51 protein-coding genes and 1 pseudogene (1 of these 52 only partly in view) are annotated in these 57671 nt (G+C 53.4%); 36 read left to right on the top strand and 16 right to left on the bottom strand.

The genetic code is table 11. The annotated features are described in order from the left end of the window. Nucleotides 1-330 precede the first annotated feature (330 nt). Nucleotides 331-1107 carry a BPL-N domain-containing protein gene (locus ACS0RQ_RS15070; RefSeq protein ID WP_271849535.1) on the top strand — a complete coding sequence of 259 codons (777 nt, stop codon included), beginning with the start codon at nt 331-333 and terminating at the stop codon, nt 1105-1107. Nucleotides 1108-1133: 26 nt separating this feature from the next. Here ACS0RQ_RS15070 and ACS0RQ_RS15065 read toward each other — a convergent pair whose 3' ends face one another. Beyond that, the gene (locus tag ACS0RQ_RS15065; RefSeq protein ID WP_271849536.1) at nt 1134-1721 is read right to left on the bottom strand and encodes a TetR/AcrR family transcriptional regulator; all 588 of its coding nucleotides are present in this window, start codon (nt 1719-1721) and stop codon (nt 1134-1136) included. A 160-nt stretch (nt 1722-1881) separates the two neighbouring features. Next, nucleotides 1882-2574, bottom strand: coding sequence for a helix-turn-helix transcriptional regulator (locus ACS0RQ_RS15060; protein ID WP_271849537.1), 693 nt, complete (start codon nt 2572-2574; stop codon nt 1882-1884). Nucleotides 2575-2664: 90 nt separating this feature from the next. Here ACS0RQ_RS15060 and ACS0RQ_RS15055 point away from each other — a divergent pair, with 90 nt between their 5' ends. The 11 genes from ACS0RQ_RS15055 (at nt 2665) to ACS0RQ_RS15005 (ending at nt 10522) form a co-directional block, all read left to right on the top strand. After that, on the top strand, nt 2665-3063 hold the full coding sequence (locus tag ACS0RQ_RS15055) for a VOC family protein (protein WP_271849538.1): 399 nt from the start codon (nt 2665-2667) through the stop codon (nt 3061-3063). A gap of 308 nt (nt 3064-3371) precedes the next feature. Next, the gene (locus tag ACS0RQ_RS15050) at nt 3372-4640 is read left to right on the top strand and encodes a tyrosine-type recombinase/integrase (protein WP_334632827.1); all 1269 of its coding nucleotides are present in this window, start codon (nt 3372-3374) and stop codon (nt 4638-4640) included. Next, nucleotides 4641-5318: a hypothetical protein gene (locus tag ACS0RQ_RS15045; RefSeq protein WP_334632825.1), complete on the top strand. Its 678-nt coding sequence runs from the start codon at nt 4641-4643 to the stop codon at nt 5316-5318. Nucleotides 5319-5411: 93 nt separating this feature from the next. Continuing rightward, nucleotides 5412-5597 carry a helix-turn-helix transcriptional regulator gene (locus ACS0RQ_RS15040; protein ID WP_105529655.1) on the top strand — a complete coding sequence of 62 codons (186 nt, stop codon included), beginning with the start codon at nt 5412-5414 and terminating at the stop codon, nt 5595-5597. Nucleotides 5598-5657: 60 nt separating this feature from the next. After that, nucleotides 5658-8036 carry a phage NrS-1 polymerase family protein gene (locus tag ACS0RQ_RS15035; protein WP_334632820.1) on the top strand — a complete coding sequence of 793 codons (2379 nt, stop codon included), beginning with the start codon at nt 5658-5660 and terminating at the stop codon, nt 8034-8036. Between the two features lie 884 nt (nt 8037-8920). After that, nucleotides 8921-9100 carry a hypothetical protein gene (locus ACS0RQ_RS15030; RefSeq protein ID WP_334632818.1) on the top strand — a complete coding sequence of 60 codons (180 nt, stop codon included), beginning with the start codon at nt 8921-8923 and terminating at the stop codon, nt 9098-9100. A 1-nt stretch (nt 9101) separates the two neighbouring features. Further along, entirely contained in the window at nt 9102-9251 is a 150-nt protein-coding gene (locus ACS0RQ_RS15025; RefSeq protein ID WP_181663515.1) for a hypothetical protein, read from the top strand. After that, a complete protein-coding gene (locus tag ACS0RQ_RS15020) occupies nt 9248-9430 on the top strand; it encodes a hypothetical protein (protein ID WP_105529659.1) in 183 nt (60 codons plus the stop codon). The genes ACS0RQ_RS15025 and ACS0RQ_RS15020 overlap by 4 nt, the downstream gene beginning before the upstream one ends. A 63-nt stretch (nt 9431-9493) precedes the next feature. Beyond that, nucleotides 9494-10009, top strand: a complete 516-nt coding sequence (locus tag ACS0RQ_RS15015; protein ID WP_105529660.1) for a hypothetical protein — start codon at nt 9494-9496, stop codon at nt 10007-10009. Next, nucleotides 10009-10131 carry a hypothetical protein gene (locus tag ACS0RQ_RS15010; RefSeq protein WP_258457535.1) on the top strand — a complete coding sequence of 41 codons (123 nt, stop codon included), beginning with the start codon at nt 10009-10011 and terminating at the stop codon, nt 10129-10131. The genes ACS0RQ_RS15015 and ACS0RQ_RS15010 overlap by 1 nt, the downstream gene beginning before the upstream one ends. A gap of 199 nt (nt 10132-10330) precedes the next feature. Continuing rightward, the gene (locus ACS0RQ_RS15005; RefSeq protein ID WP_105529662.1) at nt 10331-10522 is read left to right on the top strand and encodes a hypothetical protein; all 192 of its coding nucleotides are present in this window, start codon (nt 10331-10333) and stop codon (nt 10520-10522) included. 85 nt (nt 10523-10607) lie between these two features. Here the strand turns inward: ACS0RQ_RS15005 and ACS0RQ_RS15000 are convergent, their stop codons facing one another. The 3 genes from ACS0RQ_RS15000 to pth form a co-directional block, all read right to left on the bottom strand. Continuing rightward, nucleotides 10608-11294: a hypothetical protein gene (locus ACS0RQ_RS15000; protein WP_105529663.1), complete on the bottom strand. Its 687-nt coding sequence runs from the start codon at nt 11292-11294 to the stop codon at nt 10608-10610. A gap of 175 nt (nt 11295-11469) precedes the next feature. Next, the gene (gene ychF / locus ACS0RQ_RS14995; protein ID WP_039079207.1) at nt 11470-12564 is read right to left on the bottom strand and encodes a redox-regulated ATPase YchF; all 1095 of its coding nucleotides are present in this window, start codon (nt 12562-12564) and stop codon (nt 11470-11472) included. A 126-nt stretch (nt 12565-12690) separates the two neighbouring features. Then, entirely contained in the window at nt 12691-13275 is a 585-nt protein-coding gene (gene pth, locus ACS0RQ_RS14990) for an aminoacyl-tRNA hydrolase (protein WP_039079206.1), read from the bottom strand. Nucleotides 13276-13548: 273 nt separating this feature from the next. Here pth and ychH point away from each other — a divergent pair, with 273 nt between their 5' ends. Then, nucleotides 13549-13824 (top strand): stress-induced protein YchH, encoded by a 276-nt coding sequence (ychH, locus tag ACS0RQ_RS14985; RefSeq protein ID WP_271849539.1) that lies wholly within the window; start codon nt 13549-13551, stop codon nt 13822-13824. A 118-nt stretch (nt 13825-13942) separates the two neighbouring features. Continuing rightward, the gene (locus tag ACS0RQ_RS14980; protein ID WP_271849540.1) at nt 13943-14992 is read left to right on the top strand and encodes a MerR family transcriptional regulator; all 1050 of its coding nucleotides are present in this window, start codon (nt 13943-13945) and stop codon (nt 14990-14992) included. Here the strand turns inward: ACS0RQ_RS14980 and dauA are convergent. The 4 genes from dauA to lolB all read right to left on the bottom strand — a co-directional run bounded on the left by dauA (nt 14987) and on the right by lolB (nt 19350). Then, the gene (gene dauA / locus ACS0RQ_RS14975; RefSeq protein ID WP_499079329.1) at nt 14987-16639 is read right to left on the bottom strand and encodes a C4-dicarboxylic acid transporter DauA; all 1653 of its coding nucleotides are present in this window, start codon (nt 16637-16639) and stop codon (nt 14987-14989) included. The two genes, ACS0RQ_RS14980 and dauA, sit on opposite strands and share 6 nt — an antisense overlap. Nucleotides 16640-16788: 149 nt before the next feature. After that, nucleotides 16789-17736, bottom strand: a complete 948-nt coding sequence (prs, locus tag ACS0RQ_RS14970; RefSeq protein WP_090085106.1) for a ribose-phosphate diphosphokinase — start codon at nt 17734-17736, stop codon at nt 16789-16791. 124 nt (nt 17737-17860) lie between these two features. After that, a complete protein-coding gene (ispE, locus tag ACS0RQ_RS14965; RefSeq protein ID WP_271849554.1) occupies nt 17861-18727 on the bottom strand; it encodes a 4-(cytidine 5'-diphospho)-2-C-methyl-D-erythritol kinase in 867 nt (288 codons plus the stop codon). Further along, on the bottom strand, nt 18727-19350 hold the full coding sequence (gene lolB / locus ACS0RQ_RS14960; protein ID WP_271849542.1) for a lipoprotein insertase outer membrane protein LolB: 624 nt from the start codon (nt 19348-19350) through the stop codon (nt 18727-18729). Before lolB ends, ispE begins: the two co-directional genes overlap by 1 nt. A 201-nt stretch (nt 19351-19551) precedes the next feature. On the opposite strand from lolB, the gene hemA reads away from it, so the two are divergent. The 10 genes and pseudogenes from hemA (at nt 19552) to ACS0RQ_RS14910 (ending at nt 29495) form a co-directional block, all read left to right on the top strand. Beyond that, complete coding sequence (gene hemA, locus ACS0RQ_RS14955; protein ID WP_039079200.1) at nt 19552-20808, top strand: glutamyl-tRNA reductase; 1257 nt, start codon at nt 19552-19554, stop codon at nt 20806-20808. A gap of 36 nt (nt 20809-20844) precedes the next feature. Further along, a complete protein-coding gene (gene prfA / locus ACS0RQ_RS14950; protein WP_039079199.1) occupies nt 20845-21927 on the top strand; it encodes a peptide chain release factor 1 in 1083 nt (360 codons plus the stop codon). Then, nucleotides 21927-22766 carry a peptide chain release factor N(5)-glutamine methyltransferase gene (gene prmC, locus ACS0RQ_RS14945; RefSeq protein WP_271849543.1) on the top strand — a complete coding sequence of 280 codons (840 nt, stop codon included), beginning with the start codon at nt 21927-21929 and terminating at the stop codon, nt 22764-22766. The genes prfA and prmC overlap by 1 nt, the downstream gene beginning before the upstream one ends. A gap of 6 nt (nt 22767-22772) precedes the next feature. Then, nucleotides 22773-23165, top strand: a complete 393-nt coding sequence (gene sirB2, locus ACS0RQ_RS14940) for an invasion regulator SirB2 (RefSeq protein ID WP_271849544.1) — start codon at nt 22773-22775, stop codon at nt 23163-23165. A 3-nt stretch (nt 23166-23168) separates the two neighbouring features. Then, nucleotides 23169-23978 (top strand): invasion regulator SirB1, encoded by an 810-nt coding sequence (gene sirB1, locus ACS0RQ_RS14935; RefSeq protein WP_039079196.1) that lies wholly within the window; start codon nt 23169-23171, stop codon nt 23976-23978. A gap of 37 nt (nt 23979-24015) precedes the next feature. Beyond that, nucleotides 24016-24870, top strand: a complete 855-nt coding sequence (gene kdsA, locus ACS0RQ_RS14930; RefSeq protein ID WP_271849545.1) for a 3-deoxy-8-phosphooctulonate synthase — start codon at nt 24016-24018, stop codon at nt 24868-24870. Between the two features lie 470 nt (nt 24871-25340). After that, nucleotides 25341-27629, top strand: a pseudogene (locus ACS0RQ_RS14925) (type VI secretion system Vgr family protein); the annotation flags it as partial. Between the two features lie 116 nt (nt 27630-27745). Then, nucleotides 27746-28443 (top strand): IS1-like element IS1A family transposase gene (locus tag ACS0RQ_RS14920; protein WP_334634863.1). Its coding sequence is split into 2 segments (ribosomal slippage): nt 27746-27995 and nt 27995-28443, totalling 699 coding nucleotides; the frame shifts between segments, so codons are not numbered across the junction. 106 nt (nt 28444-28549) lie between these two features. After that, the gene (locus ACS0RQ_RS14915) at nt 28550-28804 is read left to right on the top strand and encodes a hypothetical protein (RefSeq protein ID WP_271851226.1); all 255 of its coding nucleotides are present in this window, start codon (nt 28550-28552) and stop codon (nt 28802-28804) included. Between the two features lie 76 nt (nt 28805-28880). After that, nucleotides 28881-29495, top strand: a complete 615-nt coding sequence (locus ACS0RQ_RS14910; RefSeq protein ID WP_334312450.1) for a hypothetical protein — start codon at nt 28881-28883, stop codon at nt 29493-29495. A gap of 100 nt (nt 29496-29595) precedes the next feature. Here the strand turns inward: ACS0RQ_RS14910 and chaA are convergent, their stop codons facing one another. Then, nucleotides 29596-30696, bottom strand: a complete 1101-nt coding sequence (gene chaA, locus ACS0RQ_RS14905; RefSeq protein ID WP_039079191.1) for a sodium-potassium/proton antiporter ChaA — start codon at nt 30694-30696, stop codon at nt 29596-29598. A gap of 269 nt (nt 30697-30965) precedes the next feature. On the opposite strand from chaA, the gene chaB reads away from it, so the two are divergent. Together chaB and ACS0RQ_RS14895 are read left to right on the top strand one after the other, a co-directional pair. After that, entirely contained in the window at nt 30966-31196 is a 231-nt protein-coding gene (gene chaB, locus ACS0RQ_RS14900; RefSeq protein ID WP_271851225.1) for a putative cation transport regulator ChaB, read from the top strand. A gap of 178 nt (nt 31197-31374) precedes the next feature. Next, entirely contained in the window at nt 31375-32070 is a 696-nt protein-coding gene (locus ACS0RQ_RS14895) for a gamma-glutamylcyclotransferase (RefSeq protein WP_039079189.1), read from the top strand. Between the two features lie 13 nt (nt 32071-32083). Here the strand turns inward: ACS0RQ_RS14895 and ACS0RQ_RS14890 are convergent, their stop codons facing one another. From ACS0RQ_RS14890 to ACS0RQ_RS14880, 3 genes are all read right to left on the bottom strand, one after another. Further along, nucleotides 32084-32326, bottom strand: a complete 243-nt coding sequence (locus ACS0RQ_RS14890; RefSeq protein WP_039079188.1) for a DUF1883 domain-containing protein — start codon at nt 32324-32326, stop codon at nt 32084-32086. A 215-nt stretch (nt 32327-32541) separates the two neighbouring features. Next, nucleotides 32542-34326 carry a methyl-accepting chemotaxis protein gene (locus tag ACS0RQ_RS14885; RefSeq protein ID WP_271851224.1) on the bottom strand — a complete coding sequence of 595 codons (1785 nt, stop codon included), beginning with the start codon at nt 34324-34326 and terminating at the stop codon, nt 32542-32544. 108 nt (nt 34327-34434) lie between these two features. Continuing rightward, nucleotides 34435-34788, bottom strand: a complete 354-nt coding sequence (locus tag ACS0RQ_RS14880) for a DsrE/DsrF/TusD sulfur relay family protein (protein WP_039079186.1) — start codon at nt 34786-34788, stop codon at nt 34435-34437. Nucleotides 34789-34855: 67 nt separating this feature from the next. Here ACS0RQ_RS14880 and nasR point away from each other — a divergent pair, with 67 nt between their 5' ends. The 6 genes from nasR to ACS0RQ_RS14850 all read left to right on the top strand — a co-directional run bounded on the left by nasR (nt 34856) and on the right by ACS0RQ_RS14850 (nt 45872). Beyond that, nucleotides 34856-36049 (top strand): nitrate regulatory protein NasR, encoded by a 1194-nt coding sequence (nasR, locus tag ACS0RQ_RS14875; RefSeq protein WP_271851223.1) that lies wholly within the window; start codon nt 34856-34858, stop codon nt 36047-36049. Nucleotides 36050-36282: 233 nt separating this feature from the next. After that, a complete protein-coding gene (locus tag ACS0RQ_RS14870; protein WP_271851222.1) occupies nt 36283-37542 on the top strand; it encodes a CmpA/NrtA family ABC transporter substrate-binding protein in 1260 nt (419 codons plus the stop codon). 1 nt (nt 37543) lies between these two features. After that, nucleotides 37544-38425, top strand: a complete 882-nt coding sequence (gene ntrB, locus ACS0RQ_RS14865; RefSeq protein WP_107224666.1) for a nitrate ABC transporter permease — start codon at nt 37544-37546, stop codon at nt 38423-38425. A 1-nt stretch (nt 38426) separates the two neighbouring features. Continuing rightward, on the top strand, nt 38427-39221 hold the full coding sequence (locus ACS0RQ_RS14860; RefSeq protein ID WP_039079182.1) for an ABC transporter ATP-binding protein: 795 nt from the start codon (nt 38427-38429) through the stop codon (nt 39219-39221). A gap of 10 nt (nt 39222-39231) precedes the next feature. After that, entirely contained in the window at nt 39232-43299 is a 4068-nt protein-coding gene (gene nirB / locus ACS0RQ_RS14855) for a nitrite reductase large subunit NirB (protein WP_334634316.1), read from the top strand. Continuing rightward, nucleotides 43296-45872, top strand: coding sequence for a nitrate reductase (locus ACS0RQ_RS14850; RefSeq protein WP_420372493.1), 2577 nt, complete (start codon nt 43296-43298; stop codon nt 45870-45872). The genes nirB and ACS0RQ_RS14850 overlap by 4 nt, the downstream gene beginning before the upstream one ends. Here ACS0RQ_RS14850 and ACS0RQ_RS14845 read toward each other — a convergent pair. After that, the gene (locus ACS0RQ_RS14845; protein ID WP_039079180.1) at nt 45849-46400 is read right to left on the bottom strand and encodes a YbhB/YbcL family Raf kinase inhibitor-like protein; all 552 of its coding nucleotides are present in this window, start codon (nt 46398-46400) and stop codon (nt 45849-45851) included. The genes ACS0RQ_RS14850 and ACS0RQ_RS14845 overlap by 24 nt on opposite strands. Nucleotides 46401-46564: 164 nt before the next feature. Here ACS0RQ_RS14845 and ACS0RQ_RS14840 point away from each other — a divergent pair, with 164 nt between their 5' ends. Continuing rightward, nucleotides 46565-47986 carry a YchO/YchP family invasin gene (locus ACS0RQ_RS14840; protein ID WP_271851220.1) on the top strand — a complete coding sequence of 474 codons (1422 nt, stop codon included), beginning with the start codon at nt 46565-46567 and terminating at the stop codon, nt 47984-47986. Here the strand turns inward: ACS0RQ_RS14840 and narL are convergent. Continuing rightward, nucleotides 47983-48633 carry a two-component system response regulator NarL gene (gene narL, locus ACS0RQ_RS14835; RefSeq protein WP_039079179.1) on the bottom strand — a complete coding sequence of 217 codons (651 nt, stop codon included), beginning with the start codon at nt 48631-48633 and terminating at the stop codon, nt 47983-47985. The genes ACS0RQ_RS14840 and narL overlap by 4 nt on opposite strands. After that, nucleotides 48626-50425, bottom strand: coding sequence for a nitrate/nitrite two-component system sensor histidine kinase NarX (narX, locus tag ACS0RQ_RS14830; protein WP_271851219.1), 1800 nt, complete (start codon nt 50423-50425; stop codon nt 48626-48628). Before narX ends, narL begins: the two co-directional genes overlap by 8 nt. A gap of 306 nt (nt 50426-50731) precedes the next feature. Here narX and ACS0RQ_RS14825 point away from each other — a divergent pair, with 306 nt between their 5' ends. The 3 genes from ACS0RQ_RS14825 to narH form a co-directional block, all read left to right on the top strand. After that, nucleotides 50732-52126, top strand: a complete 1395-nt coding sequence (locus ACS0RQ_RS14825) for a NarK family nitrate/nitrite MFS transporter (protein WP_271851218.1) — start codon at nt 50732-50734, stop codon at nt 52124-52126. A 396-nt stretch (nt 52127-52522) separates the two neighbouring features. After that, nucleotides 52523-56266, top strand: a complete 3744-nt coding sequence (locus ACS0RQ_RS14820; protein ID WP_271851217.1) for a nitrate reductase subunit alpha — start codon at nt 52523-52525, stop codon at nt 56264-56266. Next, nucleotides 56263-57671, top strand: partial view of a nitrate reductase subunit beta gene (gene narH, locus ACS0RQ_RS14815; protein ID WP_039079176.1) — the 5' portion only. Its footprint extends 130 nt past the window's final position; the window shows 1409 of its 1539 coding nt (coding positions 1-1409); its start codon is at nt 56263-56265; its stop codon lies off the right edge, out of view. The genes ACS0RQ_RS14820 and narH overlap by 4 nt, the downstream gene beginning before the upstream one ends.

The raw sequence follows: 57671 nt of genomic DNA, 5'->3' as shown, positions 1-57671 counted from the left end.
ATTGGTGGGGCATAGCAGATGCGACTGTGACCAATAGCCTCTGCTTTTTTGGGGACATCTTGCGCGGGTGACCCGGTGAGGATCAGATCGACCAATCGCCATCTCTTTTCGCTGCGGCATGTATATCACTTTAAAAAATATAAATAAAATAGCCTGGGTTACATTTTTATGACAAAAGACTTTTCCTGGTGATCTCGAAAACTGTTGACAAACTCAACGGTAAAGATAAATTTGAGCAACTGCTCTAATTTGCCATAATCCTTTGAGGTAGCGTAAAAGTCATTCTCAGGGATTAATAAAAAACACGCCATGACCAGGGGAGATACCGCTATGTCACATTTTTTCCAGACAACGAAGTTAAAGAAAACAAATAGGTTAACCGTGGCGTTTGCTTTTGCTATTTTCACCGCGCCGACCTTAGCAAATGCTGCTATGTCAAAGAGTTATAATGTCGCCGTTTATCGGGGCCAGGCTGGATGTCCGGGGTGTTCCGAAATGGTTGTTAAATCTCTTATCGGCACTGGTTTGCCACTGCATATTTCTTATGTGGGTGAAAAAGAAAAGCTAAAACTCAATGAACAAACGCTAAAGAAATTTGATATCTATATTCAGCCTGGCGGCGGTCAGGATATACCTGGTTCTTATGAGGTTATTGGCGATGAAGGTGCTGAGGCTATTCGTCAATTCGTGAAAAATGGCAAAAATTTTATTGGTATTTGCATGGGAGCCTATCTTGCCGATAAAGACTGGATAGGGCTGATTGACGCTCCCCTTGAGTCAGAAGTGGGAAGGCCTGATTCACGCGCCAGGGATGAGGGAGATTACACCTTGCAAATCAAATGGAATAATAAGCAAGAAGCTTTTTACTTCCAGGATGGCCCCTATCTCAACAACACCACCTCAGGCAATGGGTTCCAGGCGATCGCGTATTACGAGAATGGAGATATAGCCATCGCCAGTTATAAATATGGCAAAGGAAACGTCATATTATCAGGGCCGCATCCCGAAGCCGATGAGACCTGGATAGACACTACCGCTGTAGGTAATACCACAGCGGGAAGTAAGATGCAGAGAATTCTTGGCTATTTTGGTATAAAAAAGAACTAATTTCTACAGCACGTTTTCATACGTGCTCAGGAGAATTTTCCAAGGATTTTAAAAGAAAGTTCAGAAATTTCATCAAGAAAATTACTTCTCTTTTTCTCTGAATAGTCGAGGATCAGCATACTGGAATATCCATCTATTAATGCATTTATTTGTCTGGCTGAAACAGAGGCGTTTACCGAAAGAAATTCGCCTTCATCAAGGCCATAGCCGATGATTTCCTCAAGGATATTGATCCATTGAAGAGACTGATTATGCACCAGGTTAGCATAATCAGTATCACGCGCAGCCATCGGCCAGAGCTCAAGGTAGAGCAGCCAGTGTGCTGAGGGGGCATCAGGTAATAGCGTTCTGATATAGAGCTTAACTCTGTCGGTAGCGCTCATACCTGGCGAGGCTTTCAGGGTTTCCCTGCACTCTTGTATATCACTGTCAAACATATATTCAACAGCCGCTTTTTTTAACGTTTCCCAGTCGCGGTAATAATGATAAATGTGGCTTCTGGAAATATTAAGTTTTTGTGTTAAATCACGCGTGGAAACATTGCTGAATCCTTTTTCTCTAAAAAGTTGCAGAGCGGCTATCTTTATCAGTTCGGAAAAATTTGCCGTTTTCAAGATTTAACCTTTTTCAACGCATAAAACGGAATTATAACATAAGTGCTCTTAATCTGCACGCTTTCAAGCGCTTAACTGCTATATGCCAGAGCGTAAAACGAGCGATATATATTTTTTGATTACCGCAGAGTTGATTGCAAACAAAAAACATACCCTGTTTTTAAATATCGTAGCCCAGGGTGTTACGCCATTTTTCCCATTTCATCCTGAGGCTTTTTTTATCGATGCCAATTTTTTCGTTGAGCACAACAATATTCAACATGCGGTCAGCACGGAAATGGCGGAAGTTCAGTTTTTCCTCACACCATGCGATGAGCAAGCAATGCGTCAGGTCATATCCTAATACGATCGGCCAAATAATCCTTTTCGATATCGTTCCATCTGCGGCACGGTACTCCAGAAACATTTTCCGGCTATCGCGTATCGCCGCCCGGATCAGGCGAGTGTCTACTTTCTCTATGCCAGAGTTTTCGGGTTTAACGGCAACGGCTGCGTCATTTAAAAAACACATCAACTTGTCAGGAATCACCGAAGCTATTTTAGACAGGACATCATTTGCATTGTTAGCAAGGGTGGCATCCGGCAGGTGTTTCACTAATTCAACCCCTAAAAAGATCGCCTCTAGTTCTTCTGCGGTAAACATTAAAGGGGGCATATCGTAATCTGAGCGCAGTATGTATCCTGTTCCCGCTTCTCCCTCTATAGGAACCCGTTGCCCGGCCAGGTCGGCAATATCCCGATAAATCGTGCGCTTAGACACCTCAAGTTCTTCTGCCAGCCTTGCTGCAGTAACCGGAAGCTTTTTCCTGCGAAGTATTTGGATTATCTGGAAAAGCCTGTCTGCACGTCTCATTTATTTTTTTCCTGTTGCCACCACGGTGTCAGTAGATTTGAAGGATGATACCTCCTGATGCTGTTCCTGCCGCAACCTGGAGAATATTCGATGAAATTAGTTTCTACCCGACTCATTGTGCAAGACATCAATAAAGTTGTTGAGTTTTATGAATTCATTACAGGTTTTAGCGCTGACTGGCTTGCACCTGTCTTTGCCGAAATTGTAACGCCAGGGGCCGTGATAGCCATTGGAAGCGGAGAAACGGTGGCATTGTTTAAGGAAGGGTGCGCAAAACCAGCCGCGAACCAATCCGCAATCCTTGAGTTTCTGGTAGAAGATGTAGACCATCAATTTAACAGATTAAAAGAATACGGTGTGGTGTTTGTCCATGAACCAAAGGATATGCCCTGGGGGAACAGGACACTACAGCTCCGCGACCCGGAGGGCACCCTCGTGTCATTATTCACACCTGTAACGGATAGCGCCAGACAGCGATTTAATCGGTAATTGTGCTCATAATCCCCTTAAGGCGCGACAAAAAGAAAATCCACGCGATGGCGTGGATTTTTTTTGGGGCCAGTATGAGGTTTGATGCAACCTCATGAGACAACAAAACTTATTTAGACGTTGAACAGGAAGTTCTAGATTATCAGTTTTCAGTGCGTACCGATTTGTACCATATTTCATTGGTATTACATATTTATATCATGCACTTAGTTTATCTTGCGTTGTCATGCTGTTTCACCGATAATCACCTGTAGTCACGTTTATTCTGTACGCGTATTCGTACGCGGGATTCATCGGGTGGGATAGCTATGGCATTGAGAACAGACCGAGAGATAGCCAACCTCAAAACTGAGGAAGGAAAGCGAAAAGTTTTAGCTGTATCCAGTGGGGCAGGCGCGGGCTTATGTATAGAGGTCCGCCCGGACGCTGTTGCTAAATCGTGGCTATACCGATACCAGTTTGCTGGCAAGGCTAAGAAGATGACTCTGGGAAGTTACCCATCAATGTCATTGACTGAGGCCCGCAAAGCGCATATGCAAGCAATGGCAGTGCTAAAGTCAGGACAGGACCCGATAGCTGTTGTACGAGCAAATAAACAAAAATCCAGTTCCGTCCCTACCTTTGCCGAGTTGTTCAATGAGTGGATGGAGTGGAAATCTGTAGCTAAGCCACTGAAACCTCGGAGCCTGAAAGCGTACAACTACACCTTCGACAATTACATGGCTGAACTTCACAAGCTATTGGTTACAGATTTGAGCAGAAGCATTCTGTTTAATCATTTAGCAAAGCTACGAAAACAAACCGTTTCCGGCACTAAGAAAGCATTAACCATTTTTCAGCAGAGTCTCGATTACGGCGTGAATATTGGCGCTATTACTATTAACCCATCAAGAACCATTCGCCCCTCGGATATTGGGGCAACGGCTGCTGCACCTCGCCAAAGATGGCTTGAACGCGAGGAAGTTGCCGCATTCTGGAAAGGGCTTGAGGAAACCGGTGCTCACCCAGCACAGGTGAACTGTTTAAAGCTGATTTTGTTAACTGGAGCAAGAAGGACGGAAGCAAGCGAGATGAGGTGGGAAGAAATTATTAGCAGTAAATGGATTATCCCCGCCGAACGTAGCAAAAACAGTAAGAGCCACACTATCACGTTGCATCAAATGGCTCAGGATATTATCGCACACCAACGGGGAATTAGTGGTGGCAGTGAGTTTGTATTTGAAGCTATACGCACTCACGACGTTGGGAAAGCACATATAGATGGGAATGCGCTCCGCTGGTTGCTTGAACGTGTAAGGAGCCTGCATATGCCCCAGAGTGAACCATTCACATGTCATGACTTGCGTCGCAGCTTTGCTAGCGGCTGTGCTGAGTATCTGGATGCCAATGAGTCAATTATCGAACTGGCGTTGAATCATGCTAAGAGTGACCGTCTGGTAGCAACTTATCAGGCTGGGAAAAGGGCGGCAAAGGTGGAACAGCTTTTCCTGGAATGGGGCGAGTTTATTCAAACGCTGACGCAACCAGAACCAGTTGAGACTGATAACGTTGTACAAGTGACATTCGGGAGGCGTTAAGTGATGGAGGAAATTGGAAAACTCAAAGCAGTAGACCAAGTGGCGATATTAACAAGGACTTACAAATCATTGCTCGAACACTCGGATTTTGTATATGGTAAATATGATGATATGCAATCGAAAGCAACCAAAGAATTTCATCTGCGAAAAAAGCGGCTAGATAATTTTATTGGTGGCTTTAAAGATACCCCTTGGAAGATTGAATGGTTGTCAACACAGGATTTTATATCGCCACGTGACTCAATACCTCATGAAATCGTCAGAATTATTGGGAATAGGCAGCAACTAACGCCTTTTGTCACCAATGTTTGGCTAAATGAATATCCGTTTATAGCAGCTTTATTACAGGCTGATCTGTTGAGGAAGGTCGAATGGCCTAGAGGGAAGTCGTCCGCCATTTCTTTTTCGCACAATAACAGTGAAATTGACCTGGTAGGAGTCGTGTTGTTTTTAACCAAGATTATAGGGTTTAAGCAGAAAGCTGTATTTCAGTTTATTGCTATACATGGAAACCACGGTGGCGTGGATAGTGGGTTTGTTGATTCGGGTCAATTAAGCAAAGCGGCAGAGGCGATAAAGAAAACGTTTGAGTTACTCATGCCTGAATGGGATAAGCTGAATTTTGCTGTGGGGTCATTACAGGCTGAGGTGCGGGAGGTATTAAAAAAGGAAAAATAACAAGCTTTTCTATTCCTTTGAATGGGTTGTTTCAAATCATTATTGTGGTCACTGTGATACAGCATAACGCTGCTTGAAACTAGGAGATCACAAATGCTATTAACAATCAAACAATTATCCAGTCGTCTCGGTGTTAGCCGCGCAACCGTTGAGCGCCTGCGCCGTTCTCCCGAAGCATCTTTCCCTAAAGCCATTCCTATTGGTCCTAATTCAATCCGATTTTCTGAAACAGAAATCGACGCGTGGGTACAGGCTCGCCGTCAGTCAGTGGCAGCATGAATACCAAAAAAAAGCTCTAACAGTAATGTTAGAGCTATATTTTCAACCGCTGGCGAATGTTTGGCGACAGATCCAGCGTTTTACGGATATATAAAAAACATGACTAATTTAGCATCGGATGACGCGCTCGTCAATGACTATCCGGGCCTGTCAAAATTTGACCAGTTCATTGTATGCAAATTCAGCGATAAAGGAAATGGTAAGACCAATAAGGAACCCTGCGATAAATTCGGTCGCACGTCCAGCATACACACAGTTGAAAACTGGATGTCATATGAAGATGCTCGCAGGATTGCAGCAGGACTGAACAAAGCCACGCGGTCCAGATACGGCGTTGCCTTCGTGCTCACAGAAAAAGACCCGTTCTTTTGCATTGATGTTGATGGCGCTTATGATGGTAAGCAATGGTCAGCGCTGGCAAATGAGCTGTGTACTGAATTCAACGGCGCACTGGTTGAAGTGTCTCAGAGTGGCAAGGGCTTACACATCTTCGGCACATACACGTCAATCCCTGAGCATGGCAAGAAAGACAAAAAATCCCTCAACATCGAGTGCTACCACAAAGACCGCATGATTGCTTTGGGCGCTAACGCCAGAGGTGATGCATCGACCGACTGTACAGCACCGCTCAACCGCATCATTGCCCGATATTTTCCCGCTGATGAGCAGGCTGATGTAGCTGAATGGACAACCACCCATTGTGAAGGCTCTAACCCCATTCAGGACGATGATAAGCTGATTGCAAAGGCTCTGATGAGTAAATCAAGTGCCGGCAGCGTGTTTGGTACAAAGGTTTCTTTTCGTGACCTGTGGGAAAGGAATGTTGAAAAACTGGCTGATGAGTATCCTGATGAGCAGCGTGAATTTGACCCATCCAAAGCGGATTTTGCACTCGCAGGTAGCCTCTTGTGGTGGACCTGTGGTAACTGCGAGCGCACGAAGCGCCTGATGGAGCGTAGCGGCCTTGTCAGGGATAAATGGACGCAGCATCGTACTTACCTCAACCTCACCATTACTCGCGCAGAGAGTTACCGCAAAGACTTTTATACGGGAAAGCCAGAATCAGACGCTACATTACCAGCTGCATCATCTGGTGAAACTCGCACCGGCTTCCAGCTTGTTGCAGGCAGTAATCTGGTCGATTTCTTCAAAGGCTGCGTGTACATCATCCAGCAGCACCGCATGATGACACCAAACGGCGCAATGTATCGCCCTGAGCAGTTTAACGCTGCATACGGCGGTTATGTGTTCGCACTTGATGCGGACAACGACAAGACAACCCGGAAGGCTTTTGAGGCATTTACAGAATCACAATTTGCCAATCTGCCAAAGGTTGATTCGCTGGCGTTTCGCCCTGAATTACCGCCGGGAGAGGTGTTCACAGAGGCGGGTGTTAGTTATGTGAACTGTTATGTGCCTACTCACGGTGAACGCGCAGAAGGCAATGTAACGCCGTTCCTGAAACATATGCAAAAGCTGATTCCCGATGAAGGGGACCGCAAAATTCTCCTGACGTGGATTGCATCGTGCATTCAGAACCCCGGCAAAAAGCACCAGTGGTCACCTGTGCTGGTTGGTGCTGAGGGTAACGGCAAATCACTGGTTGCTCAGATTGTTAAGCACGCAATCGGTAAGCGATGGGTCGCTGAACCGCGCTCTAACCAGATTGGCGGACGTTTCAACAGTTGGATTGAGAATAAACTCTTTGCTGTTGTCGAAGAAATTCACATGAACAGCCGCCGTGAAACACTCGATGCCATGAAACCCCTGATTACCAACACAACCGTTGAGGTTGAGGGAAAGGGACGTGACAGCTACGACGCAGAGAATCGGTGCAACATTCTGATGTGTACCAACTATAAAGACGCGGTAATCAAAACGCGTGACGATCGCCGCTATGCGATTATTTACACAGGGCAACATAGTGAGGAAGAAATAAAGCGTGATGGTATTGACGGAAATTACTTTGATGATCTTTACGGGTGGTTGGAGAACGGCGGTTATGCGGCTGTTGCTAACTGGTTCGATAAGTACACGGATGTGTCATGCAACGTGATGGGGCGTGCGCCGAAAACCAGTTCGACCGATGCGGCAATCATGGAGAGTCTGGGCGGTGTTGAGCAAGACATTATTGAAGCTGTGGACCTTGAACGTGTAGGATTCCGTTCGGGATTAATCTCCTCACTGGCACTGGACCAACTGCTGAACGAAAAGGGACACAGGTTGCAGACGAAACGCAAAGCTAAAGTGCTCGGCGACATGGGTTATATCAGGCATCCAAACTTACCAGAAGGCAAGATGAGGACAAATGGCATTTGTGTACGTGTGTACGTTAAGAAAGGACACCCAATGGAAAGCGCCGGAGCAGACGTTATTAGAGAGAGGTTAACGAGCGTGGTCGATATTGACCCTGCAGATGTGTTAGGCGCTGCCAAATAATCACGCTGACGACCCAGCCGCCTACGGGTGGCTTTTTTCATGGTTCCGAATAATAGAAAGGGTCCGAATGCTTTTATTTGGAATTTCAATTCGGAACCGCCTCAAGCACCTGGTATTACTGACTCCTCTTATTAATAGTTCCAAAGTTCCAAATAAATCTATAACAGAGGAAATGAAATATATACGCATGTATGTTGTAGGTATAGGGGTATATATTTAAGTAGCTTTGGTATGAAATGATTTGGAACTTTGGAAATCTGGAATTGCAAGAGTAAAATGATAATAAATTCAAATGGTTAAGGCGTTCCGTGTAAATGCGCATTAGGAACTCCACCCACGTGATTACCATTCGACGCCCCTATAATTCCGGCAAAAAATAGTGCCGGACTGACACTTGGGATTTTACCCTGGCTTTTGAAATTTCTATGAATGCGCAGCGAACCGCTAATTTTCAGCGGATTAAATTGCTGCTGGTGGGCGTAAACGTCATTAGCCATATTAATAGTTGCATATCATAAATTGACGAGGGCGTCAACAATTAATTGTTTACAATCTGTAATTATTCAGGTTTAATGGTCTTAACCGTATTGGTAATGGCATTAAATTATTGATTAATAGGAGGGTGGAAATGGCTGGTCGCCCTGTCGGCAGCAAAAACACAACGCGGCGCATACTCCCGAAATCTCTCTCGGACTCGGCTATGGTTCAGCTAACGCGACTGGTTGATAACGGAGATTGGGACGCCGTCCGCTTCACACTGGAGCGCATTTATCCAAGTCTTAAGGCCATCACACCTGCTAATAGTATCGATGCACGCGTACTCGAAGCGCGTATAAATGACCTTGTGGAGTTCGACCGCCGATTGGCGGCGCTGGAGAAACAGAATGACAAGTAAAGACAAAATGGCCCGAATAGAAGCGCTGGAAAGCGCTAGCGTGAGCACACAGGACGCATGGTGGCGTGAAATGTGCTCACGCTATGGCTTCCCCGTTACACCTATCGATGACGTTACTGATGAGTTACGTCGCGCCGTATTTGAAAAATATTTTGAGGAATTCTATTGAGATGGCCGATTACAATTTGTTGATGAAACAACGCATTGCAAACGCATGGCGCGACAGTAAACCCGTCCATGTGGTTAACGATGCTCAACCAGTTCAAGACCCTATGGCAGTCGCTAAGAAAAAAATCAGTGAAGCGTGGAGACGAAAATGAGTAAGTCTATTTATACCAGAGATGTTATCACGCGAAACGGCGTGGACTTATCGAAGCATGGCAAGCGTGACGCACTACTAAAGCAATTTAATGCTGGAGAACTTCGACACCCTTACACCGGTGCGCCAGTTAACGACCGCCGACTATTGCAGGAAGTAATGAAAATTAAAGGCCTCTAAGTAAAGAGGCCTTTTTATTTCACTATTGACGATCCCGTCAGCCTATTTGAGGACAAGATTAATATGAATTATGTAGACGCAGCTATTGAAGATATGGACGCATATCGTACCAAACGCGTGAAAGTAGCCACACAAGTGACTGCGCTTGAAAAACAAATTGAGCAGCTCAAAGCCACTGTGGTGAAGCCGGATATGTCTAAGCACATCGAAGCGTGCGCCGCTGAATTAAAGTCAAAGAAAGAAGCATTTTTACCGGCACTCAAAAAAGCCGTAATGACTGATGAATTTACGAGCCAGTGGCAGTTATTGGCACTCTCGGCATTCAGTCAAACCAAATTTGTGCAAACGCCTGCCGACCTATTCCGCATCGTTGGTGGCGCGGCTACGATGGCATATATGCTGACCGGTCAGCTTGATAATGCGACCCTACGCGTAGTGATGCCTCACCCTGATGTATTCAAGTATGTACCAGTGCTCCAAAGCTTGTGTCAGCAACTGGGAATCCTTGAGGCCGAAATTGAAGATATCCAATGCGATATCGAATTCCTTGACCAAATCAAATACTTTGCGGAGGTGTGATGATGAAAGGTAACGACAAGCGAGTGATGAACGACTTTAAAAAAGGCTATCAGCGTGGTGACAAGCACCCCGGCATCCCTGCACACATCCTCGATAAACAACAACGTAAGGCGACCGAATGAAAATGCTTACCGCGCCTGAATGGGCTTACCGCGCTATGACCAGCTTAGTACCCGATGATTCAGGCGCGGGCATTCCATTCGAAGACTTGCGAAACATGTTGCAAATTGCCCCTACCTTTTGCCGTGAACACTTGAAGGCTCTGGGAATCCCTGTTATAGACGGGATGGTCAAGGCTCGCTGGGTGTGGGAGGAGCCATCATGAGTGACTGCGCAATGGCTATCGAAGCCGCGAAACAGTGGGGCATAAGAATGCCCCGCCGCTGGACGTCATTTTTCGGCGGTTGCGCACAGCACAACGCGGCATCTGCTGTCGAGTATGCCGACTATCGCCATCAACGTTCTATGATAACCAGCCTTTTGAAGCCGTTGAGATATTCGAATGATAACTGATTTTTATTTCTGGTTTGTTTTCACGGGCATGTCTGCAATGCTGATTCATAGCGTTGCGCTGCTAATCCGGCAGATATAAAAGGTATTATGACCGGGTAACAAAATTGACGCAGTCATTGGGAGAATTTGCCAGCAGCTTTCCATAGTCGAACGCCCTGCCAATCCGTGAAATCGCCCCAGAGTTACCCTTAAACTGGCTCGTAATGGTTGCATATTTAACCATTTGAGTAGACCAGTCTCCAGTCAGTGTGCCGTTCATACCTGCGTAACAGGCGTTGATTTGAGCCATGACTATTTTTTGAAAGTCAGATACGACAGGCGTTGCATTTCTCAATGCTCTATCCATTGAACTGTCCTTTCTACATTCATTCGCTTCTGCTTCGCTGACATCACCATTGCCAAACAGCAATTGAACGAGGCCGATGGTTTTGTCCACGCGGTAGTAGCATTTATTTTTGTCGCCATACTCGTGATCGAAACGAGGCGGGTTATGCCAGACAAGTTTATTTTCTTTATCCAGTTTGTTGACCTGGTCGTCTGCCTTTGCGTCGTAGCACATACCTGAACCATCTGGACCCATTGCTTCACTGTGCAAACGCCCCGCATCGTCCCTTGTCCACAGGCAATCCATCTGTAAGTCGTCCAGATGCGTGATCGTCCATGGTTTATCGACATACATTAACTCATTCTTAATGGTATCGCTCAGTGATAAAGCCGGTGCGCTCACCAGTAGGGTGAGTATTGACAAAGAGTACGCATATCCTTTCATCATCAAATTCCTCGATTTTCATGAATGGATAATACGATAACAGCCGACAACTTTGTGTGACCGGCTGTTAAATTTAGGAGGGTAGCGCCGCGCAATTTATACGCGGGCCTGTACGCGAAAACAAAATCCCTTAGCGCGACTCAGTATAACTTACTGTTTTACATACCTTTAATTTTATTTAGACGTTAAACAGGAAGTTCATGACATCGCCATCTTTCACGATGTAATCTTTACCTTCTGCGCGCATTTTGCCCGCTTCCTTCGCGCCTTGCTCACCTTTGTAGGTGATAAAGTCTTCATACGCGATGGTCTGCGCACGGATAAAGCCTTTTTCGAAGTCTGTATGAATTTTACCTGCCGCCTGTGGGGCAGTTGCGCCAACCGGGATCGTCCATGCGCGCACTTCTTTCACGCCCGCAGTGAAGTAGGTTTGCAGGTTCAGCAACTGATAACCGGCGCGAATAACGCGGTTCAGACCCGGCTCTTCAATGCCCAGTTCGGCCATAAATTCTTCGCGGTCTGCATCGTCGAGTTCAGCGATATCGGACTCAACCGCCGCACATACGGCAACGACAACAGAACCTTCGGCATCGGCGATTTCGCGCACTTTATCGAGATAGGGGTTATTTTCAAAACCGTCTTCGTTAACGTTCGCGATATACATAGTCGGCTTGAGCGTCAGGAAGCTCAGGTATTTGATCGCGGCTTTGTCTTCTTCGGTCAGGTTTTTCAGGGCACGCAGCATGCCCGCGTTTTCCAGTTGAGGCAGACATTTTTCCAGCGCCGCCAGCTCTGCTTTCGCGTCTTTATCGCCGCCTTTGGCCTTTTTCTGTACGCGATGAATAGCGCGCTCACAGGTGTCCAGATCAGACAGCGCCAGCTCGGTATTAATAACTTCGATATCATCCGCTGGATCCACTTTATTATTCACGTGAATGATATTGTCGTTCTCAAAGCAGCGTACCACATGGCCAATGGCTTCGGTTTCGCGAATATTGGTCAGGAACTGGTTACCCAGGCCTTCACCTTTGGATGCGCCTTTAACCAGACCGGCGATATCCACAAACTCCATCGTGGTTGGCAGAATACGCTGTGGCTTGACGATCTCCGCCAGCTTGTCCAGACGCGGATCGGGCATCGGTACGACACCGGTGTTCGGCTCAATAGTACAGAAGGGGAAGTTTGCCGCTTCAATACCTGCTTTGGTGAGCGCGTTGAACAGGGTGGATTTACCTACGTTGGGCAGGCCAACGATACCGCATTTGAATCCCATGATGTGATTACCTTAATTTCTGAATAATCAATCCGTTATATAAAACAGATTGCATAAAAGTTAATAACTTTGCCTATTATACACGTAACCGTTGTATCGCGCGGCAAAAATGCCAGAGGGCGCGTGTTACTGGGCCTTAAAGGCGTGCAGACGGTTGGTTGCTTTTGTCAGGCCGTCTTTCAGCCAGATTTCCGTGCAACGTGCCGCTTCATCTACCGCTTCGTCAATCAATTTCTGTTCAGAAACAGGCGGTTTACCCAGCACAAAACCGACAACTTTGTTTTTATCGCCCGGATGACCAATTCCCACGCGCAAACGGTGGAAATTGGGGTTATTGCCCAGTTTACTGATAATGTCTTTCAACCCGTTGTGGCCGCCATGACCGCCGCCCAGTTTAAACTTCGCCACGCCCGGTGGTAAGTCCAGTTCATCGTGGGCAACCAGGATTTCGTCCGGGTTGATGCGATAAAAGGTTGCCATCGCGGCAACGGCCTTGCCGCTGAGATTCATAAAAGTCGTGGGGACCAGCAGACGCACATCTTCGCCCGCCAGATTGATCCGTGAGGAATAGCCAAAAAACTTCGGTTCTTCACGTAGCGGGGCACGGCAACGTTCAGCCAGCAGATCGACGTACCAGGCGCCTGCATTATGGCGTGTCGCGGCATATTCCGCGCCGGGATTTGCCAGCCCGACAATCAGTTTAATCGTCACTTTTTCTTCCTGACCAGGTCAATATCTGGCGCGTAGTTTACGTCGTGCGGCGCGTGATGACAAAGTTCTCAGGACGAAACGGGGAAAAGGACAATGATTACCCCTATGAACCATTAGAAATACAAGTAGTTCAGAGGGTTATTTGTAAATATATGTGGTCTTAATACGTGTAATTGTGATCGTACACGCAATCGCCACAATCCCCCCTGTCTATACTTTACTCACAAGGATTGGGGTTATTCCCTTTCAACCCATCGTTCCGGAGGTGACACCATGAAACGCAAAAACGCTTCGTTACTCGGTAATGTGCTTATGGGCCTGGGGTTAGTCGTGATGATAGTCGGTGTGGGTTACTCTGTCCTGAATCAGTTGCCGCAGCTTAATCTGCCGCAGTTCTTCGCCCACGGTGCCATTCTCAGCATTTTTGTCGGGGCAGTACTCTGGCTTGCAGGCGCGCGTATTAGCGGCCATGAGCAGGTCTGCGATAAGTACTGGTGGGTGCGCCATTATGACAAACGCTGCCGTCGTGACGGACATGGTCATAGCTAACGTATAACAACACAAACAAGCGGTTTCCTCAGGAAGCCGTTTTTTTTTGGCTTTTTTCTTGACCCTTACGTAACGTTAGGCCCGAGAGTGACAGTCAAGGGGAAGAAAAGGAGCCGTTATGTTAATTCAAGCTGGTGAACTGGCACGTCGTGCCGGGATCACTGTCCGTACTCTGCACCACTACGAACATATCGGTCTACTTACGCCTTCATCCCGAAGTGCTGCCGGTTACCGCTTATACAATCTCGCTGACGTCAAACGCCTGCATATGATTCAGGTACTGGCGAAGGCGGGTATGGCGCTGGCAGCTATCAAGGATTACCTGGCGCGGGAGACGCGTCCGCTTCACGTTCTGCTCGATGAACAAATTAGCTTGCTTGATGCGCAAATGCGCACGATCCAGACGTTGCGCCAGCAACTGCTGATGTTAAAGCGTGGAATGGAAAGCGGTGCTGAACCTGATCTGGAGTCCTGGTTACTGACGCTGGAGTTAACGAATATGTATAACCGTTGGTTTAGTGCTGAGGAATTGCGCGAGCTGCCGTTTGCCGCGCATGACGAAGAGCGCAGCCTTGTATGGGCGAATATGGTGGCGGAAGCCAAAGCGCTGATGGCGCAGGGGTGCCCGGTTGATGATGAAAAGGCGATGGATCTGGCAACGCGCTGGATGACGCGCCTGGAGGAGGATACCGCCCGCAGGCCGGAGTTTTTGACCCGGCTCAATGAGATGCACCTGGTCGAGCCGCAAATGCGTGAACAGACCGGAATTGATGATGCGACAATTAATTTCATCACCCGCAGTTTCGGCGAAAGCAAACTGGCTATCTGGCAGCGCTATCTGACGCCAGAAGAGATGGCATTTACCCGTGCGCATTATTTTGACCGGATGATGGAGTGGCCGCCGTTAGTCAGTCGCGTTCGCCAGGCGGCACTCGAGGGGCTTGACCCGCAGTCAGAAGAGGCGCAGGCGCTGGCAAACGCCTGGCTGGAGCTGTTCCAGTCCTATGCCGGAACCGATCCGCAAACCCAACAGAAGTTTCGCCTGTCGATGCAGCAGGAGCCGCATCTCATGAAAGGAACCTGGGTGACGCCAGACCTGCTGCAATGGTTGCAGCAGGCGGTAGATGCCCTGATGCGCAAGCGCTACGGGGCATCGGGTTCATCATAAATCCGCTAACGCGGCGTCACGGTTTGGCCAGAACGACAATCGGCCCGCAATGGGCTTGATACCCGCTCGCGCCATGGTGCGCAGCGGCTGAAACTCCAGATTGCTGACGCGCAACTCGGTGCCTTCCGGCAGGCGATTGACAAAACGCTGGAAGGCATCGAGCCCACCCGCATCAAGCAGCGGTACGGCATCCCACTTGAGTATCACGACCCGTTTGCCTGCAATCCGCGATTCCAGTTCGGTGAACAGACCGTCGGCGGCGGCGAAAAACAGCGGGCCAATCACACGCAACACCAGAATATCGTCCGCCACGTCTACATTGACAGGCGACAGACGGGTCATGCGCGCGATACGGCGCATAAACAGTAGTGATGCCAGAACGATACCCACACTAATGGCGATAACCATATCGAACAACACGGTCAGCGACATACAAATCAGCATGACGATAATGTCGTCTGTCGGCGCGCGACGCAGCAGGTTTACCACCTTATGCGCTTCACTCATGTTCCAGGCCACCATCAGCAGCAGCGCGGCCATGGCGGAAAGCGGCAGCCAGGAGAGCAGGGGCGCGAGCACCAGCAGGGCAAGAATCACCAGAACAGCGTGAATAATGGCGGAGACCGGGGAAGATGCCCCGGCGCGGACGTTGGCCGCTGAACGGGCAATCGCCGCCGTAGCGGTGATGCCGCCAAAGAAAGGCGCGACAATATTCCCCAGCCCCTGACCTATCAACTCGCTATTGGCTTTATGGCGTGTTCCGGTCATGCCATCAAGCACCACCGCGCAGAGCAGAGACTCAATGGCCCCCAGTAACGCCATCGAGAACGCGGCGGGCAGCAGCGCCTGCAGAGAGGCCCAGCTTAGGGTGAAGCTCGAACCCGACAAATCCCAGGGCAGCACAAGCTGTGGTAGCAATTGTGGAATACCGTTGCCCTGTGAACCGTCTGCCAGTACGTAGTGAAATTGAGAGCCAATGGTGGCGACATGCCCCCCCACCAGATTAACTACCGCCATCACGGCACAACCGGCAAGCAGTGCCGGTAAATGCCCCGGCAGGCGAATGCGCAGGCGAGGCCACAAAATCAGGGTGCCAAGGGTAACGACACCGATGGCCGCATCACCGAGGTTAATACTCGGCAGTGCCATTGCCAGCGCGCCGACTTTTTGCAGGTAGTGTTCCGGCATATGGGCAACCTGCAAACCGAGGAAATCTTTTATCTGCATGGTACCGATGGTAATCCCGATACCTGACGTAAAGCCCAGCGTGACGGAAACGGGAATATATTCAATCAGGCGACCAAAGCGGGCGAGGCCAAACAGAATCAAAAAGACCCCTGACATCAGCGTCGCTACCAGCAGCCCACCGAGACCAAATTGCTGCGATACGGGATAGAGAATGACGACGAAAGCAGCGGTAGGGCCGGAAACGCTATAGCGCGAGCCCCCGGTCAGTGCGATGACGATACCGGCGACAGCGGCGGTATAAAGCCCGTATTGCGGCGCAACGCCACTACCAATGGCCAGGGCCATGGCCAACGGAATGGCGATGATGCCAACTGTCACCCCGGCAATCAGGTCGCGCGTGAAACGCGCCAGGCTATATTTTTCCTTCCAGCAGGCCTCGATAATGGCGCTGAATGGCATGACGTGTGTAGAAAAGAGTCTTTTCACAGAAGAGTAATCCCTGGTCAAATATCACCAATACAAATTTGTATGCTCGATATTTATTAGTCATACAAATAAAACACAGGAATAAAAAAACCCGCCGTAGCGGGTCTTTGTGCCGATTCCAATCAATGTTCGAACATTGCGGAAATGGATTCTTCGTTGCTGATGCGACGAATCGCTTCGGCCAGCATGCCAGACAGAGTCAAGGTACGCACGTTTGGCAGCGATTTGATTTCATCCGTCAGCGGGATGGTGTCACAAACGACCACTTCATCGATAACGGAGTTGCGCAGGTTGTTCGCCGCATTGCCAGAGAAGATCGGGTGAGTCGCGTAAGCAAACACGCGTTTAGCACCGCGCTCTTTCAGCGCTTCTGCTGCTTTACACAGCGTACCGCCGGTGTCGATCATGTCGTCAACCAGCACGCAGTCACGGCCTGCGACGTCACCGATGATATGCATAACCTGAGAAACGTTTGCACGCGGACGACGTTTATCAATGATAGCCATATCGGTATCGTTAAGCAGTTTTGCGATAGCGCGAGCGCGAACAACGCCGCCGATATCCGGAGAAACCACAATCGGGTTATCCAGATTAAGTTGCAGCATATCTTCCAGCAGAATAGGGCTACCGAATACGTTATCAACCGGCACATCAAAGAAGCCCTGGATCTGCTCAGCGTGCAGGTCGACGGTGAGGACGCGGTCAACGCCTACGCTGGAGAGAAAATCCGCGACAACTTTTGCGGTGATAGGTACACGAGCGGAGCGCACGCGGCGGTCCTGACGGGCATAACCAAAATAAGGAATAACGGCGGTGATACGGCCTGCAGAAGCACGACGCAGGGCATCAACCATAACAACCAATTCCATCAGGTTGTCGTTCGTTGGAGCACAAGTGGACTGGATGATGAAAATATCACCACCGCGTACATTTTCATTAATTTGTACGCTGACTTCGCCGTCGCTAAAGCGACCTACGGCGGCGTCGCCGAGAGAAGTGTACAGGCGGTTGGCAATACGTTGTGCTAGTTCCGGGGTGGCGTTACCAGCAAAAAGCTTCATATCAGGCACGAGAAGAACCTCAGGCATGCGTCCATTGGTGGATAGAATAAGCCATAAATGTGCGGTTCAGACATCATTCTATCCATGCGGTGTATTAAAGAGCGCGATGCAACGTCTGGAACAAGTGACGTTGTCACCGGGACTCAGCTTGCCCGGCGAGGGTGCTGGCGAGAGGCGAGAGGTTTACACCTCGTGCGACAAAACCGCGCAGCCATGCCGGGGCTTGCTCTAACACCTGAAGAGCAGCAGACTCTGTGTCAAATTCAGCAAAAACACAGGCCCCTGTGCCAGTCAGGCGCGACGGCGCGTATTCTAGCAGCCAGGTAAGCGCCTCATCAACCTTACGAAAACGTTTTCTTGCGATAACCTCGCAATCGTTGCTGAATTCACATTTTAGTAACGTTTCTATTGACCGCTTTGGTGTATTTCTCGGCAATTCCGGATCGCGGAAAATGGTCGGGGTGGGGATACTGACGCCAGGATGGGCAACCAGATACCATTTCTCTTCGGGTTCCACGGGGGTAAGTATCTCGCCGACCCCTTCGGCAAACGCCGCGTGGCCCCGGACAAATACCGGTACATCCGCCCCCAGTGCTAATCCCAGTTCTGCCAGTTCATCAACCGATAAACCGCAATGCCACAGATGATTGAGCGCCACCAGCACCGTAGCCGCGTTTGACGAGCCTCCGCCCAGACCGCCGCCCATCGGCAGGCGTTTGTCTATCTGGATATCCGCGCCGCTGCCAGCAGGCAGGCGACCCGTCTTTTGCGCCTGTTGCATCAACAGACGGGCTGCGCGCACGATCAGGTTTTCTTCATCCGGCACCCCCTCGACAGGCGTTAGCAACCGAATAACGCCATCTGTTCGCGGTTCAAAGCTTAAGGTGTCACCGTAATCAAGAAACTGAAACAGGGTTTGCAGCGTGTGATAACCATCAGCCCGTTGCCCGGTGATGTACAAAAACAGATTGAGTTTCGCCGGTGCGGGAAAGCGCGTCATCATTTCGCAATCCAGTTATCCATTTTGAGCTTGATACGCTGTCCGCCATCGCTCAGCTCAAGACTGGAGGGCAGGGCTGGCTTCGTATTGCTGTCATAACCGCCGTAGACCACTTTCCAGTTTTTGCCCCCCTGGCTGTAATTAAGCTCGCTGAGGCGATACTGGTCGTCAAGCTTGTAGTCGGTCGCGTCGCCGGGCAGGCCCAGAATCCACTGACGCAGGCTGTTCAGTGGGATCGGCATACCGGTCAGTTTGCCAATCATCTCTTCCGCGTCGGTGGAGGTGTAGCGCTTGCCTTTGTTGTCGACCAGCACTACTGCGCCAGGCTGGGCGTTGAGTTCCAGTTCCGTGCTGCCCAACGGGTTTGTCAGCAGCAGGCGATAGCGATCCTGCCCGGTCTGTTGCCAGAAAAAGCGGGCATAGACTTTCTGCTCATCGGAGATAAAGGCGAAAGCGCCACGTGTCTGAAACTGGTTCAATTTGCTGACGTCTTGCTGATGTTGACGCCACTGAGGGGCATCCGGACTCTGGCCCGGCCCTTTAGGCGCATTGAGGGTACAGGCAGTCAGTACGAGGCTAGCCAGCGGCAGCAAACGAATAAGGCGAAAGTCCGGCAAAGTCATAATGATGACGAATCCTTGAGGTGCGTTGCAGTAAATATTCTTAATGCTAGCGCCGGGCAGTGATAGCGTCTACGTTCAAGTTGTCTTAAATCATTAAATTACCGATTACTCCAAAAGGGGGCGCTCTCTTTTATTGACCTCGCGCATCCTGTATGATGCGCACAGTCTAACCTTATCAACGTTGGTACTATTCCCACTCACATGACTCTTCTGGCGCTCGGCATCAACCACAAAACGGCCCCCGTTTCGTTGCGAGAACGTATTACGTTTTCGCCGGATACGCTTGACCAGGCGTTAGACAGCCTGCTGGCGCAGCCGATGGTGCAGGGTGGTGTGGTGTTGTCGACGTGTAACCGTACCGAGCTTTATTTAAGCGTTGAAGAGCAGGAAAACCTCCATGAATCGCTGGTTCGCTGGCTGTGTGATTACCATCAGATCAGCGAAGAAGAGTTGCGTAACAGCCTTTACTGGCACCACGATAACGACGCCGTCAGCCATTTAATGCGTGTGGCGAGCGGGCTGGACTCGCTGGTACTGGGTGAACCGCAGATCCTCGGCCAGGTGAAAAAAGCGTTTGCCGATTCTAACCGCGGTCATCTGAAAGCCAGCGAACTCGAACGTATGTTCCAGAAGTCGTTCTCCGTCGCCAAACGTGTGCGCACGGAAACCGATATCGGCGCGAGCGCGGTTTCTGTCGCCTTTGCTGCCTGTACCCTGGCACGCCAAATCTTTGAATCACTCTCTTCGGTCAGCGTCATGCTTGTCGGTGCGGGGGAAACTATCGAACTGGTGGCACGTCATTTGCGCGAGCATAAAGTGCAGAAGATGATCATCGCCAACCGTACCCGTGAACGTGCGCAGGTTCTGGCAGATGAAGTAGGGGCGGAAGTGATTTCCCTGAGCGATATCGATTCGCGCCTGAAAGACGCCGATATTGTTATCAGTTCTACCGCCAGCCCATTGCCGATCATTGGTAAAGGCATGGTCGAGCGGGCAATGAAGGCGCGCCGCAACCAGCCAATGCTGCTGGTGGATATTGCCGTTCCGCGCGATGTCGAGCCGGAAGTGGGTAAACTGGCGAACGCCTATCTCTACAGCGTTGACGATCTACAAAGCATTATTCAGCACAACCTTGCGCAGCGTAAAGCGGCGGCGGTGCAGGCTGAAACTATCGTTGAGCAGGAAACGAGCGAATTTATGGCCTGGCTGCGCGCGCAAAGCGCCAGCGAGACAATTCGTGATTACCGCAGCCAATCTGAGCAGATTCGTGATGAATTGACTGCCAAAGCGCTGGCCGCCCTTGAACAGGGTGGCGACGCACAAGCCATTATGCAGGATCTGGCCTGGAAACTGACTAATCGCCTGATCCACGCACCAACCAAATCTCTTCAGCAGGCCGCCCGTGACGGGGATGATGAGCGCCTGCATATTCTGCGCAACAGCCTCGGGCTGGAGTAGCACAACAATCTCTAATAACAGGGTGCATTTACGCCTATGAAGCCTTCTATCGTTGCCAAACTGGAAGCCCTACACGAGCGTCATGAAGAAGTTCAGGCGCTGTTGGGTGACGCGCAAACCATCGCCGATCAGGAGCGATTCCGCGCCTTATCCAGGGAGTATGCGCAACTAAGCGACGTATCGCGCTGTTTTACTGACTGGCAACAGATTCAGGAAGATATCGAAACCGCACAAATGATGCTCGATGACCCGGAAATGCGCGATATGGCGCAGGAGGAGTTACGCGATGCAAAAGAAAAAAGCGAACAACTGGAACAGCACCTGCAAATTCTTTTGCTGCCTAAAGATCCTGACGATGAGCGCAGCGCCTTCCTGGAAGTGCGTGCCGGGACCGGCGGCGATGAAGCGGCGTTATTCGCAGGCGATCTGTTCCGTATGTATACCCGCTATGCCGAGTCTCGTCGCTGGCGTGTAGAGATCATGAGCGCCAATGAGGGCGAGCATGGTGGCTATAAAGAGATCATCGCGAAAGTGAGCGGCGAAGGTGTTTACGGACGGCTGAAATTTGAGTCCGGCGGCCATCGCGTACAGCGTGTTCCGGCAACCGAATCGCAGGGGCGTATCCATACCTCTGCCTGTACCGTTGCGGTAATGCCAGAATTGCCCGAAGCCGAACTGCCGGATATCAACCCGGGCGATCTGCGCATTGATACCTTCCGTTCATCCGGCGCGGGTGGGCAGCACGTTAATACCACCGACTCCGCGATTCGTATTACCCACTTGCCGACAGGCATCGTGGTGGAGTGCCAGGACGAACGTTCTCAGCATAAAAATAAAGCCAAAGCACTGGCCGTTCTGGGTTCGCGCATTCGCGCGGCGGAAATTGCCAAACGCCAGCAGGCGGAAGCCTCAACGCGTCGAAACCTGCTGGGTAGCGGCGATCGCAGCGATCGTAACCGCACCTATAACTTCCCGCAGGGGCGTGTGACCGACCACCGTATCAACCTGACAGTCTACCGTCTGGACGAGGTGATGGAAGGCAAGCTGGATATGCTGATTGAGCCGATTGTGCAGGAATACCAGGCCGACCAACTGGCAGCGCTCGCCGGACAGGATTGATGGACTATCAATACTGGTTGCGTCAGGCGATAAATCGACTTTCGCACAGCGAAAGCCCGCGCCGGGATGCGGAGATTTTGTTGGGTTTTGTGACCGGAAAAGAGCGTACCTTTATTCTTGCCTTCGGCGAAACGGCGCTTTCGGATACTGAGCTTGCGCGTCTTGATGAGCTGCTGGCCCGTCGTGAACAGGGTGAACCGGTCGCGCATCTCGTGGGGGTACGCGAGTTCTGGTCGTTGCCGCTGTTTGTCTCGCCTGCGACGTTGATTCCGCGCCCGGATACCGAATGTCTGGTTGAACAGGCGCTGAACCGTCTGCCGGAACAGCCGTGCCGGATCCTCGATCTGGGCACTGGCACCGGCGCTATCGCGCTGGCGCTGGCCAGTGAACGTCCGGATTGCCATATTACGGCGGTCGACGTCATGCCCGGTGCCGTCGCCCTGGCTCTGCGTAACGCGGAACATTTAGGAATAACGAACGTTTCGGTGCTGACCAGCCACTGGTTTAGCGCCCTGGAAGGGCAGCAGTTCGACCTGATTGTCAGCAATCCGCCTTATATTGATGAGCAGGACCCTCATCTTGCCATGGGGGATGTGCGTTTCGAGCCGCGTTCTGCACTGGTTGCGGCACAAGAAGGACTTGCGGATCTCGCGTGGATAATCGCACAATCAAGGCGCTTTTTGCGCCCTGGTGGCTGGCTGCTACTGGAACATGGCTGGCAGCAGGGTGAAGCGGTACGTGCGCTGTTTGGCGAACGAGGATATGTGCAGGTGGAAACCTGCCGGGACTATGGTGATAACGAGCGTCTGACGCTTGGGCGCCTGCCGCTACAGGAGTAACAGGGAATGAGTGCGTTCACGTTTCTGATAAGCCTGCATTTGACCACGGTGGTTCTGACCATTAGCCTGTTTGTGCTGCGATACTGGTGGCGCTTTACGGGTAATCCTCGCGCACAGGCGCGCTGGGTGCGGGTTGTGCCTCATGCAGTGGACACGCTGTTATTGCTCAGCGGCCTCGGGCTTATCGTTGTAACGCGCTATATCCCATTTACTGCTAATGGCGCATGGCTGACGGAAAAGCTGTTTGGCGTTATCATCTACATCGTTTTGGGTTTCATTGCGCTGGGACGATATCGTCCGCGCAGCCAGCAAACGGGGTTTATTGCGTTTTTGCTGGGGCTGGTGGTGCTGTACATCATCATTAAACTCGCCGCCACAAAGATACCGATACTGGGGTAAGACATGCGGTCGTTAGCCGATTTCGAATTTAACAAAGCACCATTGTGCGATGGAATGATCCTGATATCTGAATTGATTCGTGATGATTTTCCCTCGCAGTTCGTGCACGACGAACTTGAGCGTCTGATCCGTCTGGCGCGTGAAGAAATAAGTGAGGCTCAACCGCAGGACTTGCAACTGGAGAAACTCCTTGAGCTGTTTTACGGCGAATGGGGTTTTAAAGACACCCGCGGTGTGTACCGTCTGTCGGATGCGTTGTGGCTGGATAAAGTCCTGCAAAACCGTCAGGGTAGCGCGGTGTCACTGGGCGCCATTCTGTTATGGGTTGCCGGGCATCTGGACATTCCGCTGATGCCGGTGATTTTCCCGACGCAGCTCATTCTGCGCGCTGAGTGGCTGGATGGGGAAATGTGGCTGATCAATCCCTTTAATGGCGACACGCTGGACGAGCATACGCTGGACGTCTGGCTTAAGGGTAACATCAGCCCTGTGGCTGAGCTGTTTAATGAGGATCTCGACGAGGCAGATAACGCGGAAGTCATCCGTAAGCTGCTCGATACTTTGAAATCGGCGTTGATGGAAGAGCAACAAATGGAACTGGCTTTGCGTGCCAGTGAAGCCTTGTTGCAGTTTAACCCGGAAGACCCGTATGAGATCCGCGATCGTGGCTTAATTTATGCGCAACTCGAGTGCGATCATGTTGCGCTGCACGATCTGAATTACTTCGTAGAGCAGTGTCCTGAGGATCCCATCAGCGAGATGATCCGTGCGCAAATCAACACCATTTCGCACAAGCAAATTACACTGCACTAAACTGAATTAATAGACTGAATCTTGATAAGGGAATTATATGAAACAAAAAGTGGTTAGCATTGGCGATATCAATGTCGCGAACGATCTGCCGTTTGTTCTGTTTGGCGGTATGAACGTGCTGGAGTCCCGCGACCTCGCGATGCGTATTTGTGAGCACTATGTGACTGTTACCCAGAAACTGGGTATTCCGTACGTGTTCAAAGCCTCTTTTGACAAAGCCAACCGTTCCTCCATCAAGTCTTACCGTGGGCCGGGCCTGGAAGAAGGGATGAAAATTTTCCAGGAGCTGAAACAGACGTTCGGCGTGAAAGTGATCACCGATGTTCACGAAGCCAGCCAGGCTCAGCCCGTCGCTGACGTGGTTGACGTGATTCAGTTACCGGCATTTCTGGCGCGTCAGACCGACCTGGTCGAAGCGATGGCGAAAACCGGCGCCGTCATTAACGTGAAAAAACCGCAGTTCGTAAGCCCTGGCCAGATGGGTAATATCGTGGATAAATTCCATGAAGGCGGTAACGACAAAGTTATCCTGTGCGACCGTGGCAGCAACTTCGGTTACGACAACCTGGTTGTTGATATGCTCGGCTTTAGCGTGATGAAAAATGTCTCTGGCAACTCGCCGGTCATTTTCGATGTGACGCACGCATTGCAGTGCCGCGACCCGTTTGGCGCCGCGTCTGGTGGCCGTCGTGCCCAGGTTGCTGAGCTGGCGCGCGCGGGTATGGCGACAGGCCTGGCCGGTCTGTTTATTGAGGCGCACCCGGATCCAGCCAACGCGAAATGCGATGGCCCGTCTGCACTGCCGCTGGATAAACTGGAGCCGTTCCTGAAACAGATCAAAGCGATTGATGATCTGGTGAAAAGCTTTGATGAGCTTGATACTAGCAAATAATTAATCGAGCCTTGATAACACCGTGCACCGTTGTGTGAACGGTGTTATCACTTTCTGACTCCTTTCCAATGCCTCTTCTGTTTCTTTCTTTTTACAAAATAATACTCCGCTGTTTTAAATAATAATCTTCAACGTTTATTAACGTAAGCATTTTTAGTGTGAATATCTAAATATCGCAGTGTTTTTCCTAAAAATATGATTACGTGAATAGGCTTCCATATTCAGTCAATTTTGCGCTAAGTGACTTTATTAATGGGGTGTTTTTTGCCTATATAGAATCGCATTGTTAATTATGTTGTATCCAGGAGCGTGGACATTCTCTGGCGGTAGGTATGCTTTTTTACGTGACGCTATTGGGATGGCATAAATAAACCAGCCATGGAAAATGGGAATTCACAGACTGTTGTGCTTGCCCGCCAGCAATAAAGGCAAGAATGCATTGCATATTGCAAGGATGCAGGAGACACCGCATGAATGCGCTCAGTTTTGACCACTCCCACCACAAATTAAAAATTCGAGGCCTGAGCAGCCCGCCTGATGTGCTCTCCTTTGAAGGCCGCGAGCAACTGAGCCAGCCGTTCTGTTACGACATTCAGTTCACCAGCCGTGATAAAACCCTGGCGCCGGAATCGGTGCTGATGCAGGACGGCGCGCTCAGCCTCTGCGCCCCGCCGGTTCAGGGGATGCCGGTACAGGTGCCGCTGCGCACCCTGTACGGCGTCATCACTGGCTTTAAACAGCTTTCCACCTCGCGCGATGAATCGCGCTATGAAGTGCGCCTTGAGCCCCGTCTGGCGCTGCTCGCTCGCAGTCATCAGAACGCCATCTACCAGAACCAGAGCGTGCCGCAGATTGTCGAGAAAATCCTGCGTGAGCGCCACGGGATGCTCGGCCAGGACTTCGTATTCACCCTGAGGGGGGAATATCCGTCGCGCGAACAGGTGATGCAGTTCGGCGAGGATGACCTGACTTTTATCTCCCGGTTGCTGTCGGAAGTGGGGATCTGGTTCCGGTTCAGTACCGACGTGCGGCTGAAAATTGAAGTCATTGAGTTTTATGACGACCAGAGCGGCTATGAACGCGGTCTGATGCTGCCGCTGCGCCACCCTTCGGGGCTGAGCGACAGCGGCACGGGATCTGTCTGGGGGCTGAACACGGCATATCATGTGGTGGAAAAAAGCGTCACCACGCGGGACTACAACTACCGTGGCGCGACCGCCGACATGACGTCGGCGTTTGATGCGACGGGCGGGGACAGCACCACCTGTGGCGAAGCCTGTCATTACGCGGACAACTTCCTGACGGCAGGCGACCCGGACACACCGGAAAGCGGGGCGTTTTACGCGCGTATCCGCCACGAACGTTACCTTAATGGCCGGGCCATTCTGCAGGGGCTGAGCACCAGCGCCCTGCTGATGCCGGGGCTGGAGATAAAGGTACCGGATGAAGACGCCCCGGCGGTGTTCCGCAGGGGCGCATTGATAACCGGGCTGACCGCCAGCGCGGCGCGAGACCGCAGTTATGAACTGACGTTTACCGCCATACCTTATTCGGAACGCTACAGCTTTCGCCCGGCTCGCATCGCGAAACCGGTGATGGCCGGAACGCTGCCCGCGCGGGTGACCAGCACAACGGCAAACGATATCTATGCCCATATCGATAAAGACGGGCGCTACCGGGTGAACCTCGATTTTGACCGTGAGACCTGGAAGCCGGGTTACGAGAGCCTGTGGGTACGGCAGTCCCGCCCTTATGCGGGTGATACGTACGGACTGCACCTGCCGCTGCTGGCGGGCACGGAGGTCAGCATCGCGTTTGAGGGAGGCAACCCGGACCGGCCCTATATCGCCGGCGTGAAGCATGATTCCGCCCACCCCGACCACGTGACGATTCAGAACTACAGACGCAACGTGCTGCGTACCCCGGCAAACAACAAGCTGCGCCTCGATGACGAACGCGGCAAAGAGCATATCAAAATCAGTACGGAGTACGGCGGCAAGAGCCAGCTCAATCTCGGCCATCTGGTGGATGCGGGAAAACAGCAGCGCGGGGAAGGTTTTGAGCTGCGCACGGACATGTGGGGTGCCATCCGGGCGAAAAAGGGGATATTCATCAGCGCTGACGGTCAGGAGCGGGCGCAGGGGCAGGTGCGGGAGATGGCGGCGGCGATGGGGATACTGAGCGGTGCACAGTCGCAGATGGCGTCTCTGTCGGCGGATGCGGAAACGGCGAATGCTGACCCGGCAGACCTTGAGTCGCAGGTGACGTTGCTGGAGGAGCGTGTAAGAGAACTGACGCAGGCGGTGGTGCTGTTAAGCGGTCCGAAAGGTGTGACCCTGGCCAGCGGTGAACATATGCAACTGGCGGCGGCCAGGAGTCTCGAAATGAACGCTGGCAATAATGCCGATATTGGGGTGATGAAAAACCTGTTTATCGGTGTGGGGCAGGCCCTGAGTGTATTTGTACGCAAAGCGGGGATTAAGCTGTTTGCCAATAAAGGTGCGATCTCACTACAGGCGCAGAACGACCTGATGGAATTACTGGCGAAAAAATCGATAGAGATCACCAGTACGGAAGATGAGATCACTATTACCGCGAAGAAGAAAATCACGATCAACGGTGGCGGAAGTTATATCCGTCTGGATCCCTGCGGAATAGAGGCCGGTACGCAAGGTGAATATAACGTCAAGGCAGGATATTACGGGCGTAAGCCAGGTGCGAAAATTATGCCTGAGATGATGGCATTTCCGATAATAAAAGAAACATGGGATGGTATACAAATAATTACAACGCGGCAGCGGAATGGTGATTCGTCATCTGGGTGATGCTGCCAACTTACTGATTTAGTGTATGATGGTGTTTTTGAGGTGCTCCAGTGGCTTCTGTTTCTATCAGCTGTCCCTCCTGTTCAGCTACAGACGGGGTGGTGCGTAACGGTAAAAGTACTGCCGGACATCAGCGCTATCTCTGCTCTCACTGCCGTAAAACATGGCAGTTACAGTTCACATACACAGCCTCTCAACCCGGTACGCACCAGAAAATCATTGATATGGCCATGAATGGCGTTGGATGCCGGGCAACCGCCCGCATTATGGGCGTTGGCCTCAACACGATTTTACGTCACTTAAAAAACTCAGGCCGCAGTCGGTAACCTCGCGCATACAGCCGGGCAGTGACGTCATCGTCTGCGCGGAAATGGACGAACAGTGGGGCTACGTCGGGGCTAAATCGCGCCAGCGCTGGCTGTTTTACGCGTATGACAGGCTCCGGAAGACGGTTGTTGCGCACGTATTCGGTGAACGCACTATGGCGACGCTGGGGCGTCTTATGAGCCTGCTGTCACCCTTTGACGTGGTGATATGGATGACGGATGGCTGGCCGCGGTATGAATCCCGCCTGAAGGGAAAGCTGCACGTAATCAGCAAGCGATATACGCAGCGAATTGAGCGGCATAACCTGAATCTGAGGCAGCATCTGGCAAGGCTGGGACGGAAGTCGCTGTCGTTCTCAAAATCGGTGGAGCTGCATGATAAAGTCATCGGGCATTATCTGAACATAAAACACTATCAATAAGTTGGGACCATTACCAGAAATTGCATAACAGGATATATAGAATTTTGCGAAGGTGGCTGATTTGTTCAACATATCCTAATGATATGGCTGTGAACAGTTGAGGTATATGAAACTGGAGGTAGCGAAAATACTGAATGAAAATTTTCCTGTACTGCACTGGCTACTGATAAACAGATTTGAGTGCACCTCAATTGAGGTTGCCGTCTGGAATGGTGCCCGTACTGATAGTGCTGTGGAATATCGGGCAGGTTATCTGGGGTGGGCCGCATACGGCAGGATGTCAAAGGCAAGCTTTACGGCGATGGAATCAAAACTGATGGGCGCCTTTAAAAATCATGTTCAGCAGGAGGCCAAACGATGATGGCATCATTAGATACCGGGGGCGCCGTACGGGTACAATCAACGATACCGTCGAAGGGCGTTCTGTTACTGACTAGATGGCTGACTATAAATCTGAGGTAAACCAGTACTGGCGGGATAATCTGGCGGGGCCGACTTACGCCAATGTCTATGGCACGGATGCCGTCAGAGATGCCGCCTTTGATTTCTATCTTGATATCTATTTTATCTGGCTGGCAAAGCAATATTACCTCTACTGCACCGAGCTTAATCATCTGCATGAAAAACTGTCGTTAGCACGTCGTGAACATATAAGTGAGTATGGTCCGCCTGCCGGAACAGGGGTGAACCCGAATCGAAAAGCTGAAGAGATAAAGGTGCAGATTGCTGAACTTAAATCACTGTGGGGATGGCTGGATGATGTCAAGCGTGTCGCCACCGGATTATCAAATGATTTTAATTACGGGCGACAAATGGATACTCGCATGGAAAACAATAAAGTGATTTATTTTCCAGCATCGAGACGGGCTGAGCTGTTCCTCGATTTTTATCATAAGGCATGGAATGGCGAAAAACTCCCTGACATCATATGGCCAGGAATAAATACACTTCATGCTTATTTTGCTCATGATTTGCATACGGTAGATACAGGGGCTTCTATTAACGAAAGTTTCTTTCTGCGCTGTATGACTGAATGTCCAAAACCACAATAAAAGAATATAAGTCACTTGCTAACGCTGACCTGGAAAACCAGGCCAGCATAGCGTGCTAACAAGATCGGCTCATTACTGACTACAGACGCCCTTGTTCAAATCAGGCAAAAATCGTCATCAAATACGCCGCAAACAGCGCCAGATGCGCGGCGCCGTTAAGGACATTGGTGCGACCCGTTGAAAACGAAATATGGCACAGCATCAATGACGCCAGCATCACCACCAGCTCCGGTTTGCCCAGGCCAAACATCAAATCATTCCCGGTCACCCAGGCAATCAGCGTGACAACCGGTACGGTCAACGAAATGGTCGCCAGAACTGAGCCGAAGAACAGATTCATTGCGCGCTGCACCTGATTATTTAATACCGCTTTCAGGGCGCCCAAGCCTTCGGGAGAGAGAATCAACAGCGCAACCAGGAAGCCGGTAAAGGCAACAGGCGCATTCATTTCCGTCAGCAGATTTTCCAGCGGATTGGCATTCATCTTGGTGACCGCAATAACGGCAATCAGATGGACCAGCAGCCAGACGGTGTGCCAGCCGCTGCTATGTGCCGACGGTTTGCCGTGGTGCGGGTCATCATCGTCGCCGTCATCTTCGTGCTCATAAACGAACAGACTCTGATGCGTTTTCGTTTGAATCAGCAGGAATACGCCATACATAGCGGCAGAAATAAGGGCCACCAGTAATGATTGTCCGGTCGTGAAATTGCCGCCTTCTAAGGCCACCGGGAAGACCAGCACAATAATGGCCAGCGGGAAGAGGGCAATCATATATTGCTTGATGCCGAACAGGTTCACATATTGCGTGGCAAATTTCCGCCCACCGAGCAATAACGAGAAGCCAACCAGACCACCGCTAACGATCATAATGATGGAATAAAGTGTGTCGCGCATGAGCGTTGGCGCAGCATCGCCGGTTGCCATTAACGCAGAAATCAGACTCACTTCAAGAATAACGACAGAAAGGCTTAAAATTAATGAGCCATAGGGTTCACCGAGACGGTGAGCCAGAACATCGGCGTGGCGTACGACGCTAAATGCGCTGGCAAGAATCCCCACCAGGGCCAGAGCATTCATTCCGATTATCACTGGCAGCGACTGACTGTTTCCCCAATAAAGCAGGGCTGCCAGTGCCAGAACCGGGAAAATGAGCGAAGTCTCCTTGTGGCGGGTTTTAACCGCCTCGTGCGTTGTTGTCATTGTTAATCTCCAACCAGCAGGTATTTGTAATTATAGAAAGAAATTCAGGGCGCATAAAATAACAAACATTCGCCTTTCATTATCCCTTTTTTACGCTTTTTTACGTCATGCGAATTTTCTGCTTTGAGATGAGTATTTATAAGTTTTTAATGGAAAATATAGTTAATTAACAATGTAATGCCATTGGAATTTTGTCGAAAATCAAAATCGGTTGGATAAGACGGGAAGAATAAACCAGACTTAAGTTTTTGCTTAAGGAGGTATACACGATGCCCTATAAAACGAAATCAGACTTACCCGACAGCGTGCAACATGTCCTGCCTGCCCACGCCCAGGAAATCTATAAAGAAGCCTTTAATAGTGCCTGGGAGCAATATAAAGATAAAGACGATCGCCGCGATGATGCCAGCCGGGAAGAGACCGCGCATCGCGTGGCCTGGGCGGCGGTAAAAAATGATTATGAAAAGGGCGACGATGATAAATGGCATAAAAAGCGATAACCCTCTGAAATAATGAGTCGCATTTTTATAATGCCAACATAATGAATTGCCCTTCACCTTACGCCCTATAGAGTTCACTTGAAAACGGCCTGTGAATTGCATATCGTCATTGAAAAGCGCCAGGAAGGCAGCAGTAAAGTCGTCGCAAGGAAGCAGGCAGTGGCGGAGGTAGAAAGAGATGTTGACGCGTGATTTCTTGATGAAGGCAGATTGTAAAACGGCGTTTGGAGACATTGAGGAATCGCTGTTATGGTCGGCGGAGCAACGAGCAGCATCGCTTGCAGCGACGCTGGCTTGCCGCCCGGATGACGGCCCGGTATGGATTTTTGGTTACGGTTCGCTGATGTGGAACCCGGCTCTGGAATATGACGAGTCCTGTACCGGTACTCTTCCTGGCTGGCACCGCGCATTTTGTTTACGTCTGACGGCAGGACGCGGCAGCGCCTGCCAGCCCGGACGTATGCTCGCACTAAAAGAGGGCGGGCGCACCACCGGTGTGGCCTATCGCCTGGCAGAATCGACCCTACACGAAGAGCTTTCTCTGTTGTGGAAGCGCGAGATGATCACCGGCTGCTACCTGCCAAGCTGGCGCAAGCTGGAGCTTGACGACGGCCGTACGGTAAATGCGCTGGTATTCATCATGGATCCGCGTCATCCGCTTTATGAGTCCGATACCCGCGCGCAGACCATTGCGCCGCTTATTGCCTCAGCGAGTGGCCCGTTGGGTACCAACGCGCAATATCTGTTTTCGCTGGAACAAGAGCTGATCAAACTGGGTATGCAGGATGATTGCCTCAACGAGCTGGTGGGAAGGGTGCGTCTGCTGCTGGAGGGAGAAAAACCAGGTCCGGAGATGCAACCTGGTTTCGCCTGAGTGTGATGCTAACTTATGCTGGAACGTAACTGATGGAATGTTCCAGCGACTGGCTGTGGCTATCGATCAGCACATTCCAGATGCCGCTGTAAGGAACCGCCAGATACGCACTGGCACGATCCTGAACGCTTAACACATCAGTCTGACTTGCGGCCTGACTCTTTTCGCTCATCAGATGGATATGGCAGCTCTCAGAACAACGTACTACCACTGTATCCCCACCAAATAACTTCAAACTTGTTTTTACCAACGCCATTGTTTTAAACCCCGTATATATCGACAACGCACTCCCTGCGGGAAAATCCCGTGCGTGATTTTGTTCACAATTCACTCATTGCATAACACCAAAGGGAAGGGGTTCAGATGCTGACTTTGATCAAAAAATGGCGTAACGATTAAACAATAATGACAAAATTCGGCGGGGGATTATGTCGGCGCGTTAAATTCGGGGAAAAACGCGCCGACAGAAGATTAAATGCGGAAATGACCCGCAGTTTCAGCAAGCTCGCCCGCTTGTTCCTGCAACGCGCCTGCGGCGGCGGCTGACTGGATCACCAGTTCGGCGTTTTGCTGCACCATTCGGTCCAGATCGATGACCGCATGATTAATTTCCTGGATACCTTTCATCTGCTCGTTCGTGGCGACGGTGATTTCACGCATAATGACCGAGACGCTGTCGATGCTGGAGACAATTTCCCCCATGCTTTCCCCGGCCAGGCGCACGTAGCGAGAACCCGTTGCCACGCTGTCTGTTGTCGAATCAATCAACGACTTAATCTCTTTTGCTGCCTGCGCGCTGCGACTGGCAAGGTTGCGTACCTCGCCGGCAACAACCGCGAAACCACGCCCTTGCTCGCCTGCACGCGCTGCTTCGACTGAGGCGTTCAGCGCCAGGATATTGGTCTGGAAAGCGATCCCGTCAATCACGCTGGTAATATCACCAATTTTGGCCGACGCCACTTCGATTGTCTGCATGGTTGAAATGGCCTGCGATACCACTTTGCCGCCGCGTGACGCCGCCTCAGAGGCGCTGTGCGCCTGTTCGTTGGCCTGAGCGGCGGAATCGGTGGACTGGGCGACGGAGGCGGTAATCTGCTCGACGGCACTGGCGGTCTCGCGCAGGCTGGAGGCGGCCTGTTCGGTACGCCCTGACAGATCCTGGTTGCCTGTCGCGATCTCTTGTGCCGCCTGTTGAACAGAGTGGCTGGAATCGCGCAGTTTAACCATCACCACGGCGAGTTTGTCGCTAAAGGCGTTAAATGCATGGGCGATTTGCGCCACTTCATCGTTACCCTGCTCCGGCAAGCGCTGCGACAGGTCATCTGTGCCGCTGCTAATCGCGTTCATCGCATCACGAATGGTGATCAGGCGTTTGAGCATAGTGGCGACAATCCAGTGCATGAGGGCACCCGCCAGCACGACCAGTACAATGAGCGAAATGGCTGAGGCTTTCAATTGCGCGCGCAGGCCCGCGGTGGCGTCTGCGCTGTCCAGTGCGACAACCAGCAGCCAGTTGGTGCCGTTCACTTTGGTGGCAAGAAACGCTTTTTCCGCACCGGCAAAGAGGCCCGTGAGCGGTTTACCCGCTTGCAGATCGGCAAATTGCACTTCCCTGATGGCCTCGCCAAACGGTTTCAGCGTCAGTTTGCCATCGTTGGCGGCAATCACGCTGCCGTCGCTGTTCAGTAACAGACCGCTGCTGTTTGGGGTGGGTTTAATACCCTGGACGTTGGCCACCACGCTGTCCATTGACACATCACCTGCGACCACCGCTTTAAGCGTACCGTTTTCTTTGACTGGTACCGCGAAGGTGACCACCAGTTTCCCGCTGCCTGCGTCGACATAAGGTGCGGTGACTATCGGAGCATCCGCTTTGGCGGCCTGCTGATACCAGGGACGAATGGTCGGATCATAATCCGCAGGCACACCGTCCGGGTTTGAGAATTTGGCCGTTTTACTGGCGTACCCCACATAGACATTGATAAAGCCAGCGGCCTGAGCAATCTGGGTGAACACCGGAACGGGGTCGTCGGTTAGGGCGACTTTCTGAAGAGAGGAGATGGCGGTCGTTTTACTGCTGACCCAGTCGCTGATAGCGAGGCTATGGCTGGAGCTGGTGCTGGTGAGGATGTCTTGCTGAGCGTCCTGATTATGCTGGCTGGTTACCTGGTAGTTAATAACGGTGTTAAGAAGAAGAGCAATAGCGAGACAGCCCGCCGTCGCCGCAATGATACGAGCGCGAATTGACCTGAACATATTTATGAGTACCTGCTGTGTTGTCTTTAATGCCTATCGGCAGCACAGCAGGCAAACTTGATGCCAGAGAGGCACCCATAAGAAAAAAGTATTAAAGAATGTTGAATATTAGAAGGTCAGCACTTTGTCTGCCGCCAGCGTCCACTGCGCCAGTTCGACCAGGGTGCCAATCGCCACGCCATCCACTAAGGGCAACGTTGTGATACCGCGCCCGTCGGTGCAGGTCTTACACAGCTTCACCGGTACATTTTGCGCGGTAAGGATTTCCAGCATTTGCTGAATATTGTACCCCTCGGCAGGTTTTTGCCCACGCAGCCCGGCGGTCACCGCATCGGACATTAAAAACAGGCGTAAATCGAGGTCGGCTTCTTGTTCGCGCAGGGCGATGGCCAGACGCAGACTGTTAAATAAGGATTCACTGCCGTACGCCGCGCCGTTGGCGACAATCACGATCTTTTGCATCTTCACTCCTTCGATAGGGCATGGTTATTGCTTATTACTCTCCAGCAGACAGCCACGGAGAGTAAGCATGAATAATTATACTGATGCGACACCCGACGCCACCGACTGGTTTCGCTATGCGCGTCAGGTCCAGAAACAACAGCTTTACCAGCTCACACAGCTTGGCGTGCTGGCGGGAAAAATCAGCCATCTGACCCATATGTTGCAATGCGAACGCGGCGCATCGAATATCTGGCTGTGTTCAAAAGGGCAGCTTTACGCGCTGGAATGTCGTGCCAGCAGCGCCCTTGCCGATGAGAACATCACCCCGTTTTTACCGTTACTCGCCACGCTCAGGCCACTTGCCAGTAGCGCATTATGCCACCGTATTGCCGCCGCTGTTGGGTGTCTGGAACAACTTCCACAGTTACGCGAACAAATAAAAACCCAGCGTATTACGGCAGAACAGGCGATGGCGCAGTTCAGCCGTACCATTAGCCATCTGCTGAGTATTATTCCGCAGCTTAACGACAGCGTGGATGATCCCAGAATCGTTAAACATCTGGTGGCCCTCTACAGTTTTATGCAGGGAAAAGAGCTGGTAGGGCAAGAGCGCGCGTTGGGGGCGATTGGGTTTACCCAGGCGGCGTTTAGCGATGCATTGCGCCAGTCGCTGGTGGACCGCATTGATGGTCAGCAACCCTGTTTTGAGGCCTTCCTGTCGCTTGCGGCGCCTGATGTCAGTGCGATATTTGCCCGAGAATGTACCGCCGGGCTGGAGATTGAACAACTCCGCCGTCAGGCCTGCACCCGCGTGCCCCCCGCCGATGGCGGCGAAGGGGCGCTACGCTGGTTCGCACTGCAAACCCAGAGGCTGGAACATCTGCGTGCGCTGGAAGAGTTGCTGATCAATGAACTGATGCATACGACAGCGACCATGCTGGAGGAAGACGACGACGTTAATGTCAGTAGCTGGATTGATGAAACGGCGAGCGACCGCCTTTCCGCGCGGCTCGACAAACAGCTCTTACCCCTGGTGCGTCAACAAGCCCGCGAACTGGAGCAACTTAGTGCGCAACTGGCGTCGTTACAGGATTCCCTGGAGGAACGCACGCTGATTGATAAAGCGAAAAATATCCTGATGAATCACCAGAACATGAGCGAAGAGCAGGCCTGGCAATGTCTGCGCAAAATGGCTATGGACAAGAATCAGCGCATGGTTGAAATCGCCCGTGCGCTGCTCACTGTACGGGCGTTATGGTCTCTAACACCTAAGGAGTAGTTGCACATTTAGCGGGCATTTCCTGCACATGTGCAGTGCGAAAACATCCTGAAAACAGGTGAAAAGCACGAAAAACAGCGGGTTGTAACCTGGCATAGGGTTTGCATTGTTATCGTGTGTAAATGAATACATTTGTGGCGGGGAACCAACGGCGGTTCACTGACCATACGGATAAAGGCGTCCATTGGTGCGAAAGCATCGACGGGCGCTTTTTTTTTGCTTCGGGAGTGGGTATGGGCGATTCATCGGTTTCACTAACGCGCAGGCGTTTTCTACAGGCAGGAGCAGCACTGGGCGGTGCGATGCTGATGCCCGGCCTGATGCAGGCAGCGTGGGCGGCGGGTTCCGACAAACCGGAACTGACTACCGTTCGTGTCGGGTTTATTCCGTTGACCGATTGCGCGCCGCTGGTCATTGCTGCCCTGAAAGGGTTCGATAAAAAGTACGGCATCACCCTGGTACCCACCAAAGAGGCCAGTTGGGCGGCGGTGCGCGACAAACTGGTCTCCGGCGAACTGGATGCCGCGCACGTGCTTTATGGCTTGCTGTACGGGCTGGAACTCGGGATCGCCGGGAAAACCCAGTCGATGGCCAACCTGATGACCCTTAACCAGAACGGTCAGGGGATCACCCTTTCCAGCGACCTGCTGGATAAAGGCGTCACCGATGGCGAGAGCCTGAAAAAACTGATTGGGCAGAGCGCGCCCGGAACATACACCTTTGCCCATACCTTCCCGACCGGCACTCACGCCATGTGGCTCTATTACTGGCTGGCGAGCGCGGGCATCAACCCCTTTACCGACATTCGCACGGTGGTCGTGCCGCCGCCGCAAATGGTGATGAACATGCGGATCGGCAACATGGTCGGTTTTTGCGTGGGTGAACCGTGGAACGCCCGCGCCATTAATGACCGCATCGGATTTACCGCTGCGACCAGCCAGTCCGTGTGGCCGGATCATCCGGAAAAAATTCTCGGCACGCGCAGCGCCTGGGTCGAACAAAACCCGCACACCGCCCGTGCGCTGGTCTGTGCGGTGATGGAGGCGTCCCGCTGGATTGATGCTTCCGATGACAACCGCCGTGAAACCGCCCGTATCCTTGCGCGTCGGGCGTGGCTTAACACCAAAGAGCAGTATCTGACCGGGCGCATGCTCGGTGAATACGACAACGGTGCGGGCAAGCGCTGGCAGGACGCGCACGCTATCCGCTTTTTCAATGACGGCCAGGTGAGCTACCCATGGCACTCCGACGGCATGTGGTTTTTAACCCAGTTCCGCCGCTGGGGGCTGCTGAAAAGCGAACCGGATTATGCCGCCATCGCCGGACGCATTAACCGTATCGATATCTGGAAAGATGCCGCCACGGCTATTGGGGGCATTACGCTGCCTGCGCAGACCATGCGAACCAGCACACTGATGGATGGCACGCGCTGGGACGGTACCGACCCGGAGCAATACGCCAGACGCTTCGACATTCAACGAACAGGGGCCTGATATGAAACATCAACAGAACACACAGCGCGTTACGCCGCCGTCCATAGCTGGCGAAGTGATTACGCTGCCTCCGGTCAAAGTCCGCACCCGTAAGCCGGCCTTGTCGCGTAAAACTCGCGCGGTAGCCGAACGTGTTGTTCCCGCGCTGCTGGGACTTGGGCTGTTGCTTATCGCTTGGGAACTGGCGGCAATCAACAGCAAAGGCTTTCCCACCCCGCTCAGCACGCTGGATTCGGCAATGACGCTGTTTGCCGACCCGTTCTATCGGGATGGGCCGAATGACATGGGGATCGGCTGGAACGTACTGGCTTCATTGCAGCGCGTCGCCATCGGTTTTGGTCTGGCAGCGCTGGTGGGGATCCCGCTGGGTTTTATGATTGGCCGCTTTATCTTTCTGGCGCGGATGTTCAACCCGCTGATTGCACTGCTGCGCCCGGTCAGCCCACTGGCATGGTTACCGATTGGCCTGCTGCTTTTCCAGAAAGCGGAACCGGCATCAAGCTGGACTATTTTCATCTGTTCTATCTGGCCGATGGTGATTAATACCGCCGAAGGGGTGCGCCGCATTCCGCAAGATTACCTCAACGTGGCCCGCGTTCTGCAGTTGTCCGAATGGACGGTCATGCGCCGCATTTTGTTCCCGGCGGTGTTGCCCGCGGTGCTCACCGGCGTCCGCTTGTCGATCGGCATCGCCTGGCTGGTGATTGTCGCCGCGGAAATGCTCACCGGTGGCCTGGGGATCGGTTTTTGGATCTGGAACGAATGGAACAACCTCAATGTGGAAAACATTTTAATCGCCATTGTCATCATCGGTGTGGTCGGTCTGCTGCTGGAGCAGGGGCTGATGCTGGTGGCACGTCGCTTTAGCTGGCAGGAGAAATAAGATGAGCAAAAAACCGATTATCCAGGTGCAGGCGGTGAGCCAGCGCTTTTCGACCGCGGGCGGTGAGTTTGTGGCGTTGCAAAATGTCTCATTCGATATTCATGAAGGGGAAACGGTCAGCCTGATTGGTCATTCGGGCTGTGGAAAATCGACTTTACTGAATTTGATTGCCGGTATCACGCTCCCAACCGAAGGCGGTTTGCTGTGCGATAACCGGGAGATAGCGGGGCCTGGCCCCGAGCGCGCGGTCGTGTTCCAGAACCACTCTTTATTGCCGTGGCTGACCTGTTTTGACAACGTGGCGCTGGCGGTGGATCAGGTGTTCCGTCGCACCATGCACAAAGCGGAGCGCCGCGAGTGGATTGAGCACAATCTGGAGCGGGTACAAATGGGCCACGCGCTGCACAAACGTCCGGGGGAGATCTCAGGCGGGATGAAGCAACGTGTCGGCATTGCCCGTGCTCTTGCCATGAAACCCAAAGTGCTGCTGATGGATGAACCTTTTGGCGCGCTCGATGCGTTAACCCGCGCCCACCTGCAGGATGCGGTCATGCAGATTCAGCAGTCGCTGAACACCACCATCGTGCTGATCACCCATGATGTGGACGAGGCGGTGCTGCTTTCTGACCGGGTACTGATGATGACCAACGGCCCGGCGGCAACCGTCGGTGAAATCCTTGACGTCAATCTGCCGCGTCCGCGTAACCGGGTGCAACTGGCTGATGACAGCCGTTATCACCACCTGCGCCAGCAGATCCTCCATTTCCTCTATGAAAAACAGCCGAAAGCGGCCTGAGGTGAGTGAGATGACCCTGCGACTGTTAATCATTGGCAACGGCATGGCGGCCACCCGCCTTGTCGAAAAACTCAGCGAATCGGCTGCCGACCGCTATGCCATCACGATGATTGGCGACGAGCCGGGCCATGCCTATAACCGCATCCAGTTATCACCGGTGCTGGGTGCAGAAAAAGCGTTCAGCGACACCGTCCTGCAAGATGCGCAGTGGTATAAAGCGCGCGGCATCAGGGTACTGACGGGGGAGACGGTCACCCAGGTTGATCTGTCGGCGCGTCGGGTCATTACCACCCAACGCGAGTTGACCTGGGATGAACTGGTGTTTGCCACCGGATCGACGCCCTTTATCCCGCCCGTACCGGGCCACGACTTACCGCATGTCCATGGCTTTCGCCGTATCAGCGATGTGCAGGCCATTCTGGCAGGCCGTGGGCCGGTGGTTGTCCTCGGCGGTGGCGTGCTGGGGGTTGAAGCGGCTGCGGCGCTGCGCCGTCATGGTGACAACGTCACGTTGGTGAACCGCGGCGAATGGCTTATGGAGCAGCAGCTTGACGCACAGGCCGGGGGGCTGCTGGCAGCGCATCTGCGTGAGCGCGGCATTGATTGCGAACTCTCTGCCAGCATCCGCTGTATTACACCCGATAGCGTCACGCTGACCAACGGCCGCGTTTTGTCGGCAGGTCGCGTGGTAATGACCACCGGCGTGCGCCCGGCGATAACCCTTGCCCAGGCCAGCGGTATTCCCTGTGCCCGTGGCATCGTGGTGGACGGGCAGTTGCGCAGTGCGGTCGCCGGGGTGAGCGCCCTCGGTGAATGCTGTGAAATTGCCGGACAAACCTGGGGGCTGGTGGCCCCTTGTTTGCAGCAGGCGGAGATTCTCGCTGCGCGTCTGCTCGGCACGCCTGAGGCAGACTTTCACTGGCAGGCGGGCGGGCTGCGACTGAAAGTGACCGGCATCGACCTGTTCAGTGCCGGGGACGTGCAGGCGCGTGATGGCGATGACATCTGGACCAGCCTCGATCCCCTCAGCGGCCATTACCGTCGCCTGCTGGTGCGGGAAAACAGACTGTGCGGCGTACTGCTGCTGGGCAATTGTGCCAGTGCGGCTGCACTCACCGAACGATTAAATACGCCGGAACCGCCGCAGGCGGGCTGGCTTTTTGACAGCTTTACAGCGCAGCCAGCGGCTGCCGGGATCCCAAAGATGACAAAACCTACTCTGGTTGTGGTTGGACACGGTATGGTCGGCCACCATTTTTTAGAACAGTGCGTGAGCCGCAACTTGCATCAGGCCTATCACATCGTGGTATTCGGCGCGGAGCGTTATGCCGCCTACGATCGCGTGCATTTATCCGAGTACTTTGCCGGACGCAGCGCGCAGTCGCTCTCCATGGTCGAGGGGGATTTTTTCGACCAGTACGGCATTGAGCTGCGTCTCAACCAGACCATCACCGATATCGACCGCGCGTTGCAGGTGGTGCGGGATGCCCAGGGGCATGAAACGCGCTGGGATAAACTGGTGCTGGCAACCGGTTCATACCCGTTTGTGCCGCCGGTTCCGGGGCACGATGCCCGTGGCTGTTTTGTCTATCGCACCCTGGATGGCCTGGATGAGATTGCCGCGCGTGCGAAAAACGCCACGCGTGGCGTCGTGATTGGCGGCGGGCTGCTGGGGCTGGAAGCGGCGAATGCGTTAAAACAACTGGGGCTGGAAACCCACGTGGTGGAGTTCGCCCCGGCGCTGATGGCCGTTCAGTTGGATGAACAGGGCGGCGCTATGCTGCGCAAGAAAATCACCGCGCTGGGGGTGCAGGTTCATACCAGCAAGGCGACCCGGGAAATCGTGGCGAATGGCGACACGCTCACCCTCAACTTTGCCGATGGTGAGAGCCTGACGACCGACATGGTGGTGTTCTCCGCCGGCATTCGCCCGCAGGATGCGCTTGCCCGCAGCGGGGCGTTGGACCTGGGGGAACGCGGCGGGATCACCATTAATGAACAGTGCCAGACCTCGGATGAAAACATCTTCGCCATTGGCGAATGTGCGGTGTGGGAGGGCAAAGTCTATGGTCTGGTGGCGCCGGGATATCAGATGGCGCGTGTCGTGGCGGCTCATCTCAGCGGCGAAGCGGCGGCGTTTACCGGTGCGGATATGAGCACAAAGCTGAAATTGCTTGGCGTTGATGTGGCGTCGTTCGGCGATGCCCACGGGCGCACACCCGGCTGCCTAAGCTATCAGTGGACCGACGGCCCGGCGCAAATCTATAAAAAAATCGTGGTCAGTGAAGATGGCAAACAACTGCTCGGCGGCGTACTGGTGGGGGAAGCCAGCGACTATGCGACGCTGCTACAAACCATGCTCAACGGGCTGGCGCTGCCAGCACAACCGGAAAGCCTGATCCTGCCTGCGCTTGCTGGCAGTGCGCCAAAAGCGCTCGGCGTGGCGGCCTTGCCGGACAGCGCGCAGATTTGCTCCTGTCATAACGTCAGCAAAGGCGATATTTGCCAGGCGGTCAGCGCGGGCGCCAGCGACATGGGAGCCATCAAAAGTTGTACCAAAGCGGCCACCGGTTGCGGCGGTTGCAGCGCGCTGGTCAAGCAGGTCATGGAACACCAACTGGCCTCGCAGGGTGTGGAAGTGAAAAAAGACATCTGCGAACACTTCCCGTACTCGCGCCAGGAGATCCACCATCTGGTGCGCGTCAACCATATCCGTACTTTCGCGCAGTTAATCAGCCGTTATGGTCACGGGCAGGGCTGCGAGGTGTGTAAGCCGCTGGTCGGGTCGATTCTGGCTTCCTGCTGGAATGAGTATCTGCTCAAACCGGCGCACCTGCCGCTGCAGGATACCAATGACCGCTATTTTGCCAACATCCAGAAAGACGGGACCTATTCCATTGTGCCCCGGATGCCCGCCGGGGAGGTCACGCCGGATGGTCTGATTGCCATCGGGCAGATCGCCAAACGCTATCAGCTTTATAGCAAAGTCACCGGCGGCCAGCGTATCGATCTCTTTGGCGCCCGTCTGGAGCAACTTCCGGCCATCTGGCAGGAGCTGGTCGATGCCGGGTTTGAAACCGGGCACGCCTACGGCAAGTCATTGCGTACGGTGAAATCCTGCGTTGGTTCGACCTGGTGCCGCTATGGTGTGCAGGACTCCACCGGGTTGGCCGTCACCCTGGAGCATCGATACAAAGGGCTGCGTGCGCCGCATAAGATAAAAATGGCGGTTTCCGGCTGTACCCGCGAGTGTGCGGAAGCGCAGGGGAAAGATGTGGGGGTGATCGCCACGGAAAAAGGCTGGAATCTCTATGTGTGCGGTAACGGCGGCATGAAGCCACGTCATGCGGATCTGTTTGCCAGCGATTTGGATGAGGCCACGCTGATCCGCACCGTTGACCGTTTTCTGATGTTTTACATCCGCACGGCTGACCGCCTGCAACGCACCAGCACCTGGCTGGATAACCTGGAGGGCGGCATCGACTATTTGCGCGATGTTATCCTGAACGACAGCCTTGAGATTGCCACTGAACTGGAAGAAGAGATGGCGCGGGTGGTGGACAGCTATCAGTGCGAGTGGCAGACCACGCTTAACGATCCTGACCGTCTGGCGCTGTTCCGCTCGTTTGTTAACAGCGACGTGCCGGACGAAACCGTTCACCGCGAGGTTGTCCGTGACCAGCCGCAACTGGCGGCGGCACCGGAACAGTCAGAAGGGCAACTGCCGTGGCGGCCATGGCAGGTTATCTGCGACATCGCCGCGATACCTGAACAGGCGGGGATTGGCGCACGGCTGGGTGAGCGCCAAATCGCGCTGTTCCGCTTTGGCGAAACCATCTATGCGCTCGATAACCACGAACCGGGTAACCACGCCCAGGTTCTGTCGCGCGGGATCTTAGGCGACACGAACGGTGAACCGCTGGTGATTTCGCCGCTCTACAAGCAGCGTATTCGTCTGCGTGACGGCTGTTATGCGGAAAGCGGTGAACCAGCGGTCCGCGCCTGGCCGGTCAAAATTGAAGGTGGCAAAGTGTGGGTCGGCAACCAGGTCCTGTTAATGCGCGCGGAGGCATCATGAGTACCCGCACCACCTGCCCGTATTGCGGTGTGGGCTGCGGCGTGGTTGCGACCGTCACTGACGATGGGGTAAGCGTGGCGGGTGACCGCGCGCACCCGGCAAACGCCGGTCGGCTGTGCGTGAAAGGGGCGGCGCTGGGGGAAACCACCGGGTTAGCGGGGCGGCTTCTGGCTCCGCAGGTGGATGAGCAGACGGTAAGCTGGCAGGCGGCGCTGGATGCCGCCGGAGACCGCCTGAACGCCATCATCAGCGAATTTGGTCCGCAGGCGGTGGCGTTTTATGCCTCCGGGCAGCTGCTAACCGAAGATTACTATGCCGCCAACAAGCTGATGAAAGGTTTTATCGGCGCGGCAAATATCGACACCAATTCACGGTTGTGCATGTCATCTGCCGTTACAGGCTACAAGCGGGCCTTTGGTGCAGATGTCGTGCCGTGCAGCTATGACGATATCGAAAAGAGCGATCTGCTGGTGCTGGTGGGGTCGAATGCCGCCTGGACCCATCCGGTGCTCTATCAGCGCATTGTGCAGGCAAAGCATGATAACCCGGCGCTAAAAGTGGTGGTCATTGACCCGCGCGTCACCGCCACTTGTGACATTGCCGATCTCCATCTGCCGCTAGCGCCGGGGAGCGACGCCGGGTTGTTTGTCGGCCTGCTGAATATGATTGCGAAGGGAAATCAAACGCTTGTCGATTTTGATGAGGGCGAGGCCGCACTGGCTGCCGCGCGTGCATGGACGCCGGAAGTGGTCGCATCATTTTGCGCGCTGTCTCGTGACGTTGTCACAACGTTTTATGACTGGTTTATTACCGCGCCACGGGCGATGACGCTGTTCACCATGGGTATTAACCAGTCATCGAGCGGCAGCGATAAATGTAATGCCATCATGAATGTGCATCTGGCCAGCGGCAAATTTGCCCGTCCGGGATGCGGCCCGTTTTCGCTGACCGGACAACCGAATGCCATGGGAGGGCGCGAAGTGGGCGGCCTGGCGACACAACTGGCGGCACATATGAATTTTGAAGCGGCGGACCTTGCCCGGCTGGCGCGTTTCTGGGGGACGGAGCGGCTGGCGCAAACGCCGGGACTGATGGCGGTGGATCTGTTTGAGGCCATCGGGCGTGGCGAGGTGAAAGCGGTGTGGATAATGGGCACCAATCCGGCGGTTTCGCTGCCGGACAGCCATGCGGTGTGCCGCGCACTGGCGGCCTGTCCGCTGGTAATTGTCTCTGAGGTGGTGGCACAGACTGACACCAGCCGCTACGCCCATATCCGTTTCCCGGCGCTGGCCTGGGGGGAGAAAAATGGCACAGTGACCAATTCCGAGCGACGCATCTCACGCCAGCGGCCCTTTTTACCCCCGCCGGGCGAGGCAAAAGCTGACTGGTGGATAATCTCACAGGTCGCGCAGCGCCTCGGCTTTGGCACCGCGTTTGCCTGGCAGCATCCTCATGAAGTGTTTTCTGAACATGCGGCGCTCTCCGGCTTTGAAAACAACGGTACGCGGGCGTTTGATATCAGTGAACTGGCCGGGTTAACGCGCGAACAGTGGGACAGGCTGGAACCTTACCAGTGGAGCGTAACCCAGGCGGCATTACAACGCGGCTGGCGGCCTTCCGGGCGTTTACGCACCGTACCTGTATCGCCCGCACGCGCAGTGGCGCAACCGACGGCGCACTATCCACTTTTGCTTAACACCGGGCGGATCCGCGATCAGTGGCATACGATGACCCGCACTGGCGCCGTTGCGCGGTTGATGCAGCACATTGCCGAACCCGCGGTGGATATTTCACCGGCGGATGCTGCCCGTTTTGCCCTCAGCGAGGGAGACCTTGCGCATATAAGCTCTCCCCGCGGCGTTATGGTGGCACGAGTGCGTATTCAGCACGGCCAGCGGGAAGGTGAACTGTTTACGCCGATGCACTGGAACCATGCTTTTGCGCTTCTGGGAAAGGTTAACGCACTGGTGGCCCCGGTGTGCGACCCGCATTCCGGGCAGCCGGAGAGCAAACAAACGGCGGTGCGCATCGCCGCCTGGCAGCCAGAGTGGCAGGGCGAATTCTATGCGCGTGAAATGCCGCTGCTCCCCGCCGATCTCTACTGGGTGCGCAAAGCGACGGATAGCGCTTTGCATTTCACACTGGCGGGTAATGGCGATGCGTCGGCATGGCTGACGGCATGGTGTCAGACGCAAGGTTGGCAGATGCAGACCATTCGTGCCGGTACGGTGAAAAATCTACTGGCCTGGCACCACGGGCAATTGATGCTGGGGTGGTGGAGTGATACGCGGCTTCCGGTTATTGCGCATGATGCCATTGTGCAGGCATTTATCACCGCGCCAGCAACGGCGCAGGCGCGGCATAGCCTGTTAGCCGGGCAGTCACCGTCCAGCTTACCCGTGCCGGGACGCATGGTCTGTAGCTGTTACAGCGTGGGGGAAAACGCGATTCGCGCTGCGATTGCCAAAGGGTGCGACAGCACCGCAGCGTTGGGGAATGTCCTGCGCTGCGGCACAAACTGTGGCTCCTGTCTGCCGGAATTAAAAGCGCTACTGTCCGAAGCGGCCAATTAAACCTGCCGCGCCCAGGGTGTGGCCTTTGAGTTTGGCAAACAGCTCGTCCCGGGTTAATCCTTTGGGGAGATCCGGTGCGAGGCTGGTGGCAATCAGGGTAAAGGTGTAGTGGTGTGCGCCGCTACCCGGCGGAGGGCAAGGACCATACCACTGCACGGTGCCGGGGGTATTTTTACCGCCGGTATAGCCTTTGCCGTCACGCAGATCATTTTCGGCAAAACCGGTGCCGGAAGGGGGAATGTTGTAGGCCACCAGATGGGTAACGCCAAGGCCCATCGCCCCTTCCGGGTCATGTACGACCAGGGCGAAACTTTGCGTTTTTGCAGGCGGATTGTTCCACACCAGTGCCGGGGAAATATTCTCTCCCGTGCAGTTAGGATTGCTGGTGGCGTTGCCCGCGAATCTTTTCTCCATCAGCGCGTTATCACCAAAAGCAGGGGATTGCAGTTGGAAAATGTCGGTGGCGCTGGCCGACACGGCATACAACAAAATGGAACTGCACATGGCCCATCGTAGTGTCTGAGTCATTCGCTTTTTCTCAGTTATCAGCATTCAGTTAACTGTAGTCTGGCGAAACGGGAAGGATTAAGGATTTTCCTGAAATTTGCGCAAAAGCTGAAATTGTCGGGCAAAGCCGCTAACCTGAACGACTGGCGATCATTTCCAGCCCGGAGCGACCCCCTACAAACGTGATGCACTGGTTTTCCTCTTCCCCAATACTGCTTTTATTCTTGCCGCTGGCGGGAAGCGCGGTCAGTGGCGTACAGACCGCCCCGCAATCCTGGTATGTTCAGCAGGCTCAACATCCGTTTGATAATGATGGTGATTCTCTGCCCGATCTCGGAATGACGCCCGACAAAGGCAGCAGTGAAAAACATCTGGCCGAAATGGCGAAAGCCTTTGGCGAAGCCAGCATGACAGACAACGGGCTGGATACCGGGGCACAGGCGCGCCAGTTCGCCTTTGGTCAGTTGCGCGATGTGGTGAGCGATGAGGTAAACCAGCAGGTAGAGTCCTGGCTGTCGCCCTGGGGCAAAGCGACCATTGATGTCAAAGTTGATGACAAAGGGGGCTTTAACGGTAGCCACGGCGACTGGTTTGTCCCTTTGCAGGATACGTCCCGCTATCTCAGTTGGAGCCAGCTTGGTCTGACCCAACAGGATGAGGGTCTGGTCGGTAACGTGGGGATTGGTCAGCGCTGGATTTCCGGTGACTGGCTGCTGGGGTATAACACCTTCTACGACAACCTGCTTGATGAAAACCTGGCCCGTACCGGGCTGGGGGCTGAGGTGTGGGGACAGTCGCTGCGTTTTTCCGCCAATTACTATCAACCGCTCACCGACTGGACGTATCGTTCGGCAACGCTCCAGCAGCGCATGGCGCGCGGCTATGACATTACCGCTCAGGCGCGTTTACCCTTCTGGCAGCAACTCGATACCAGCGTCAGTCTGGAACAATACTTTGGTGAGAGCGTGGATTTATTCGACTCCGGGACGGGGTATCGTAATCCGCTGGCGGTAAAAGTGGGGCTGGATTACACCCCCGTACCGCTGGTAACGCTCTCGGCGCACCATAAACAGGGAGAGAACGGCGAAAGTCAGAACGATTTAGGCCTGAAACTGAATTATCGGTTTGGTGTTCCTCTCTGGAAACAGCTTTCCGCCAGCCAACTGGGAGAAGAGGCCTCTTTGCGCGGCAGCCGTTACGATAATCCGGTGCGCGATACGGTGCCGGTATACGAATATCGCCAGCGCAAGACACTCTCAGTATTTCTCGCCACACCGCCCTGGGATTTACAGCCTGGCGAAACGGTGGCACTTAAACTGGATATCCGCAGCACGCACGGGATACGCGAGTTACGCTGGCAGGGTGATACTCAACAGCTTAGCCTGACGCCGCCTGCTCATCCCAGCAGTACGGAAGGCTGGTCGATCATTATGCCGAAGTGGGATAACAGTGAAGGGGCGACCAATGAATGGCATCTGTCGGTGATTGCCGAAGATGAAAAGGGTCAGCGCGTCTCATCCAATGAGATTGTGCTGACGCTGACGCCACCGCTGGTTGACACCTCCGGCGCGACGCCGCGCTGGGATCTGACGGCGCCTGACAATTAGAAAATGCGTTCCTGATGAACCCAGACCGCTGCTTCCACGCGGGATTTAAGACGCATTTTTTTTAGCATATGTTTTACGTGCACTTTTACCGTACTCTCGGTGATGTCCAGGCGACGGGCAATCATCTTATTCGGCAGACCCTGCGCGATAAGCTTAAGAATGTCGCGTTCGCGCGGCGTTAACTGACTGATATCGCGATCCGAAGTTGCACGATTGGCGCGCAGGCTGGCAGCCAGAACTGGGGTTAACGCATCGCTCAGGACCATTTCACCCGCTGCGGCCTGCTGGAGGGCTTTGAGTAAATCTTCTGGCTCCATATCTTTAAGGAGATAGCCATCGGCGCCGCGTTTAAGGGCAGTGACAACATCCTCTTCGTGATTCGATACGCTAAAAACCACTACGCGACCCGACAGCGTTTTCTCACGCAGTTTGTCCAGCGTTTCAAGGCCGTTCATCCCCGGCATATTCAGATCTAACAGAATCAGGTCCGGGTCCAGATCCTCCGCCAGTTCGATGCCTTGTTCGCCATTGCTGGCCTCGCCGACGACGGTGATTTCAGGCGACATGCTGATAAGTTGCTTGACGCCGGTACGCAACATCGGGTGATCATCGATGAGCAAAATGGTAGCCGGTTCCTGGTTAGTCATAGTTATCTCCTTGCACAGATGAGAGAAGATTTTCGGGAATAAACGTCACGGTTACCTCGGTGCCGCCGGACTCACGCCGTCGAACCTGGCAATCGCCACGTAAACTTTGCGCACGGTCGCGCATGATAATCAAGCCATAATGGTTTGTTCGCGCTGCGTTTTCCGGCACGCCACAGCCGTTGTCGCGAACTTGCAATATTACCCGTTTTTCCTGCTGGACGACCGAGACGATGACCTCAGTCGCGCCGGAATGTTTCAGCGAATTGCTCAAGGCTTCGCGGGCAATTTGTAATAAATGGATTGCCTGATGTGAGGGCACGAGACGCGCGGGGAGCTGGTAATCCAGCCTGACCTGAAAACCGAAGCGCGCGCTGTATTCCTGACAACTGGACTCCAGGGCCGGGCGTAGTCCAGGCTCTGTTAATTGTAAGCGGAATGTCGTCAACAGCTCACGCAACTGCGCCCATGAGGTATTGAGCTCGTTTCGGATTTGCCCCAGCAACTGCTGGCTACTCTCAGGCAGGTCGCCGCCCTGCATCTGCAAACAACTGACCTGCATCTTCATACAGGAGAGAGACTGGGCGATGGAGTCATGCAGTTCCCGGGCGATGGTTGCACGCTCTTCCATCACCATCATCTGCTGCAGATGTTCCTGATGACGGTCCAGCGCCAGCGTCGCGGTTAACTGCTCGACAAGCGTATCCACCAGTTGTTGCTGATCGTGGCTAAGATGCCTGCCGTGGGGGAGCTGCGCGAGTAGCAAACCATATTGTGTATGGTTGTCCGCCAGACGCCATTTCAGAGTGGAACTGCCGCCAGCGGGAGCAGGCAGGATGCCGCGCGGACATAAATGGCAGCCCCGATCATCACAGGTAATATCCGAATGGCAGGTGAATTCCTGGTGGTTTTTCTCATCTTCCATGTCGTAAACGCGCAGCTCAATATCATGCAGCAGCGTCAGGTTTTGCAGCCCGTGAAGCACCGGTGATAAACGTTCGCACAACGGAATACGCGAATGCAGGCGATGGTTGGCCTGCCACAGGAAAGAGAGAATCTGGTTTTTTTGTTCAAGTCCGGCGGTTTTTTCCTGAACGCGCTGTTCAAGGACGGCGTAACTTTCCGCCAGTTCTTCCGACATATTATTCAGTGCGGTACCGAGGGTCGCCATCTCATTGCGTCCGCTGATTTGTGCCCGCCGGGTAAAGTTACGCTGACTGACCGCCTGAGCCATTTTAAGTAACTGTTCCCACGGCTGGAGCAGGCGGGCGCGAAGCCAGACAACGGTAAAGAGCAGCAGTAAGCCCAGCAAGATGGCCATCACCCGATGCAGGATCACAACGCGCGCCATGCGCTGTTCGGTGCTGTGATCGAAGGCGGTAACCAGCGTGTCGATTCGATTAACGTAGGTGGTTATTTTATCGGTGACAGCCTGAGGCTCCTGGGCCTGCTTAAGGGCTGGAGCGACCTCGTTGCGCCAGAAATGTTGCAGCGCCTCTAACTGCTCTTGCTGCCCGTCACGTTCGGCGACATCGGCCAGTTCAGAACTGAACGCCGTTTGCTCCATCTCTTTGAGTAATACGTCGTCTGCCGGGCGTAGCGGCACGCTTGCCAGCAGCCGATAACTTTGCATACGCAGCGAGCCCGCTTTGTTGATGGCGTGGGCACTACCCTGAACGCCTAGCACCAGCCAGCCGGAAACCGCCATGCCCGCCACACCGATAACCGTCGACAGCAGCATGGTCAGCGCGACCTGGTTAACCAGGGAGAGCGGTGTAAAGAGGCGTTTAAGCATAGAGGGCAAGGCTCCGGCGCACGGAAATAAAGAGTGGTCGATATTGTCCGCCATACCCTGAGGTATACCCATACCTACAAAGAAGTACTCCTTTATCGTTGCCGGTATCCATAAAAGGAGTGGGTCTTTTCCATCAGGCGACAGGGTTGTGAAAAACCACACTTTTTTAAGAAAAACGATCTACTCACTAATGAGCATGGCGATTTTTTGCTCGTTGTTACGCACACTTTTCCTTTGATTTATATCAACTTACCTTGCGCTGTAAAAACTAATGTGGCCTCGTCAAATCAATAACCAGAGGTGTCTATGAGTCACTCTTCTACCCCCCAAAGGGCGTCAGGCCGAGTTATTAGCGACTGGCGTCCGGACGATCCGCTTTTCTGGCAACGACAGGGACACGGCATCGCCAGTCGTAACCTGTGGATTTCGGTTCCGTGTCTGTTGCTGGCGTTCTGTGTGTGGATGTTGTTTAGCGCTGTTGCCGTAAACCTGAATAAAGTTGGCTTTCAATTTTCGACTGACCAACTCTTTATGCTGACGGCTTTACCGTCCGTGTCGGGTGCACTGCTGCGCGTACCGTACTCTTTTATGGTCCCGGTATTCGGTGGCCGCCGCTGGACCGCGTTCAGTACCGGCATTCTGATCATTCCCTGCGTCTGGCTGGGCCTGGCGGTTGAAGATACCTCAACCCCATTTAGCACGTTCATCATCATTGCGCTGTTGTGTGGTTTTGCCGGAGCGAACTTTGCCTCCAGTATGGCGAACATCAGCTTTTTCTTTCCAAAAGAGAAGCAGGGGAGCGCGCTGGGGATTAACGGCGGTTTCGGTAACCTGGGCGTGAGCGTGATGCAGCTTCTGGCACCGCTGGCTATTTCGTTTTCAATGTTTGCTGTGTTTGGCGCAACGGGTGTAGCACAGCCTGACGGCAGTATGATCTTCCTGGCGAATGCCGCATGGGTATGGGTGCCGTTGCTAGCCGTCTTTACCCTCGCCGCCTGGTTTGGCATGAACGAACTGACCGCCTCGAAGGCGTCACTGAAAGCACAGTTGCCGGTGTTAAAGCGTAAGCATATGTGGATCATGAGCTTTCTCTATCTGGCAACCTTTGGTTCGTTTATCGGCTTCTCTGCCGGTTTCGCCATGCTGTCGAAGACCCAGTTTCCGGACGTAGTCATCATGCATTACGCCTTTTTTGGCCCACTCATCGGCGCGCTCGCCCGTTCTGCGGGTGGGGCGCTGTCGGACCGGCTGGGGGGGACGCGTGTCACCCTGGTGAACTTCATCCTGATGGCTATTTTTAGCGCTTTACTGTTCCTGACGCTGCCAACCAACGGCGCGGGCGGGAATTTTATCGCCTTCTTTGGCGTCTTCCTGATGCTCTTCCTGACGGCCGGGCTGGGCAGTGGTTCTACCTTCCAGATGATTTCAGTCAATTTCCGCAAGATGACGCTGGAACGGGTGAAAAACGCTGGCGGCAGTGAAGCCACGGCGCTGCGTGAGGCGGCAACCGAAACCGCTGCTGCACTGGGCTTTATTTCAGCTATTGGGGCAATTGGCGGCTTCTTTATCCCGAAAGCCTTCGGCACCTCGCTGGCACTCACCGGCTCCCCGGCGGGCGCAATGAAAGTCTTTCTGGTGTTTTATATCGCCTGTGTGGTGATCACCTGGGCTATCTACGGACGGAATTCTAATAAAAAGTAAGTAAATGTTGATTATCCTTGCGCGGGCCTGGCTCGCGCTTTTTTTTTTTGAACCTTATTTAGTTACAACATACTTTAAGAGGGATTTACCCACAACAGTGAAAAACCCTCGTCTTCAGGGGGCTATACTCCTTAATACCTGCTTAGCGCATTTTTTCTCGTTTGCTGTCATTTCAGTGATTTATTTTCTTTATATATCAATAAATTAAATTTAAAAACATTCTACCCTTTTGGGGGTAGATAGTGATTTCCCTGCCTTTATGAAGCCCTTACAGCTTGATCGCCATCAATTCTTCACGCCTTTCAGAGCGTTACTTTCGCCGCAAATGCTGTAACCCCTAATTTGTGCAATGTCGATTTATCAGAGAGCCGTCAGGCTCCATACAGGAGAAACCCGATGAGTAAATTCCTGGACCGATTTCGCTACTTCAAGCAGAAGGGCGAAACGTTTGCCGATGGGCACGGCCAGCTTCTCGAAACAAACCGGGACTGGGAGGATGGATACCGCCAACGCTGGCAGCACGATAAAGTCGTGCGTTCTACTCACGGTGTAAACTGCACCGGGTCTTGCAGCTGGAAGATTTACGTCAAAAACGGCCTCGTTACCTGGGAAACCCAGCAGACCGACTACCCACGTACCCGCCCTGATATGCCAAACCATGAGCCACGCGGCTGCCCTCGCGGCGCCAGCTACTCCTGGTATCTTTACAGTGCGAACCGCCTGAAATACCCGCTGATGCGCAAACGCCTGATGAAAATGTGGCGTGAAGCGAAAGTGGCACACCCTGATCCGGTGAACGCCTGGGCCTCGATCATTGAAGATGCTGATAAAGCGAAGAGCTTTAAACAGGCACGCGGACGCGGTGGTTTTGTTCGCTCCTCCTGGCAGGAAGTGAATGAGTTGATTGCGGCCTCTAACGTCTACACCGTGAAAACCTACGGTCCTGACCGCGTGGCAGGCTTCTCGCCGATCCCGGCGATGTCGATGGTCTCCTATGCTTCCGGCGCACGCTACTTGTCGCTGTTAGGCGGTACCTGCCTGAGCTTCTACGACTGGTATTGCGACCTGCCGCCAGCCTCGCCGCAGACCTGGGGTGAGCAGACCGACGTTCCGGAGTCCGCCGACTGGTATAACTCCAGCTATATCATTGCCTGGGGTTCCAACGTACCGCAGACCCGTACCCCGGATGCCCACTTCTTTACCGAGGTCCGCTACAAAGGCACCAAGACCGTTGCCGTAACCCCGGACTATGCCGAAATCGCCAAGCTGTGCGACCTGTGGCTGGCACCGAAGCAGGGCACCGATGCGGCAATGGCACTGGCGATGGGCCACGTCATGTTGCGTGAATTTCACCTCGATAACCCGAGCCAGTATTTTACCGATTATGTGCGTCGCTATACCGACATGCCAATGCTGGTGATGCTGGAACCGCGTGAAGGATACTATGCGGCTGGACGTATGCTGCGCGCATCGGATCTTGTGGATGCGCTGGGCCAGGAGAATAACCCGCAGTGGAAAACCGTTGCGCTCGCTGATAACGGCGAAATGGTGGCGCCGAACGGTTCCATCGGTTTCCGCTGGGGCGAGAAGGGCAAATGGAACCTTGAACAGCGTGATGGCACGACCGGTGTTGAGACGGAGCTGCAACTGAGCCTGTTGGGTCGTCAGGATGAGATCGCGGACGTTGGCTTCCCGTACTTTGGCGGCGACAGCACCGCGCACTTTAGTAAGGTTGAACTGGAAAACGTTCTGCTGCATAAACTGCCGGTTAAACGCCTGCAACTGGCCGATGGCAGCAGCGTGCTGGTGACCACCGTTTACGACCTGACCCTGGCGAATTATGGCCTGGAGCGCGGTCTTAATGATGAAAATTGCGCCACAAGCTACGACGATATCAAAGCCTATACGCCGGCTTGGGCTGAAAAAATCACCGGTGTTACCCGCGCCAATATTATCCGCACCGCCCGTGAATTTGCGGATAACGCCAACAAAACGCATGGCCGCTCGATGATCATCATCGGGGCCGGGATGAACCACTGGTATCACCTCGATATGAACTACCGTGGGATCATCAATATGCTGATCTTCTGCGGCTGTATTGGCCAAAGCGGCGGCGGCTGGGCACACTATGTAGGCCAGGAAAAATTGCGCCCGCAAACGGGCTGGCAACCGCTGGCGTTTGCCCTGGACTGGAACCGTCCGGCGCGCCATATGAACAGCACCTCCTACTTCTATAACCACTCCAGCCAGTGGCGCTATGAAACCGTCACCGCGCAGGAGTTCTTGTCGCCGCTGGCGGATAAATCACGCTACACCGGTAGCCTTATTGATTTCAACGTTCGCGCCGAACGTATGGGATGGTTGCCATCGGCACCGCAACTGGGCACCAACCCGCTGCGTATTGCCGAAGCGGCGAAAAAGGCAGGTATGTCAGCGGTGGATTACACCGTGAAATCCCTGAAAGAGGGCGCCATGCATTTTGCGGCGGAGCAGCCAGAAAACGGCAAAAACCACCCGCGTAACCTCTTTATCTGGCGTTCAAATCTGCTGGGCTCCTCCGGTAAAGGCCACGAGTACATGCTCAAGTATCTGCTGGGTACGGAAAACGGTATTCAGGGTAAAGATCTCGGCAAGCAGGGCGGCATGAAGCCGGAAGAGGTGGAGTGGAAAGATAACGGGCTCGACGGCAAGCTGGATCTGGTGGTGACGCTGGACTTCCGTCTGTCGAGCACCTGCCTGTACTCCGACATCGTACTACCGACGGCAACCTGGTATGAGAAAGACGATATGAATACGTCGGATATGCATCCGTTTATTCATCCGCTGTCTGCTGCCGTTGATCCGGCCTGGGAGTCTAAAAGCGACTGGGAGATTTATAAAGCGATTGCCAAAAAATTCTCCGAAGTCTGCGTGGGCCACCTCGGTAAAGAGACCGATCTGGTGACCCTGCCGATTCAGCATGACTCTGCCGCTGAACTGGCGCAGCCGCTGGATGTGAAAGACTGGAAAAAAGGCGAATGCGATCTGATCCCAGGTAAAACCGCACCGCATCTGATTGTGGTTGAGCGTGATTATCCGGCGACTTACGAACGCTTTACCTCCATCGGCCCGTTGATGGAGAAAATCGGTAATGGCGGTAAAGGCATTGCCTGGAACACTCAGAGCGAAATGGACCTGCTGCGTAAGCTCAATTACACCAAAGCGGACGGCCCGGCGAAAGGCCAGCCGATGCTTAACACAGCGATTGATGCCGCAGAGATGATCCTGACGCTGGCACCGGAAACCAACGGCCACGTGGCGGTCAAAGCCTGGGCGGCGCTCAGCGAATTTACCGGTCGTGACCACACGCATCTGGCGACGAACAAAGAAGAGGAGAAAATCCGCTTCCGCGATATCCAGGCGCAGCCGCGCAAAATTATCTCCAGCCCGACCTGGTCCGGCCTTGAAGATGAACATGTCTCTTATAACGCAGGCTATACCAACGTTCATGAGCTCATTCCATGGCGTACTCTCTCCGGTCGTCAGCAGTTGTATCAGGACCATCAGTGGATGCGTGACTTCGGTGAAAGCCTGCTGGTCTATCGTCCGCCCATCGACACCCGTTCAGTGAAAGAGGTGATGGGCGAGAAGTCCAACGGTAACCCGGAAAAAGCGCTCAACTTCCTGACGCCGCACCAGAAATGGGGGATTCACTCCACCTACAGCGACAACCTGTTGATGCTGACGTTAGGCCGCGGTGGTCCGATTGTCTGGATGAGTGAGACAGATGCCAAAGAGTTGGGTATCGAAGATAACGACTGGATTGAAGTCTTTAACAGCAATGGTGCCCTGACTGCCCGTGCAGTGGTCAGCCAGCGCGTACCAGCCGGGATGACCATGATGTACCACGCTCAGGAACGTATCGTGAACATTCCGGGGTCAGAAATCACCGGTCAGCGCGGGGGTATCCATAACTCAGTAACCCGAATTACGCCAAAACCGACCCATATGATCGGCGGCTATGCCCAACTGGCCTATGGCTTTAACTACTACGGAACGGTTGGTTCCAACCGCGATGAGTTTGTGGTGGTACGTAAGATGAAGAACATTAACTGGCTGGATGGCGAAGGCAATGACCAGGTACAGGAGAGCGTAAAATGAAAATTCGTTCACAAGTTGGCATGGTGCTGAACCTCGATAAGTGCATCGGCTGTCATACCTGTTCCGTCACCTGTAAAAACGTCTGGACCAGCCGTGAAGGGATGGAGTACGCGTGGTTTAACAACGTGGAAAGTAAGCCCGGCGTTGGTTTCCCTAATAACTGGGAAGACCAGGAAAAATGGAAGGGCGGCTGGATCCGTAAAGTGAATGGCAAATTGCAGCCGCGGATGGGTAACCGTCCGATGCTGCTGGGAAAAATTTTCGCCAACCCGCATCTACCGGGCATCGACGATTACTACGAGCCGTTTGATTATGACTACCAGACGCTGCATACCGCGCCGGCTGACAGCAAACACCAGCCAATCGCCCGTCCGCGCTCGCTGATCACCGGCCAGCGGATGGATAAAATCACCCGTGGGCCAAACTGGGAAGATGACCTGGGCGGCGAGTTTGAGAAGCTGTCGAAAGACAAAAACTTCGAAAACATGCAGAAGGCGATGTACGGTCAGTTTGAAAACACCTTCATGATGTATTTGCCGCGTCTGTGCGAACACTGTCTTAACCCGGCGTGCGTGGCGACCTGCCCGAGCGGCGCGATCTACAAACGTGAGGAAGACGGCATTGTGCTGATTGATCAGGATAAGTGCCGCGGCTGGCGTATGTGCATCACCGGTTGCCCGTACAAGAAAATCTACTTCAACTGGAAGAGCGGTAAATCCGAGAAGTGCATCTTCTGTTATCCGCGTATCGAAGCCGGTCAGCCAACGGTCTGTTCCGAAACCTGCGTAGGCCGCATCCGCTACCTCGGCGTGTTGCTGTATGACGCGGATGCCATTGAGCAGGCGGCAAGTACAGAAAACGAGAAAGACCTCTATCAGCGCCAATTGGATGTGTTCCTTGACCCGAACGATCCGAAGGTTATCGAGCAGGCAATTAAAGACGGCATTCCGCTGAGTGTGATCGACGCGGCTCAACAGTCGCCGGTGTATAAAATGGCGATGGACTGGAAGCTGGCGCTGCCGCTGCACCCGGAATATCGCACGTTGCCAATGGTCTGGTACGTGCCGCCTTTGTCACCGATTCAGTCTGCGGCGGATGCAGGTGAGCTGAGCAGCAACGGTATTCTGCCGGATGTGGACAGTTTGCGCATCCCGGTACAGTACCTGGCAAACCTGCTGACCGCAGGGGATACCGGGCCAGTGCTGCTGGCGCTGAAACGTATGCTGGCAATGCGTCACTACAAACGTGCGGAAACCGTGGACGGCAAAATTGATACCCGTGCGCTGGAAGAAGTGGGCCTGACCGAAGCACAGGCGCAGGAGATGTACCGTTACCTGGCCATCGCCAATTACGAAGATCGTTTTGTGGTCCCGAGCAGTCATCGTGAGCTGGCGCGCGAAGCGTT

Origin of the sequence: Phytobacter diazotrophicus (genome assembly GCF_052061655.1) — a bacterium.
Lineage (GTDB): Bacteria > Pseudomonadota > Gammaproteobacteria > Enterobacterales > Enterobacteriaceae > Phytobacter > Phytobacter diazotrophicus.
Note: the sequence above shows the minus strand (reverse complement) of the source record. Positions and strands in the feature narration are given on the sequence as shown.

What these genes read in the sequence shown, in the direction of transcription:
- ACS0RQ_RS15070 (WP_271849535.1), top strand. Translation starts at nt 331, where the DNA reads ATGTCACATTTTTTCCAGACAACGAAGTTAAAGAAAACAAATAGGTTA.
- ACS0RQ_RS15060 (WP_271849537.1), bottom strand. Translation starts at nt 2,574, where the DNA reads ATGAGACGTGCAGACAGGCTTTTCCAGATAATCCAAATACTTCGCAGG.
- ACS0RQ_RS15055 (WP_271849538.1), top strand. Translation starts at nt 2,665, where the DNA reads ATGAAATTAGTTTCTACCCGACTCATTGTGCAAGACATCAATAAAGTT.
- ACS0RQ_RS15050 (WP_334632827.1), top strand. Translation starts at nt 3,372, where the DNA reads ATGGCATTGAGAACAGACCGAGAGATAGCCAACCTCAAAACTGAGGAA.
- ACS0RQ_RS15040 (WP_105529655.1), top strand. Translation starts at nt 5,412, where the DNA reads ATGCTATTAACAATCAAACAATTATCCAGTCGTCTCGGTGTTAGCCGC.
- ACS0RQ_RS15030 (WP_334632818.1), top strand. Translation starts at nt 8,921, where the DNA reads ATGACAAGTAAAGACAAAATGGCCCGAATAGAAGCGCTGGAAAGCGCT.
- ACS0RQ_RS15025 (WP_181663515.1), top strand. Translation starts at nt 9,102, where the DNA reads ATGGCCGATTACAATTTGTTGATGAAACAACGCATTGCAAACGCATGG.
- ACS0RQ_RS15020 (WP_105529659.1), top strand. Translation starts at nt 9,248, where the DNA reads ATGAGTAAGTCTATTTATACCAGAGATGTTATCACGCGAAACGGCGTG.
- ACS0RQ_RS15015 (WP_105529660.1), top strand. Translation starts at nt 9,494, where the DNA reads ATGAATTATGTAGACGCAGCTATTGAAGATATGGACGCATATCGTACC.
- ACS0RQ_RS15010 (WP_258457535.1), top strand. Translation starts at nt 10,009, where the DNA reads ATGATGAAAGGTAACGACAAGCGAGTGATGAACGACTTTAAAAAAGGC.
- ACS0RQ_RS15005 (WP_105529662.1), top strand. Translation starts at nt 10,331, where the DNA reads ATGAGTGACTGCGCAATGGCTATCGAAGCCGCGAAACAGTGGGGCATA.
- ACS0RQ_RS15000 (WP_105529663.1), bottom strand. Translation starts at nt 11,294, where the DNA reads ATGATGAAAGGATATGCGTACTCTTTGTCAATACTCACCCTACTGGTG.
- ychF (WP_039079207.1), bottom strand. Translation starts at nt 12,564, where the DNA reads ATGGGATTCAAATGCGGTATCGTTGGCCTGCCCAACGTAGGTAAATCC.
- ychH (WP_271849539.1), top strand. Translation starts at nt 13,549, where the DNA reads ATGAAACGCAAAAACGCTTCGTTACTCGGTAATGTGCTTATGGGCCTG.
- ACS0RQ_RS14980 (WP_271849540.1), top strand. Translation starts at nt 13,943, where the DNA reads ATGTTAATTCAAGCTGGTGAACTGGCACGTCGTGCCGGGATCACTGTC.
- dauA (WP_499079329.1), bottom strand. Translation starts at nt 16,639, where the DNA reads ATGCCATTCAGCGCCATTATCGAGGCCTGCTGGAAGGAAAAATATAGC.
- ispE (WP_271849554.1), bottom strand. Translation starts at nt 18,727, where the DNA reads ATGACGCGCTTTCCCGCACCGGCGAAACTCAATCTGTTTTTGTACATC.
- lolB (WP_271849542.1), bottom strand. Translation starts at nt 19,350, where the DNA reads ATGACTTTGCCGGACTTTCGCCTTATTCGTTTGCTGCCGCTGGCTAGC.
- hemA (WP_039079200.1), top strand. Translation starts at nt 19,552, where the DNA reads ATGACTCTTCTGGCGCTCGGCATCAACCACAAAACGGCCCCCGTTTCG.
- prfA (WP_039079199.1), top strand. Translation starts at nt 20,845, where the DNA reads ATGAAGCCTTCTATCGTTGCCAAACTGGAAGCCCTACACGAGCGTCAT.
- prmC (WP_271849543.1), top strand. Translation starts at nt 21,927, where the DNA reads ATGGACTATCAATACTGGTTGCGTCAGGCGATAAATCGACTTTCGCAC.
- sirB2 (WP_271849544.1), top strand. Translation starts at nt 22,773, where the DNA reads ATGAGTGCGTTCACGTTTCTGATAAGCCTGCATTTGACCACGGTGGTT.
- sirB1 (WP_039079196.1), top strand. Translation starts at nt 23,169, where the DNA reads ATGCGGTCGTTAGCCGATTTCGAATTTAACAAAGCACCATTGTGCGAT.
- kdsA (WP_271849545.1), top strand. Translation starts at nt 24,016, where the DNA reads ATGAAACAAAAAGTGGTTAGCATTGGCGATATCAATGTCGCGAACGAT.
- ACS0RQ_RS14915 (WP_271851226.1), top strand. Translation starts at nt 28,550, where the DNA reads ATGAAACTGGAGGTAGCGAAAATACTGAATGAAAATTTTCCTGTACTG.
- ACS0RQ_RS14910 (WP_334312450.1), top strand. Translation starts at nt 28,881, where the DNA reads ATGGCTGACTATAAATCTGAGGTAAACCAGTACTGGCGGGATAATCTG.
- chaA (WP_039079191.1), bottom strand. Translation starts at nt 30,696, where the DNA reads ATGACAACAACGCACGAGGCGGTTAAAACCCGCCACAAGGAGACTTCG.
- chaB (WP_271851225.1), top strand. Translation starts at nt 30,966, where the DNA reads ATGCCCTATAAAACGAAATCAGACTTACCCGACAGCGTGCAACATGTC.
- ACS0RQ_RS14895 (WP_039079189.1), top strand. Translation starts at nt 31,375, where the DNA reads ATGTTGACGCGTGATTTCTTGATGAAGGCAGATTGTAAAACGGCGTTT.
- ACS0RQ_RS14890 (WP_039079188.1), bottom strand. Translation starts at nt 32,326, where the DNA reads ATGGCGTTGGTAAAAACAAGTTTGAAGTTATTTGGTGGGGATACAGTG.
- ACS0RQ_RS14885 (WP_271851224.1), bottom strand. Translation starts at nt 34,326, where the DNA reads ATGTTCAGGTCAATTCGCGCTCGTATCATTGCGGCGACGGCGGGCTGT.
- ACS0RQ_RS14880 (WP_039079186.1), bottom strand. Translation starts at nt 34,788, where the DNA reads ATGCAAAAGATCGTGATTGTCGCCAACGGCGCGGCGTACGGCAGTGAA.
- nasR (WP_271851223.1), top strand. Translation starts at nt 34,856, where the DNA reads ATGAATAATTATACTGATGCGACACCCGACGCCACCGACTGGTTTCGC.
- ACS0RQ_RS14870 (WP_271851222.1), top strand. Translation starts at nt 36,283, where the DNA reads ATGGGCGATTCATCGGTTTCACTAACGCGCAGGCGTTTTCTACAGGCA.
- ntrB (WP_107224666.1), top strand. Translation starts at nt 37,544, where the DNA reads ATGAAACATCAACAGAACACACAGCGCGTTACGCCGCCGTCCATAGCT.
- ACS0RQ_RS14860 (WP_039079182.1), top strand. Translation starts at nt 38,427, where the DNA reads ATGAGCAAAAAACCGATTATCCAGGTGCAGGCGGTGAGCCAGCGCTTT.
- nirB (WP_334634316.1), top strand. Translation starts at nt 39,232, where the DNA reads ATGACCCTGCGACTGTTAATCATTGGCAACGGCATGGCGGCCACCCGC.
- ACS0RQ_RS14850 (WP_420372493.1), top strand. Translation starts at nt 43,296, where the DNA reads ATGAGTACCCGCACCACCTGCCCGTATTGCGGTGTGGGCTGCGGCGTG.
- ACS0RQ_RS14845 (WP_039079180.1), bottom strand. Translation starts at nt 46,400, where the DNA reads ATGACTCAGACACTACGATGGGCCATGTGCAGTTCCATTTTGTTGTAT.
- ACS0RQ_RS14840 (WP_271851220.1), top strand. Translation starts at nt 46,565, where the DNA reads ATGCACTGGTTTTCCTCTTCCCCAATACTGCTTTTATTCTTGCCGCTG.
- narL (WP_039079179.1), bottom strand. Translation starts at nt 48,633, where the DNA reads ATGACTAACCAGGAACCGGCTACCATTTTGCTCATCGATGATCACCCG.
- narX (WP_271851219.1), bottom strand. Translation starts at nt 50,425, where the DNA reads ATGCTTAAACGCCTCTTTACACCGCTCTCCCTGGTTAACCAGGTCGCG.
- ACS0RQ_RS14825 (WP_271851218.1), top strand. Translation starts at nt 50,732, where the DNA reads ATGAGTCACTCTTCTACCCCCCAAAGGGCGTCAGGCCGAGTTATTAGC.
- ACS0RQ_RS14820 (WP_271851217.1), top strand. Translation starts at nt 52,523, where the DNA reads ATGAGTAAATTCCTGGACCGATTTCGCTACTTCAAGCAGAAGGGCGAA.